The sequence below is a fragment of the Veillonella tobetsuensis genome, assembly GCF_001078375.1.
In the GTDB taxonomy this organism is placed as follows: Bacteria; Bacillota; Negativicutes; order Veillonellales; family Veillonellaceae; genus Veillonella; species Veillonella tobetsuensis.
Genome location: NZ_BBXI01000016.1, coordinates 57,672 through 115,342, shown reverse-complemented (window position 1 = coordinate 115,342; position 57,671 = coordinate 57,672). Strand labels below are relative to the sequence as shown.

General features: G+C 37.7%; 57 protein-coding genes and 1 tRNA gene (2 of these 58 cut by a window edge). 52 read left to right on the top strand and 6 right to left on the bottom strand.

Annotated elements, in window-relative coordinates; translation table 11 throughout:
• A protein-coding gene (locus tag VEI_RS10280) for an ESPR-type extended signal peptide-containing protein (protein ID WP_059363719.1) crosses the window boundary here: on the top strand, positions 1–5,293 show its 3' portion. It extends 1,241 nt beyond the left edge of the window; the window shows 5,293 of its 6,534 coding nt (coding positions 1,242–6,534); the start codon falls outside the window, past its left edge; its stop codon occupies positions 5,291–5,293.
• Between the two features lie 258 nt (positions 5,294–5,551).
• Here VEI_RS10280 and VEI_RS07035 read toward each other — a convergent pair whose 3' ends face one another.
• Positions 5,552–6,229 (bottom strand): metal-dependent hydrolase, encoded by a 678-nt coding sequence (locus VEI_RS07035; RefSeq protein ID WP_059363718.1) that lies wholly within the window; start codon positions 6,227–6,229, stop codon positions 5,552–5,554.
• A 105-nt stretch (positions 6,230–6,334) separates the two neighbouring features.
• On the opposite strand from VEI_RS07035, the gene moaC reads away from it, so the two are divergent.
• The 12 genes from moaC (at position 6,335) to VEI_RS06975 (ending at position 18,965) form a co-directional block, all read left to right on the top strand.
• Entirely contained in the window at positions 6,335–6,847 is a 513-nt protein-coding gene (moaC, locus tag VEI_RS07030; protein ID WP_059363716.1) for a cyclic pyranopterin monophosphate synthase MoaC, read from the top strand.
• A gap of 112 nt (positions 6,848–6,959) precedes the next feature.
• Positions 6,960–7,451, top strand: a complete 492-nt coding sequence (gene trmL / locus VEI_RS07025) for a tRNA (uridine(34)/cytosine(34)/5-carboxymethylaminomethyluridine(34)-2'-O)-methyltransferase TrmL (protein WP_059363715.1) — start codon at positions 6,960–6,962, stop codon at positions 7,449–7,451.
• Positions 7,452–7,518: 67 nt separating this feature from the next.
• A complete protein-coding gene (locus tag VEI_RS07020; RefSeq protein ID WP_059363713.1) occupies positions 7,519–7,887 on the top strand; it encodes a YlbF family regulator in 369 nt (122 codons plus the stop codon).
• On the top strand, positions 7,859–8,791 hold the full coding sequence (gene murB, locus VEI_RS07015; protein WP_059363711.1) for a UDP-N-acetylmuramate dehydrogenase: 933 nt from the start codon (positions 7,859–7,861) through the stop codon (positions 8,789–8,791). Before VEI_RS07020 ends, murB begins: the two co-directional genes overlap by 29 nt.
• Positions 8,792–8,931: 140 nt before the next feature.
• Positions 8,932–9,882 carry an epoxyqueuosine reductase gene (locus VEI_RS07010; RefSeq protein ID WP_059363709.1) on the top strand — a complete coding sequence of 317 codons (951 nt, stop codon included), beginning with the start codon at positions 8,932–8,934 and terminating at the stop codon, positions 9,880–9,882.
• A 209-nt stretch (positions 9,883–10,091) separates the two neighbouring features.
• Positions 10,092–11,903 carry a translational GTPase TypA gene (gene typA, locus VEI_RS07005; RefSeq protein WP_059363707.1) on the top strand — a complete coding sequence of 604 codons (1,812 nt, stop codon included), beginning with the start codon at positions 10,092–10,094 and terminating at the stop codon, positions 11,901–11,903.
• 280 nt (positions 11,904–12,183) lie between these two features.
• Positions 12,184–12,903: a DUF4198 domain-containing protein gene (locus tag VEI_RS07000; RefSeq protein ID WP_059363705.1), complete on the top strand. Its 720-nt coding sequence runs from the start codon at positions 12,184–12,186 to the stop codon at positions 12,901–12,903.
• 147 nt (positions 12,904–13,050) lie between these two features.
• The gene (locus VEI_RS06995) at positions 13,051–15,297 is read left to right on the top strand and encodes an autotransporter family protein (RefSeq protein WP_059363703.1); all 2,247 of its coding nucleotides are present in this window, start codon (positions 13,051–13,053) and stop codon (positions 15,295–15,297) included.
• A 149-nt stretch (positions 15,298–15,446) separates the two neighbouring features.
• Positions 15,447–17,216: a DUF4209 domain-containing protein gene (locus tag VEI_RS06990; RefSeq protein ID WP_059363702.1), complete on the top strand. Its 1,770-nt coding sequence runs from the start codon at positions 15,447–15,449 to the stop codon at positions 17,214–17,216.
• An 81-nt stretch (positions 17,217–17,297) separates the two neighbouring features.
• Positions 17,298–18,140, top strand: coding sequence for a DUF3800 domain-containing protein (locus tag VEI_RS06985; protein ID WP_059363700.1), 843 nt, complete (start codon positions 17,298–17,300; stop codon positions 18,138–18,140).
• A 173-nt stretch (positions 18,141–18,313) separates the two neighbouring features.
• Positions 18,314–18,772, top strand: coding sequence for a low molecular weight protein-tyrosine-phosphatase (locus VEI_RS06980; RefSeq protein WP_059363695.1), 459 nt, complete (start codon positions 18,314–18,316; stop codon positions 18,770–18,772).
• A 118-nt stretch (positions 18,773–18,890) separates the two neighbouring features.
• Positions 18,891–18,965 (top strand) — tRNA-Arg (locus VEI_RS06975).
• 47 nt (positions 18,966–19,012) lie between these two features.
• Here VEI_RS06975 and VEI_RS06970 read toward each other — a convergent pair.
• Complete coding sequence (locus VEI_RS06970; RefSeq protein WP_059363688.1) at positions 19,013–19,429, bottom strand: hypothetical protein; 417 nt, start codon at positions 19,427–19,429, stop codon at positions 19,013–19,015.
• 113 nt (positions 19,430–19,542) lie between these two features.
• Between VEI_RS06970 and VEI_RS06965 the strand changes: the two genes are divergently transcribed.
• The 4 genes from VEI_RS06965 (at position 19,543) to VEI_RS06950 (ending at position 22,710) form a co-directional block, all read left to right on the top strand.
• The gene (locus tag VEI_RS06965) at positions 19,543–20,394 is read left to right on the top strand and encodes a hypothetical protein (protein ID WP_059363685.1); all 852 of its coding nucleotides are present in this window, start codon (positions 19,543–19,545) and stop codon (positions 20,392–20,394) included.
• Between the two features lie 117 nt (positions 20,395–20,511).
• Complete coding sequence (locus VEI_RS06960; RefSeq protein WP_059363679.1) at positions 20,512–21,231, top strand: LemA family protein; 720 nt, start codon at positions 20,512–20,514, stop codon at positions 21,229–21,231.
• Between the two features lie 315 nt (positions 21,232–21,546).
• Positions 21,547–22,365 (top strand): class I SAM-dependent methyltransferase, encoded by an 819-nt coding sequence (locus VEI_RS06955; protein ID WP_059363673.1) that lies wholly within the window; start codon positions 21,547–21,549, stop codon positions 22,363–22,365.
• A 9-nt stretch (positions 22,366–22,374) separates the two neighbouring features.
• On the top strand, positions 22,375–22,710 hold the full coding sequence (locus tag VEI_RS06950; RefSeq protein WP_059363671.1) for a nitrous oxide-stimulated promoter family protein: 336 nt from the start codon (positions 22,375–22,377) through the stop codon (positions 22,708–22,710).
• Between the two features lie 46 nt (positions 22,711–22,756).
• Here VEI_RS06950 and VEI_RS06945 read toward each other — a convergent pair whose 3' ends face one another.
• Complete coding sequence (locus VEI_RS06945; RefSeq protein WP_059363669.1) at positions 22,757–23,035, bottom strand: thioredoxin domain-containing protein; 279 nt, start codon at positions 23,033–23,035, stop codon at positions 22,757–22,759.
• A gap of 183 nt (positions 23,036–23,218) precedes the next feature.
• Here VEI_RS06945 and ilvB point away from each other — a divergent pair, with 183 nt between their 5' ends.
• From ilvB to VEI_RS06890, 11 genes are all read left to right on the top strand, one after another.
• Positions 23,219–24,946, top strand: coding sequence for a biosynthetic-type acetolactate synthase large subunit (gene ilvB / locus VEI_RS06940; RefSeq protein ID WP_059363667.1), 1,728 nt, complete (start codon positions 23,219–23,221; stop codon positions 24,944–24,946).
• A gap of 8 nt (positions 24,947–24,954) precedes the next feature.
• Positions 24,955–25,467, top strand: a complete 513-nt coding sequence (gene ilvN / locus VEI_RS06935; protein ID WP_059363665.1) for an acetolactate synthase small subunit — start codon at positions 24,955–24,957, stop codon at positions 25,465–25,467.
• Between the two features lie 280 nt (positions 25,468–25,747).
• Complete coding sequence (locus VEI_RS06930) at positions 25,748–26,335, top strand: beta-class carbonic anhydrase (RefSeq protein ID WP_059363663.1); 588 nt, start codon at positions 25,748–25,750, stop codon at positions 26,333–26,335.
• A gap of 31 nt (positions 26,336–26,366) precedes the next feature.
• Positions 26,367–26,831, top strand: a complete 465-nt coding sequence (locus VEI_RS06925; RefSeq protein WP_059363662.1) for a hypothetical protein — start codon at positions 26,367–26,369, stop codon at positions 26,829–26,831.
• A gap of 498 nt (positions 26,832–27,329) precedes the next feature.
• Positions 27,330–28,517, top strand: a complete 1,188-nt coding sequence (locus VEI_RS06920) for a M20 metallopeptidase family protein (RefSeq protein ID WP_059363660.1) — start codon at positions 27,330–27,332, stop codon at positions 28,515–28,517.
• Between the two features lie 102 nt (positions 28,518–28,619).
• Entirely contained in the window at positions 28,620–29,630 is a 1,011-nt protein-coding gene (argF, locus tag VEI_RS06915; RefSeq protein WP_059363658.1) for an ornithine carbamoyltransferase, read from the top strand.
• A gap of 107 nt (positions 29,631–29,737) precedes the next feature.
• A complete protein-coding gene (gene argC, locus VEI_RS06910) occupies positions 29,738–30,688 on the top strand; it encodes an N-acetyl-gamma-glutamyl-phosphate reductase (protein WP_059363656.1) in 951 nt (316 codons plus the stop codon).
• On the top strand, positions 30,685–31,542 hold the full coding sequence (gene argB, locus VEI_RS06905) for an acetylglutamate kinase (protein WP_059363654.1): 858 nt from the start codon (positions 30,685–30,687) through the stop codon (positions 31,540–31,542). Before argC ends, argB begins: the two co-directional genes overlap by 4 nt.
• 88 nt (positions 31,543–31,630) lie before the next feature.
• Positions 31,631–32,818 (top strand): aspartate aminotransferase family protein, encoded by a 1,188-nt coding sequence (locus tag VEI_RS06900; protein WP_059363648.1) that lies wholly within the window; start codon positions 31,631–31,633, stop codon positions 32,816–32,818.
• 152 nt (positions 32,819–32,970) lie between these two features.
• Positions 32,971–33,153 (top strand): hypothetical protein, encoded by a 183-nt coding sequence (locus VEI_RS06895; RefSeq protein ID WP_059363646.1) that lies wholly within the window; start codon positions 32,971–32,973, stop codon positions 33,151–33,153.
• A gap of 125 nt (positions 33,154–33,278) precedes the next feature.
• Positions 33,279–34,457, top strand: a complete 1,179-nt coding sequence (locus VEI_RS06890; RefSeq protein WP_059363641.1) for a M20 metallopeptidase family protein — start codon at positions 33,279–33,281, stop codon at positions 34,455–34,457.
• A gap of 98 nt (positions 34,458–34,555) precedes the next feature.
• Here the strand turns inward: VEI_RS06890 and VEI_RS06885 are convergent, their stop codons facing one another.
• Genes VEI_RS06885 through VEI_RS06875 form a run of 3 tightly spaced genes read right to left on the bottom strand, consistent with a single transcriptional unit; the run spans position 34,556 to position 37,390 of the window.
• Positions 34,556–35,128 carry a DUF4125 family protein gene (locus VEI_RS06885; protein WP_059363636.1) on the bottom strand — a complete coding sequence of 191 codons (573 nt, stop codon included), beginning with the start codon at positions 35,126–35,128 and terminating at the stop codon, positions 34,556–34,558.
• A gap of 10 nt (positions 35,129–35,138) precedes the next feature.
• Positions 35,139–36,845 (bottom strand): DUF4037 domain-containing protein, encoded by a 1,707-nt coding sequence (locus VEI_RS06880; RefSeq protein ID WP_059363631.1) that lies wholly within the window; start codon positions 36,843–36,845, stop codon positions 35,139–35,141.
• Between the two features lie 8 nt (positions 36,846–36,853).
• Positions 36,854–37,390 carry a hypothetical protein gene (locus tag VEI_RS06875; RefSeq protein ID WP_059363628.1) on the bottom strand — a complete coding sequence of 179 codons (537 nt, stop codon included), beginning with the start codon at positions 37,388–37,390 and terminating at the stop codon, positions 36,854–36,856.
• 348 nt (positions 37,391–37,738) lie between these two features.
• Between VEI_RS06875 and VEI_RS06870 the strand changes: the two genes are divergently transcribed.
• From VEI_RS06870 to VEI_RS06755, 24 genes are all read left to right on the top strand, one after another.
• Positions 37,739–40,288 (top strand): glycyl radical protein, encoded by a 2,550-nt coding sequence (locus VEI_RS06870; protein WP_059363623.1) that lies wholly within the window; start codon positions 37,739–37,741, stop codon positions 40,286–40,288.
• A gap of 26 nt (positions 40,289–40,314) precedes the next feature.
• On the top strand, positions 40,315–41,235 hold the full coding sequence (locus tag VEI_RS06865; protein WP_059363619.1) for a glycyl-radical enzyme activating protein: 921 nt from the start codon (positions 40,315–40,317) through the stop codon (positions 41,233–41,235).
• Between the two features lie 8 nt (positions 41,236–41,243).
• Positions 41,244–42,014, top strand: a complete 771-nt coding sequence (gene pduB / locus VEI_RS06860) for a propanediol utilization microcompartment protein PduB (RefSeq protein ID WP_059363617.1) — start codon at positions 41,244–41,246, stop codon at positions 42,012–42,014.
• 30 nt (positions 42,015–42,044) lie between these two features.
• Positions 42,045–42,326, top strand: a complete 282-nt coding sequence (locus tag VEI_RS06855; protein WP_059363615.1) for a BMC domain-containing protein — start codon at positions 42,045–42,047, stop codon at positions 42,324–42,326.
• A gap of 56 nt (positions 42,327–42,382) precedes the next feature.
• Complete coding sequence (locus tag VEI_RS06850) at positions 42,383–42,916, top strand: hypothetical protein (protein ID WP_059363613.1); 534 nt, start codon at positions 42,383–42,385, stop codon at positions 42,914–42,916.
• A 22-nt stretch (positions 42,917–42,938) separates the two neighbouring features.
• On the top strand, positions 42,939–43,202 hold the full coding sequence (locus tag VEI_RS06845) for a EutN/CcmL family microcompartment protein (RefSeq protein ID WP_059363611.1): 264 nt from the start codon (positions 42,939–42,941) through the stop codon (positions 43,200–43,202).
• A gap of 13 nt (positions 43,203–43,215) precedes the next feature.
• Entirely contained in the window at positions 43,216–44,538 is a 1,323-nt protein-coding gene (locus VEI_RS06840; protein ID WP_059363609.1) for an aldehyde dehydrogenase, read from the top strand.
• A gap of 111 nt (positions 44,539–44,649) precedes the next feature.
• Entirely contained in the window at positions 44,650–45,951 is a 1,302-nt protein-coding gene (locus VEI_RS06835; protein WP_059363607.1) for a PocR ligand-binding domain-containing protein, read from the top strand.
• A gap of 15 nt (positions 45,952–45,966) precedes the next feature.
• Positions 45,967–46,980 (top strand): AraC family transcriptional regulator, encoded by a 1,014-nt coding sequence (locus VEI_RS06830; RefSeq protein ID WP_059363604.1) that lies wholly within the window; start codon positions 45,967–45,969, stop codon positions 46,978–46,980.
• 4 nt (positions 46,981–46,984) lie between these two features.
• Positions 46,985–47,626: a phosphate propanoyltransferase gene (locus tag VEI_RS06825; protein WP_223209343.1), complete on the top strand. Its 642-nt coding sequence runs from the start codon at positions 46,985–46,987 to the stop codon at positions 47,624–47,626.
• A gap of 11 nt (positions 47,627–47,637) precedes the next feature.
• Positions 47,638–49,041, top strand: coding sequence for an aldehyde dehydrogenase family protein (locus tag VEI_RS06820; RefSeq protein ID WP_059363601.1), 1,404 nt, complete (start codon positions 47,638–47,640; stop codon positions 49,039–49,041).
• A 10-nt stretch (positions 49,042–49,051) separates the two neighbouring features.
• Positions 49,052–49,621, top strand: a complete 570-nt coding sequence (locus VEI_RS06815) for a BMC domain-containing protein (protein ID WP_059363597.1) — start codon at positions 49,052–49,054, stop codon at positions 49,619–49,621.
• Positions 49,622–49,629: 8 nt separating this feature from the next.
• Positions 49,630–49,902: a BMC domain-containing protein gene (locus tag VEI_RS06810; protein WP_059363595.1), complete on the top strand. Its 273-nt coding sequence runs from the start codon at positions 49,630–49,632 to the stop codon at positions 49,900–49,902.
• Positions 49,903–49,931: 29 nt separating this feature from the next.
• Positions 49,932–50,465: a GlcG/HbpS family heme-binding protein gene (locus tag VEI_RS06805; protein ID WP_059363593.1), complete on the top strand. Its 534-nt coding sequence runs from the start codon at positions 49,932–49,934 to the stop codon at positions 50,463–50,465.
• Positions 50,466–50,467: 2 nt separating this feature from the next.
• Complete coding sequence (locus VEI_RS06800; RefSeq protein ID WP_059363591.1) at positions 50,468–51,616, top strand: 1-propanol dehydrogenase PduQ; 1,149 nt, start codon at positions 50,468–50,470, stop codon at positions 51,614–51,616.
• A 10-nt stretch (positions 51,617–51,626) separates the two neighbouring features.
• The gene (locus tag VEI_RS06795; RefSeq protein ID WP_059363588.1) at positions 51,627–52,361 is read left to right on the top strand and encodes an MIP/aquaporin family protein; all 735 of its coding nucleotides are present in this window, start codon (positions 51,627–51,629) and stop codon (positions 52,359–52,361) included.
• A 21-nt stretch (positions 52,362–52,382) separates the two neighbouring features.
• On the top strand, positions 52,383–52,727 hold the full coding sequence (eutS, locus tag VEI_RS06790) for an ethanolamine utilization microcompartment protein EutS (protein ID WP_059363586.1): 345 nt from the start codon (positions 52,383–52,385) through the stop codon (positions 52,725–52,727).
• 2 nt (positions 52,728–52,729) lie between these two features.
• Positions 52,730–53,239: a EutP/PduV family microcompartment system protein gene (locus VEI_RS06785; RefSeq protein WP_059363584.1), complete on the top strand. Its 510-nt coding sequence runs from the start codon at positions 52,730–52,732 to the stop codon at positions 53,237–53,239.
• Positions 53,240–53,394: 155 nt separating this feature from the next.
• Entirely contained in the window at positions 53,395–53,781 is a 387-nt protein-coding gene (locus VEI_RS06780) for a DUF805 domain-containing protein (protein WP_059363582.1), read from the top strand.
• A 75-nt stretch (positions 53,782–53,856) separates the two neighbouring features.
• The gene (locus VEI_RS06775; RefSeq protein WP_059363581.1) at positions 53,857–54,453 is read left to right on the top strand and encodes a hypothetical protein; all 597 of its coding nucleotides are present in this window, start codon (positions 53,857–53,859) and stop codon (positions 54,451–54,453) included.
• A gap of 8 nt (positions 54,454–54,461) precedes the next feature.
• Positions 54,462–55,037, top strand: coding sequence for a hypothetical protein (locus tag VEI_RS06770; protein WP_059363579.1), 576 nt, complete (start codon positions 54,462–54,464; stop codon positions 55,035–55,037).
• Between the two features lie 32 nt (positions 55,038–55,069).
• Entirely contained in the window at positions 55,070–55,666 is a 597-nt protein-coding gene (locus VEI_RS06765) for a DNA-3-methyladenine glycosylase I (RefSeq protein WP_059363577.1), read from the top strand.
• Positions 55,667–55,793: 127 nt separating this feature from the next.
• Positions 55,794–56,510: a DUF554 domain-containing protein gene (locus tag VEI_RS06760; RefSeq protein ID WP_059363794.1), complete on the top strand. Its 717-nt coding sequence runs from the start codon at positions 55,794–55,796 to the stop codon at positions 56,508–56,510.
• A gap of 170 nt (positions 56,511–56,680) precedes the next feature.
• Positions 56,681–57,671 carry the 5' portion of an MFS transporter gene (locus VEI_RS06755; protein ID WP_059363575.1) on the top strand. 194 nt of this gene lie beyond the right edge of the window, so only the first 991 of its 1,185 coding nucleotides appear in the window; it begins with the start codon at positions 56,681–56,683; the stop codon falls past the right edge of the window.

Genomic DNA, 57,671 nt, shown 5'->3' with positions numbered 1-57,671 from the left:
TGGTGTAGTTTCTAGTGGTACAGATACATTGTTAGTAAAATTAGCACAAAAGATTAATCTTGGTACAGCTGGTTCTGTTACAATGGGCAATACTGCCATTAGTAATGCTGGTGTAACCTCAAAAGACGCTGCTGGTAATACCACAGTTGTCAATGGTTCTGGTGTATCTTTCAAAGATAGTACTGATACTGCAACGGGTCCTAGCATTACAAAAGACGGTATCAATGCGGGGAATAAAACAATTAGCAATGTAGCCACAGCCGTTAATGGTACAGAGGCCGTTAATAAAGCGCAATTAGACGCGGCGATTGCAGCAATCCCTACAACGGGAGGGGCGACTACACTTAAGACTGCAGCAGATAACAGTACGACAGGAACCGTAGCATTAGCAACTCAATCTCTTGCTGTTAATGGTACTGCTAATTATGTAACAACGACTGCAAATGGTAATGCTATTACCGTTGATTTAGCACAATCTATCAAAGATAAAATTAATACAGCCGCTACTGTAGCTGGCAACGGTAAAGATGGTCGAGATGGTTCTAATGGTACAGCAGGAGCCTCTATCACTGGGCCAACAGGTAAAGATGGATTAAATGGTAAAGATTTAACGGATAAAACGAATGCTATTCGTAATGGCGAAGCTGGCATTATCGTGTACACGAATGATGCTGGTGAGCGTTTAGTAAAAGCCAATGATGGGAAATACTACAAAGCGGCTGAGGTAAATGCAGACGGTACAACTGTAGCAGGTGCAACGGCTGTAACTAACCCAGTAGCCAGCCTTGTAAATCCAGATGGTACAACAACTGGTGGTACAACTAAACTAACTAATGTTGCTAATGGCACAGTTGCTGCTAATAGTAAAGAGGCAGTCAATGGTGGTCAATTATTTGATGTAAAAACGACAGCAGACGCTGCCAATACTGCAGTTACTACCAAAGGGATCAAATTCGATGGTGATACAGGTACAACTATCACTCGCAAACTAGACGAAACATTAAATATCAAAGGGAATACAGCAACTAGCGCAGTATTAACAGATGGTAATATTGGTGTAGTTTCTAATGGTACAGATACACTGTTAGTTAAATTAGCACAAAAGATTAATCTTGGTACAGCTGGTTCTGTTACAATGGGCAATACTGCCATTAGTAACACTGGTGTAACCTCAAAAGACGCTGCTGGTAATACAACAGTTGTCAATGGTTCTGGTGTATCTTTCAAAGATAGTACTGATACTGCAACGGGTCCTAGCATTACAAAAGACGGTATCAATGCGGGGAATAAAACAATTAGCAATGTAGCCACAGCCGTTAATGGTACAGAGGCCGTTAATAAAGCGCAATTAGACGCGGCGATTGCAGCAATCCCTACAACGGGAGGGGCGACTACACTTAAGACTGCAGCAGATAACAGTACGACAGGAACCGTAGCATTAGCAACTCAATCTCTTGCTGTTAATGGTACTGCTAATTATGTAACAACGACTGCAAATGGTAATGCTATTACCGTTGATTTAGCACAATCTATCAAAGATAAAATTAATACAGCTGCTATTGTAGCTGGCAACGGTAAAGATGGTCGAGATGGTTCTAATGGTACAGCTGGAGCATCTATCACTGGACCAACAGGCAAAGATGGATTAAATGGTAAAGATTTAACGGATAAAACGAATGCTATTCGTAATGGCGAAGCTGGCATTATCGTGTACACAAATGATGCTGGTGAGCGTTTAGTAAAAGCCAATGATGGGAAATACTACAAAGCGGCTGAGGTAAATGCAGACGGCACAACTGTAGCAGGTGCAACGGCTGTAACTAACCCAGTAGCCAGCCTTGTAAATCCAGATGGTACAACAACTGGTGCTACAACTAAACTAACTAATGTTGCTAATGGCACAGTTGCTGCTAATAGTAAAGAGGCAGTCAATGGTGGTCAATTATTTGATGTGAAAACAACAGCAGACGCTGCCAATACTGCAGTTACAACAAAAGGGATCAAATTCGATGGTGATACAGGTACAACTATCACTCGCAAACTAGATGAAACATTAAATATCAAAGGGAATACAGCAACTAGTGCTGTATTAACAGATGGTAATATTGGTGTAGTTTCTGATGGTACAGATACACTATTAGTTAAATTAGCACAAAAGGTTAATCTTGGTACCGCTGGTTCCGTTACAATGGGCAATACTGCCATTAGTAACGCTGGTGTAACTTCAAAAGACGCTGCAGGCAATACAACAATTGTAAATAGTTCTGGTGTATCTTTCAAAGATAGTACTGATACTGCAACGGGTCCTAGCATTACAAAAGACGGTATCAATGCGGGGAATAAAACAGTTAGCCATGTAGCCACAGCCGTTAATGGTACAGATGCAGTTAATAAAGCGCAATTAGACGCGGCTATTGCAGCAATCCCTACAACGGGAGGAGCGACTACACTTAAGACAGCTGCAGATAACAGTACCACAGGAACCGTAGCATTAGCAACTCAATCTCTTACAGTTAATGGTACTGCTAATTATGTAACAACGACTGCAAATGGTAATGCCATTACCGTTGATTTAGCACAATCTATAAAAGATAAAATCAATACAGCCGCTACTGTAGCTGGCAACGGTAAAGATGGTCGAGATGGTTCTAATGGTACAGCTGGAGCCTCTATCACTGGACCAACAGGCAAAGATGGATTAAATGGTAAAGATTTAACGGATAAAACAAATGCTATTCGTAATGGCGAAGCTGGCATTATCGTGTACACAAATGATGCTGGTGAGCGTTTAGTAAAAGCCAATGATGGGAAATACTACAAAGCGGCTGAGGTAAATGCAGACGGTACAACTGTAGCAGGTGCAACGGCTGTAACTAATCCAGTAGCCAGCCTTGTAAATCCAGATGGTACAACAACTGGTGCTACAACTAGATTCACTAATGTTGCTAATGGCACAGTTGCTGCTAATAGTAAAGATGCAGTCAATGGTGGTCAATTATTTGATGTAAAAACAACAGCAGAAGCTGCCAATACTGCAGTTACTACAAAAGGGATCAAATTCGATGGTGATACAGGTACAACTATCACTCGCAAACTAGACGAAACATTAAATATCAAAGGGAATACAGCAACTAGTGCTGTATTAACAGATGGTAACATTGGTGTAGTTTCTGATGGTACAGATACATTGTTAGTAAAATTAGCACAAAAGATTAATCTTGGTACAGCTGGTTCTGTTACAATGGGCAATACTGCCATTAGTAACGCTGGTGTAACCTCAAAAGACGCTGCTGGTAATACCACAGTTGTCAATGGTTCTGGTGTATCTTTCAAAGATAGTACTGATACTGCAACGGGTCCTAGCATTACAAAAGACGGTATCAATGCGGGTAATAAAACAGTTAGCCATGTAGCCACAGCCGTTAATGGTACAGATGCCGTTAATAAAGCACAATTAGATGCGGCTATTGCAGCAATCCCTACAACTGGAGGGGCGACTACACTTAAGACAGCAGCAGATAACAGTACGACAGGAACCGTAGCATTAGCAACCCAATCTCTTACAGTTAATGGTACTGCTAATTATGTAACAACGGCTGCAAATGGTAATGCCATTACCGTTGATTTAGCACAATCTATCAAAGATAAAATCAATACAGCCGCTACTGTAGCTGGCAATGGTAAAGATGGTCGAGATGGTTCTAATGGTACAACTGGAGCCTCTATTACTGGACCAACAGGTAAAGATGGATTAAATGGTAAAGATTTAACGGATAAAACGAATGCTATTCGTAATGGCGAAGCTGGCATTATCGTGTACACAAATGATGCTGGTGAGCGTTTAGTAAAAGCCAATGATGGGAAATACTACAAAGCGGCTGAGGTAAATGCAGACGGTACAACTGTAGCAGGTGCAACGGCTGTAACTAACCCAGTAGCCAGCCTTGTAAATCCAGATGGCACAACAACTGGTGCTACAACTAAACTAACTAACGTTGCTGATGGCACAGTTGCGGCTAATAGTAAAGATGCAGTCAATGGTGGTCAATTATTTGATGTAAAGCAAAATATTACTAATTTGACTAATACTGTTAATAGTGGATTGACTTTTAAAGGAGATACTGGCACACAATTCAACCGTGCATTAGGTACGACTGTTAATGTAGTTGGTGGTACAACTGGTAATGGTACAACTAACAATGTTGTGGTAACTGCAAATGGTACAGATACATTAACTGTTAAATTAGCTGAAAATATTGATCTTGGCACTAATGGTTCTGTTACAACTGGTAAGACTAAAATCAGCAATGCTGGTCTCACATCTAAAGATGCTGCTGGTAATACAACTGTAGTAAATGGTTCTGGTCTATCTTTCACCGACAACACGGGTGCTGCTACTGGTCCTAGCATTACAAAAGACGGTATCAATGCTGGTAATAAAACGATTAGCAATGTAGCTACAGCCGTTAATGGTACTGATGCAGTTAACTTGACTCAAGTACGAAATATGATCTCTGGTATCGGTGGTGGTGCACATAGTAAAGTTACCGCAGGTAATAATATTAAAGTTACGGAATCATTAGATACAGCTACAAATGGTAAAGTATTTAATGTTGCACTTAAAGATTCAATCTCTGTTACAAATGTAACAACTACAGATGCAGCTGGTAACACAACTGTAACTAATGGTAATGGTATAACTATCACTGGTGCTTCTAGTCCTACAAACCCTGGTAAGATTGTATCCTTGACTACTGATGGCTTGAATAATGGAGGTAACCAAATCCATAATGTAGCACCTGGTACATCTGCTACTGATGCAGCAACTGTAGGTCAAGTACAAGCTACTTTGAGTGGTGTAAATAGTGCATTTAATGGTTTGGATAGCAAAATAAATACAACTGGTGCAAATGCGGCAGCATTGGCTGGTTTGAAACCACTTCAATACGATCCATTGGAACCAACTCAAATCATGGCTGCATATGGTCATTATCATAATAAATCTGCTGTAGCAGTTGGTGTGGCTCACTTCACTGATGAAAGCACTATGTTCCACGCTGGTGTAACTCTTGATGATGAAAATAACATGTTCAATGTTGGAGTAACTAAAAAAGTGGGTTCCTCCACCGCTAAAAAAGAAATTCCTGAACGTTATAAAGGTGGTCCAATCAGCTCTATATATGTAATGAATGATGAAATTACTGCATTGAAAGAAGAAAATGCAAGAATTAAACAAGAAAATGAAGAAACTAAAGCTAAATTGGCAATGGTTATGGCAAAATTAGGTTTATAATCTGAAAGGAAGTACGTATAAACGATATATTTAGTCAGCAACAAGATTATTTACAATTAATATATGGGCGTTCATCCTACGAGTTTTCTTTGGCACCAATCATATGTATGGTTGGTGCCATTCTTTTTGGTTCTATAGTGATAAGCAGAAAGGAGACACCAACTTTCGAAATCTGACTTTGGCCTGAGCCCTGAAGGGGCGAAGAAAAAGCCGGTGAAAGATCTCGGAAGTAAATGTCTCCTTGTGTTTTATACTTGCTTAGCTATTTAATTCAATAGAAGAACCTGGATCAATAATAACCGCAGTTTGGTTGTATTTGCCTTCTACTAGGCTTGTGAATACAGCTGGTTCGCGGTCGATGACAGGCCATGTTTTGTAGTGGATTGGGATAGAGATACGAGCTTTTACATAGCTAGCTGCAAGGGCTGCATCTTCAACGCCCATTGTGTAATTGTCACCGATAGGGAGAAGTGCATAGTCGATATCACCAAAGCGGCTCAATAGTTTCATGTCGCTAAAGAGTGCTGTGTCGCCAGCAAAGTAAAGGATGTCACCAAAGAAATTAATGAGGCAACCTGCTGCGTGACCACCTGGTACACCCGCGCCGTGGAATGCAGGCACTAAACGGATGGAGCCAAATTCAAAATCATATTTGCCCCCAAGGTGCATTGCGTGTGTGCGGCAACCTGCTTCGGCTGCTTTGCCTGCTACCTCTGCAGTAGAGATTACAAGCGCATCGTTAGCTTTGGCGATGAAATCAGTATCTCCATAGTGATCATCATGACCGTGACTAACAAAGATATATTGGCATTTAATATCTTCTTTTTTGGCTACGTCCCATGTATTACCCGTTAAGAATGGGTCAAAAATCATGGATACATCACCGTTTGTTAGCATAAAGCAAGCATGACCGAAATAAGTTAATTTTGTTTTCATAGGGACACTTCCTTCCTCATATATACTAATTTAATTATATTGTATAATAGAAATGAAAAAAGTAAAACTATTGATGTACATTTATACATGAAATAAGGGGATAATATGGATTTAACACATTTTGATGAACAAGGTAATGCGTGGATGGTGGATGTATCTGAAAAGGACCATACGCACCGTATCGCGGTGGCGGAAGGTTTTATCGCCATTAATGATGCTATTTTTAATCGTATCCAAAGTGGAACGATGAAAAAGGGTGATGTTTTGTCCGTGGCTCAACTGGCTGCTATTATGGGGGCAAAACAAACGAGTAATCTCATCCCTTTATGCCATCCTTTGATGCTCACCAAGGTAGAGGTTCATTGCCATCTTATTGATGGTGAAAGTCCGGCTTTCACAACGGATACACATAATAAAGCGGTAAAGATTACGGCTACGGTTAAGACCACAGGGCAAACGGGTGTCGAAATGGAGGCCCTTACGGCGGTTCAAGTGGGACTTCTCACGGTGTACGATATGTGTAAAGCTATCGATAAGGGCATGATTATGGGGCCTACATACCTTGTTGAAAAAGATGGTGGCAAGAGCGGACATTTTATTCGTAGTAGCAGTAAATGAGAACGTTAGGGTGGCACTATGTTTGTCCTACCTAGGAAAAATAGAATTCACTACTTGAATACACACTATAGATTAGGTAGAATAATATAGACATAAGAATAGAGGGAATAGTATGGAAATTGTATTATACGAACCGGAGATTCCTGGTAATACCGGTAATATTGCACGCCTTTGTGCGGCAAACCATATGACCTTGCATTTAATCAAACCATTGGGCTTTTCCATTGACGATAAGCACGTTAAACGGGCAGGCCTTGATTATTGGCATTTGGTAGATGTGCAGGTTCATGAAAATATAGAAGAACTATATGCAAAATATCCTAATCGTCGTTATTTTTATGCTACGACTAAGGCAAAACACACGCATTCTGAGGTGAATTACGAAATTGGAGATATGCTCGTGTTTGGACCTGAGTCACGTGGTTTACCTGAAAGTTTATTAGACGGTAAGGATGACACTTGCATTCGAATCCCGATGATTGAAGAGGCACGGTCTTTGAATTTATCTAATGCTGTGGCAATTATCGCTTATGAAGCAATGCGTCAATTAGATTATCCGGATTTGAAAGAAGTGGGCAATTGGATTACGCCACAAGTAAAATAATTATGTATGTTGATGAAAGCTGAACTGGCTTTCACAAAAATTGGTATAAGAAAGAGGAGGAATGAATATGAATTACGATAAAGCCCATGATTTGGCAAAGGCAATGCGTGAATCTGAAGAGTATAAAGAGTTGATGCAAGCGCAAGAGGCTGTGAAAGCTGACGCGGAAGCAACTGCGTTGGTGCGCACATTTATGGCACAACAAATGCAATGGGAATATGCTAGATTGTCCGGTGCACCAGAAGCTGATGAATTGCAAAAAAAACAAGAGGAGTTGATGCCTCAAATTCAAGCAAATACAGCAGCAGCTACTTATTTGCAAGCACAAATGCGTTGGAGCCAAGTGTCTAATGATGTTTATAAAATCATTAGCGAGCCAATCACTGAGGGGATGAAAGTTTTAGATCATGGGGACAAACAACAACCACAACATTAAGGCATTACAAACTGCTTTATTAGAAATCTTACCAAGTACACGTGTACGTGAACAGGAACGTTTATGTCATCATACGACATTTAAAATTGGCGGTCCTGCCGATTTATTTATTGAACCGACCACGATGGCTGAGTTGAGCTTTGTACTTCGCACCATCCATGAATTTCAAGTGCCTGTTACCATAATCGGCTGCGGCTCTAATATTTTAGTAAAAGATGGTGGTATTCGTGGTGCTGTTGTATCGGTTCGACATATGACTCAAGTTATGGATTGCAATGATAATACATTGTGTATCGGATCGGGGTATATGTTAAAGGATGCATCTGAATTTGCATGGGAAAACGGATTGACTGGTCTTGAATTTGCTGTTGGTATTCCTGGCACATTAGGGGGTGCCGTATTTATGAATGCCGGCGCTTATGATGGGGAAATGAGCCATGTAGTCACTGCGGTACGAGCTGTAGATTTTCAAGGCAATATCAAAGAATACGATGCATCGCATTTAGATTTTGGGTATCGTCATAGTGTATTCCATGATAATCATGAGGTTATTGGTGAAGTCATTATGACGCTTAAACCAGGCGATAAAAATGCTATCAAGGCACGTATGGATGAGCTTACTGAAAAGCGCGAATCTAAACAGCCTTTGGAATATGCTAGTGCTGGTTCTACCTTTAAACGCCCACCAGGGTATTTTGCAGGGACGTTAATTGAACAAACGGGCCTCAAAGGATTATCTGTAGGAGATGCGCAAGTATCTCATAAGCATGCTGGCTTTGTTATCAATACAGGCAGTGCTAGTGCGAAGGATGTACTTGATTTAATTGCTGAAGTACAACGTCGCGTATATGACCAACATGGTGTGCATCTTGAACCAGAAGTACGTATGATTGGCGAAGATTAATACAAACTAAATACTCATACAAGATTTCTTATGAACCGTTATCCTTTTTTAGGTATGATGAATTCATAAGAAATCTTTTTTTATAGTCTGTAAAAGAGTATGATAACTATATAGTTAATCTATGTTTAGGAGGCGATGATATGAATACTTTGTTGGCCCAGGAGATTCATGATAAAGCGCTAGCATGTGGCTATGATAGTTGTGGTATAGTGTCTCTTGATGCACTTGATTTTTATAAAGATCGGTTGACGAAGCGTTTAGAAGATGTACCTGAAAGTGAAGATGTATATGCTCATAGTAAAGACTTTCTAGCATTAAAAGATAATTATCCTTGGGCACAATCCATAGTAGTTTGTACCGAGTATTTTGGAAATTATAAGTTTCCTGTTTCGCTCCAGAAGCGATATGCAAAAGGGTTATTATTGTCGTTGGCTAATACCCCTGATGGTGTTGAGGCTAAACGAAGACGATCTTTCGAAAGGTGGTTGCGTAGTAAGAATATCCAATTTATTGGCGGTGAAACAGCCAAGCCCGCTGGCGTTGTTCCTCTGCGTCCCGCTTCTGTAGCCGCGGGACTTGGGATTTATAGGAAAAATAATTTCTTTTATGGTCCTAAAGGTTCTAATTATGAATTGGTAGCCTATTTAATAGATAAGTCTTGTGAGTATATTCAGAATCTAGAGATACCACCATGTCCAGATACTTGCGATTTATGTCAGCAAGGGTGTAAAACGAAATCTCTATCTGCACCGTTTACAATGAACCCATTAACCTGTGTATCTTTTATCAATACCTTTGGTGATGGTAATTTGCCAGAAGGTGTGACAGAGGATATGTTGGAAGAGTGGATTATAGGTTGTGATAATTGCCAAGACTCGTGCCCGTTTAATAAGAATCATGATTGGAGCATCGGGAAAGACTATCCTGGACTTGATGAATTGGAACCTATACTACAGCCAGAATTTATTTTGAAAGCCTCTGATGAAGAGATTATAGAAAAGATGATTCCTAAATTCTGTTTTCATTTAACGAATGAACAAATCCTATTATTGCGACAATCTGCTAGGCGGGCTATAGAATACAAAAAATAGGTGGCAAAAACAATGATTGGCCTATAAGATGACTCAAAAGTATAATTAAATGTAGAAATTGCCATGATTAGAATAGGCGTCTGTTTTGACTTTTTTCTATAGACTGCGTTATAATTAAGTGTTGCCAATTTTGGGAATATACCGACATAGCGACTTTCAGAAGTCCTATGTGATATAGAATATACTAAAGGAATTAAAGGGAGGATCTTATGATTCGCGAAAATCTTCGTAATGTAGCGATTATCGCCCACGTTGACCATGGTAAAACTACTTTGGTGGACGCATTATTAAAACAAAGCCATGTGTTCCGTGAAAATGAAAAGGTAGCAGAACGCGTAATGGACTCCAATGATTTGGAACGTGAACGTGGTATTACTATCTTGTCTAAAAACACTGCAGTTATGCATGATGGCATCAAAATCAACATCGTTGATACTCCAGGCCATGCTGACTTCGGCGGTGAAGTAGAACGTGTACTTAACATGGTTGACGGCGTATTGCTTCTCGTAGACGCTTACGAAGGTCCTATGCCTCAAACTAAATATGTTTTGCGTAAAGCATTAGAACAAAAATTGAAACCAATCGTTGTTATCAACAAAATTGACCGTCCTGACCAACGTGTTAAAGAGGTTGAAGACGAAGTTCTTGAATTGTTCATGGAACTTGAAGCTGATGATGACCAACTCGATTTCCCTGTAGTATACGCATCTGCTCGTGCTGGTGTGGCTAAAACTAACTGGGATGATGAAGCGGTGAACATGGAACCATTGTTCCAAACATTGATTGACGAAATTCCTGCACCACAAGGTGATATGGAAGGTCCTCTTCAATTCATGATCACTACACTTGATTACGATAACTTTATCGGTAAAATCGCTGTAGGTCGTATCGTTCGCGGTAAAATGAAACCTAACCAACAAGTAGCTATCATGACTGGTGAAAGCACTCGTAAAGCGAAAATTGGTCGCGTATACACATACAATGGTTTAAACCGCGTTGAAACTGAGGAAGCTGAAATGGGCGATATTATCGCTTTTGCTGGTATCGACGATATCAATATCGGCGAAACAGTAGCGGATGCTGAAAATCCTGAAGCATTGCCATCTATCTCGATTGATGAACCAACATTGTCCATGGTATTTTCTGTAAATAACTCTCCATTTGCTGGTCGCGAAGGTGAATTCGTTACATCTCGTCACTTGCGTGATCGTTTGTTCCGTGAAGTAGAAACTAACGTTTCTATGCGTGTAGAAGAAACTGATTCTGCAGATGCTTTCAAAGTATCTGGTCGTGGAGAATTGCACTTGGCGGTGTTGATTGAAACAATGCGTCGTGAAGGTTATGAATTACAAGTAGGTAAACCTCGCGTAATCTTTAAAACTATTAACGATAAATTGTGTGAACCATTGGAAGCATTGACTATCGACGTACCACAAGAATTCATGGGTACAGTAATGGAAAACCTTGGTCAACGTAAAGCTGAATTGACTAACATGGTTGAATTAGCTGGTTACCTTCGTATGGAATTCGTAATTCCAGCTCGTGGTTTGATCGGTTTCCGCGCACAATTCTTAACAGCTACAAAAGGTAATGGTATCATGAACCATGTATTCCATGGCTATGCACCATACAAAGGGGAAATTCCTTCCCGTACGCGCGGTGCCTTGGTAGCCTTTGAAAATGGCGAAACTACTCCATATGGTTTGAACTCTGTTCAAGACCGTGGTACATTGTTCGTTGGTCCTAACCAAGATGTGTATGCAGGTCAAGTTATCGGTGAAAACACTCGTGAACTTGATATGGATGTTAATCCATGTAAGAAAAAACACGTTACTAACATGCGTTCTAGCTCCTCTGACGAAGCAGTTCGCTTGACTCCACCTCGTATCTTCTCCTTGGAGCAAGCTCTTGAGTGGATCAATGACGATGAACTCGTTGAAGTAACACCTGAAAGTATTCGTATGCGTAAAACAATCCTTGATCGTACTGCACGTGCGAAAGCTGCAAAAAATAAAAAATAATATGTATACAAGATAAATATGACGACGCTCTTAAGTAGGGCGTCGTTTTTGTTATGTATATATACATATAAATTCTACATAAGATATTCCTATTTATTATATCCATATGAAAATAAGATGATAAAATTATCAGTTATGTATGATTGATATAGTAATAGCCGAATATATAAAATTCGCATAATACTCGTGGTTATAGGGGTATCGGTATATACGAATCATCTAGAACGCTGTATAATAATGTCAAGTTTGTTGATATAAATTATTGATTATGGAGGTTCTTATGAATAAGAAATTATTAGCATCCTTATTTGCTGTAGGTTTAGCTGCAGGCTGTGTATGCTCTTCTGTTGATGCACATGGCGTGTTCTTTGCTAACCGTTTAGATGAAAAAGCGCTAGTACTTGGCGAAGGCCCTGTAGATGATGCTTATAGCCCAGAAATGGTAAAAAGCATCATTGGTTTAGATAACAATGGCATGGTAATTCCTGTACAAGTTATTAAACATGAAAAAAATGTAGTAGTTGTACCAAATGATAAATTGGGTATTACAGTAACTGACTTTGACTATGGTTATTGGACTAAAGATAAAGATGGCAAAACTGTACATAAACCAATTACAGAAGTTCCAGGCGCTATAAAAAGTACACATGCTATTAAATATGATGTTCACTACTGGAACGCTGATGCAAAACCTTTCAATAACAAAACTGCTTTCATTCAAATTATCCCTTCTGTTAACCCGTTGACCCTCAGAAAAGGTGATACTTATGAAATCCAAGTATTAAAAGATGGCAAACCATATGCTAACGCTCCACTTATTAAGGACGTAATCAACGACCTTACTAATGAAAGCCAAGCTGATGCAAACGGTAAAGCAACTGTTACAGTAAGTGCTAACGGCCTTAACGTAGTAGGTGTTGAAGTAGGCTTCCCAACTCAAACTAAAGGCGAACAAAATAAATACTTCAGCGCATTGTCCTTCATTATTGATCCTGAATAATCATTGAGTTATAAATTCACAGTGTATGTGAATAAAAAAGACCTCCTAAGTTGGACTTAGGGGGTCTTTCTAGGTTTTTGTGTATAATAGTTTGAACGCGTTTCGTGAGAGAACCGTGTTTATAGATAAGAAAGAAGAGAGATTTTTATGAAACTACCTCGTCATATAGCAGCAGTGATGGCTGTATTAGTATTAACTGGAATGTCCTATTCTGCATCGGCTACTGAAATCAATGTGTCTAGTGATAAAGCAGAAGAACTGCTCGGTTTAACAATGGGCTCACCTGTACAAACAGCACCTGAAGTTAAACATATTACGGATACGTTAACGGTTAATGTACATGGTAAAAGCTTGACCGATGCAGGTAAAAGTAAAAATGTAACAGGTATCTATAATGGATTTGGATCCCAGTTAACGGTAGATAAGGATTTAGTGGTTCGTCTTAAAAATGACGCGCCTGCTTCTAAACGAGAATTGGGCCATTATTATATGAGTGCTGTTTATGCTGGTTACGGCGGTAAGGTACCACGTCTTAGCAAGGATAATCCGGACCGAGATTTTGGAGATACTAATATTCACGTTAAAGGCAATGTAGATATTGATGCTATCGGCTCTGGTTTACAAGTCAATCAACGAGGTCATATCCTTGTTGATGGAGGCGGTAAGATTATCACGCATCCTGTAGAAACATCTGATACCTATTCTGTAGTAGCAGAAGAAGGGAATGTATATGTTAATGCAGGCGCTGATGGCAAACATCCAGGTACTAAGGACCTAGTTGCTGTTGGTAATGTGGGCCTTATCAACAAGGACTATGGCCGTGATCCAAATCATAATGTTGAACCAACTAATATAGCACTGGCTTTCACAACACCTAACTCTAGCCTTAGTGGTGCTGTTTTGAATGAATATGCTGAAAGCAATAAAAATCCACATAATTCTGGTGCCGATATTTATCTACAAAATGGGGCTACTTGGAATAATGAATGGATTGGTATGGAACGTCCTACTCCTAAAAAAGAACGTCCTTCTGGGGATAATGCGGCGTACCTATATAAGGGGAGTAAAGTACGTAATCTCGTAGGTGGAGCAAATCCAACTGCAGCAGGTATTATCCACCCTATCGATGCACGTCCAATTACCATTCAAAATTATAGCGGCTTTGTGAATGCCGATTATAAGGCTGGTGTACCAGCTAGTGAAGACGGTAAGGGGCAAATCATTATCCAACATGCAGCTGACAATAGCCATGTAATGGTGCAAGGGGATAGTGCAAAAAATCTAACTGATGATGCAAGTTACCGTACGGAAATGCAAGCATTGGCAAATAAATTGCAATATACTGGAAATGATAAGAAACTAGCTACCGCAGTTCAAATTAATGAAGGAATTACACGCCCTGCAGCTGTTGCAGAACTTGGTACAGATGCATTTGATGCACAAGGTAATCTTGTTGTAGGTAATACGGCGACTGTTAAACATAATGGTGAATCTTCGTTGGTAAGTGGTACAAAATCCGCTCTTGCATCTACGGCTATGGCATGGCGTAATAATACAAATGATTTACAACGTCGTTTAGGTGACCTTCGTTTAGCTAATACAGATCAAGGTGTATGGGCTAAATATATTGGTGGTAAATCAAAGATTACAGATGGTGCTGATGCTCGCATGACCTATAATGGCGTTCAAGTTGGTTATGACCATAAGGTATCGAATGGCTGGATCTTTGGTGGTGCCCTAGATTACAGTACATCTAGCAATTCCTACGCCGTTGGCAGTGGTGATGGTAAAATTGGTGGCATTGCGCTATATGGCACAAAACAACATGATGATGGTCGTTACCTAGACATTATCGCTCGTGGAAACCGTTTGTCCAATAATTACAAACTTTATTCGGTAGGTGGACAACGTGTGAACGGTGATTACCACACATTTGGTACATCCTTGAGCGCCGAATACGGTAAGCGCATTAAGAAACAAAATGGCTTCTACATCGACCCTAGCGTAGAATTCATCGTAGGTCGTTTGAATGGCGTTTCTTATGATGCGAATATTGCTGGTGGTGGATCCATGCATGTGAATGCAGACGGCATTAACTCCGCCGTGGGTAGATTAGGTTTTGGCATTGGTAAAGAAACAGAAAAATCTAATATCTTTGCAAAACTTGCATTGGCTCATGAATTTTCTGGTAAGATGAATACAACCTATTCTGCACCAGGTAATCCAACAGTAAAAACTGAACTAGATTTGAAAGATACATGGCTTGATGCGGAAATAGGCGGCTCCTGGAGCGTTCGCCCTAGTACATACCTATATGGCACATTTACGAAAAACTTTGGTGCTACTATAGATAATACATGGCGTATCGATGCGGGGGTACGACATAATTTCTAATTAAATATATTAAAACTCTGTAGTAGCCAAAAGTAAGGTACTACAGAGTTTTTTGTTCTTATCGGATTAATAAAAGATTTTTGTGAAAGCTATAATCCAAGAAGTTTGTTACAATAAATATATATTATTTTTTGTTTGGGGGCTGGATTATGGATATATATAGTTTTTTGGGTCAGTATAATAATACAGAGTATGGTCTAGATTACGAACTTTTTATTAAATATAATGAATCAGATTTCTCTCAGAATTTAGATAAGGATATATTTAATTTATTAGCTAGAATTTCAGAGATAGGTTTTAGGTTTAATGAAGGAAACATAATTTATAATCCTCTTTTTTTATACGAGGATGGCTCAAGAAGCTTTTATATAGATGACTTGAGTGATGAGGATTTTAATCTTTTAAAGAAAATTAATAATAAGTTATCTAATAATGTAAAAGCATTTATAGCTGATTTAATATGGACTCAAAAAAAAGATTATGAATATAGTAATATAGCTATTAATGCTTACTATGAATTATTTAAAGTATTAAAAAATAATATAGATTCTAAATTTGATATAGAAATTATAAGACGTGCTTTATTTATTGCTGCACAAATTAAAAATGATGATTTCTCTAAGTCTTGTTGTGATCAAATTTATAGTTTTATAATTTCTGATGCTTTGTCTTACGGAGATTGTTTTAAACGAATATATTTTATAGATATACTTATACAATATGATAGAGACAGATTATCAGATTTAATAGGTATTTTAGACAAGGAGATTGAGCTATCTAAAGATAACTTATATAGGACCGAACATGCATATAAAAGTAAATTGAAATGTTTGAAAGTATTAAAACAGTCCGAAAGTATTAAATTAACAAACATTGCTTTAGCTAATTTCTTTGTGAATTATGCCGATTGTTTAACTAAATCTTCATTAGATAATATTTTAATAGCTAAAAAATGCTATGTAGATGCTATCGAGTTATACAGAAATAATGGGAAAACACAAGAGGCTATTTTTATACATGAAAAAGTAGAACAAATCGAGCCATTAGTAGTTGAACAATTACAGCCTTTAAAGGTTGAATTAAATGTTACATCAATAATAGAAGAAATTAAAAATGACATAAAAGGCTTATCCTTAGAAGAATGTATAATTTATTTTTTAAAAGTGGTTGATTTTCCCCGCAAAGATAGTTTAAAACAAAGGATAAAAGATGAGCTTAAAATATCTCCATTAGCATCAATGATACCAGTGTCTATCGTTAATAAAACTGGGCGTGTACTTTGTTTGTTAGACCCAATTATTAGTATTGATATAGATGCAGATTCTTTTGCGTTAGATAGACATTTGGCACATAAACTATTGATTGAAACACAAATTTATTCTTTAGGTATTGAATATTTAATAAATCATATAAAACAAACATTTGATGTTACTCCTGAAGCGTTAGATTTTTTAGTAGAAGATAATCTTATAATACCAGAGAATAGAGGGAGCATATTTAAATATGCTATATATTTATTTTTTAATGATAGACGATATGAAGCCATGCATATTTTTGCTCCTCAGGTGGAAAACTTATTTAGAGAATTAGCAAAAAATTGTGGTGGGTCAATTACCACATTTGATAATCATGGTATAGGTCAGGTAAAATTATTAAAAAGTATATTTGAAACAGCTGAATTACTAGAATGCTATAACTCGGATATTTTGTTCTTGTTTAGATCACTATTAATCGAGATTGCCTGTGGAAATATAAGGAATGATATAGCTCATGGGCTCCTTGATGAAGATGATATAGGGCGAAGTGAATATAGTTATTTTTTTGGAGCTTTAATAAAGTTGATTTTATATACATCAAAGAAAGCTTTTTCTATAATAAAAGACTCAAATCAATTAAAGCAAATTTTAATGATTAAGTAATCAAAATAAAATAATTTCCTTAGAGTGCTGTATTAGTATACTTATTGATCTTACATTAGTATCTTTAGAAGTGAGGAGTAAATGAATTCTAATTGGCGAAATCGACCAACAACTATTAATCATATGTCTCAGTCTGTTAATTACTTAATAGGTATTGATGAGAGTGGTAATGCAAATTTGAAACAAGTTCAAAACGCGAAACAACAAGGAATAGAACCTGCCGATAGCGAAAAACATTTTACGATTATAGCTTGTGCTATAAATAATAATAACTTGAAGCACTCTCAAGATATAATTATGGAGATAAAAAATAAGTACTGGGAAGATGGACTTTTTGAGTATAGAGGAGAAGTCAAGCGAGTTTGTTTTCATTCTAGAGAAATTCGAGGTAAAAAAGGTGCATTTAATCCTCAGTTAATTAATTATAATAATTTTATAAATGACCTAAGCTTAATGATGAGAGAACTTCCGATTAAACTTTATGCTTCTCATATTAATAAATGGGAACATGTCAACCGATATTTTAATCCATATTTACCTTATGATCTTTGTATGACCTTTGTGTTAGAAAGAATTGTTACTGATATTAAAGATGACGAGACTTGTGTTATAGTCCTTGAATCTAGAGGTGCAAATGAAGATAAAGAATTATTAGACTTCATAAAGAAGATTATAGATTCTGGAACTGAATATGTTTCTGCTAAGGACTTTAAAAAGATTAAAGGTGTATATTTTAACCCTAAGTGGTGTAAATGTCTTGATGATAAGAAATCTTATTGGATACTTGAATTGGCCGATTTATGTGTATATCCATTTTATAAATATTATGCTCATGGAAATAAGGACCAAGCATTTGAGCTATTATTGCCTAAATTAAGTGGATATCCTAGATATATAGGTGTAGGCTTAAAAAGCTTTCCATAAAAAAAAGTCGCCTTCTGGCGACTAATTCCGTTTGCTAGATGCAAACCACAGAAAGTTTTTCTTTCATTTTAAGTATATCAAGAGCATAATGAGCCGTCAATATGATAGTTTATTATAACGACTATTTTACATTAATTACTTTTATTATTTAGTTGAGAATTTAAGGAAATATAATGATCAGACTTTTATTTATCTGCCACGGCAATATCTGCCGCTCTACAATGGCAGAGTTTTATATGAAGTATATTGTTAATGAGGCTGGATTAAGTGATTCTATTTACGTTGAATCTGCTGCCACATCTCGTGAGGAGATAGGAAATGATACCCATTATGGGACTAAACAAAAATTAGATGAAATGGGTATTCCTTATACTCGTCGTAAGGCTCGTCAAGTGACTGTTGATGACTATCACAATTTCGATTACCTCATTATCATGGATGAAAACAATGGACGTAATTTAAAACGAATTATTGGCGATGATGTAGATTCTAAGGTATTCAAGGCCATGTCTTTTGTTGGTGAAAGCCGTGATGTAAAGGATCCTTGGTATACGGGAAACTTTGATGAAACCTATGATGATATAAGTCGGAGTTGCGATGCACTCCTACAGGTCATTCAAAAGAATATATAGTATAATACGCCTCTAGTATTAGTTTATGATTAGCTAATACTAGAGGCGCATTCTATATGCTTATATACTTTATACTATCGAAGCATGCTGTAATATGGTATAATTCTTTAGTACACATGCGCCTATAGCTCAGGGGATAGAGCGCCGGTCTCCGGAACCGGGTGCGCAGGTTCGAATCCTGCTAGGCGCACCAATAGCAAACGGCTTCTCGAAATTTCGAGAAGCCGTTTTTATATGTTACTATCTATATTTATTACATTGAATTCCTCTAGATCTAAATTCTTTTATGAGTATGTCTATTGATTTATCAATAATTTCTTCGTTAGATATATATACCATTTTTTTGTAATAGACAGTACCATCGAATTCTATCCAACGACTTGTTTTACCATTTATTTTGCAAATCTTCATTCTCCCCGCCCAGCTACCCATGCTGCGGAATTTTTTCCCTTTAGAGAAACGCACCTCTCGAATATCTTTTAATTTATAGGTTCTTCTTACTAATCCAATGCCTATAGAGACTTGATCATCTGTAAAATAAAGAAGTTTATAACGTTCTTCAGGAGGCATAGCTCTAATAATAGATAGATTATAAGTCGCAAATGTGACAGCAATAGTGACTAATGCAAACATTAGGATTATCATATATTTTTCCATACTTTTAAGTCCTCCTTCTCTATATTATAATAAATATAAGTAATGTATGAAATAATTATTATAGTAAGTCAACTTTGATGTATTATTTACATTTATTAATAGGAGAGAAATGAATGGATACACATGCACGAACCGCAAAATGGAGCAAAGGCGTACCTGAGATGGATGTATTGTCCTTGGCGGAGCAGGAAATGGTTTGTAATAAGGTGGCTAAACAATTATTCGTTATCTGTGTTACTGTAGTTACTTTAATACTGATTGCTATTATAGCTGGTATGTTTGAAAGTCCATGGCTTTTAGATTATATGACGGATACGGCGAATACAACAAATCAAAATCTAAGTACTGCTCATTCGCAAGCAGGGCGAGCAGGTGGTACCATGGCTAGTTTGCCCCGCATGATACCAGTATTAGCGGCTATGTTGATCCCTACAATGGTGGTGTTCTATATTATTAAAAAGCCTTTGCTTAAAAGGGAAACCAGAAAATTAGTAGAAAAGAAATTAGCGGATACTTCTAGTACTGATGATGTACTGACATCGGTGTATTGGGCTTTTTCTAATCAAGAGTATGTGAGTAATGATGCTTTCACCTTGGATATCATTAATTATATCGAGGATAATAAAGCTAATTGGAATCCGAATGGCATCGCTATTAATAGTCGTAAGGTATGCATCGTTTATGAAGCTTTTATTACAGGGATTGAGCAGCTTAGAAGCAATGAAACTGTTATAGATATGAGTTATTTAGACGAAGAATGTCGTATTGATGGAGTATTTCAAACAGACATTAAAGTGTATCTAACTGCAGATAATGGAAAATACTTTACCAATGTAGAGTTATTAAGGAAGATTCACAATCAACTTGCTTATAAAGATTTAGGTAATAATGAATCTTTTGAGGGCTTAGAATATGTTGATACTGATGGCGGAACTTCAGTATATCGGCTTATGACAGGTTCATAAAATGTATTCTATAGTTTGCACTTCATGAATGAAACTTCATATCAGTTATATATTTGATGTGGTATAATATTGTAAAATTTATTCATTATAGTTTTATAAGAATGGAGAGAGTATTAAATGAGTTCATTAATATTTATACTAATATTGGCCCTCGCAGTGTTCTTTATTAAGCAATATAATTCTTTACAAAGCTTAACTGTGGAAATTAAAGAAGCGCGCGCCAATATTATCGTAGCTTACGAGAAAAAGGTAGCCATTGTAAATCAATTTGCCGGTTTAGTTGATAAATACGGTGATTATGAAAAAAATATCCAACTGAAAGTATCTGATAATTTCGTGGAAATGGCTCGTGAAACAGCAAAAGCAGTTCAGAATATTACGGCTTTAGCTAATCAATTCCCAGAGTTAAAAGCAGATACTCAATATGGTAAATTTTTAGAAGCGATTAGTGAAAATGAAACTTTCATTTCTAATAAACGGGAAATCTATAACTTCCAAGTTAAAGAGTACAATAGTGCTATCGCTCAAATTCCAATGGTGTTTGTAGCAGCTATGTTAGGCTTTAAACAAGCTCCTTTCTTTGATCCTAAGAATGAAGCAGCCCTTGCTGAATTCAGCGGTGCAGATCCAGAAGCTATTAAAAATTTAGCGAAAGAAGGTACTGATAAACTTAGAGATACATTTGATAAGAAAACTAACGCTCCTAAACCACAAGAACCAGCTGAACAACCAGAAAAACCAGCTAGCGTGGAAGAATTAGAAGAACAAGTATTAAAACAAAATGATCTTGGAAAACCTGTGGAACCAGAAGAATCTAAGGAAGAAGATAAAAAATAATTTATCTAAATAAAATCATACATAAAAGGACTATAACTTGATGCGTTGATATTGCGTATTGTTATAGTCCTTTTGTTTTTGCAGAAAAAGGGCGTGAGCCTTATATTGTTTTCTAATCATTGAAGGAGCATAATGTGATTAGATTAGAAAATGTGACTATAGTAACACAAAATTTATTGAGAATAATATACAATAAAAATATATAGTATCCATATCATAATCTAAACCGGCCCATTTTGGAACAATAAGGCTATATGGATATTGTGTTAACTATATTTATTTTAGTATACAAATTATCATAGTAGAGGATATATAATGAACAATACAATACGAGAAGTATCTGTAGATCTCGAGGATTGGCGTGATGAACAAGATGCGTGGAACAATCGGTCTACATTTTTTGTGGAATTACATAACCGCGAGGATCGTAAGGCCCAAGTAACTAATTTTATTTCATTTGTAAAGGAAGAAAATCTATTACCACTCGCAGGAGCTAGTGTCCTTGATGTGGGCTGTGGCGTATGTGATTATGCGCTTGGTTTAGCACGAGAGGGCTATAAGGCGACAGGCATTGATTTGTCTGATGGCATGATTCGAGGGGCTAAACAATTAGCTGATAGAGAAGGGCTAGATGTGAGCCTATATATTGCTCCTTGGTCTGATGAAACAAGAATCAAACTAAAATGGGATAAAACCTTTGATTTTGCATATAGCTTTTTCTGCCCTGTCATGTATGACGTAGACAATATTCGTGCTATGCATGACACGAGTCGAAATACTTGTTTGTGGGTAGCTTTCAGCGAGCGACATGATGAAATCGTTGATATGCTGTCAGATCATTTCTTTGGTCGAGATGCATTCCCTTGGCATGATAAAATGGAGGAATCCTTAGCCGTTATTCACGAGATGGGGCATAATGTGAAAGTCACTTATAAAACAGTGCCTGAAACTGAGGTGATGAGCCTCGATAAGGCTGTTGAGTACTTTACAATGCGTCTCCATAATAATGGATGGGGTACTATGGATGCGATGAAAGAAGAAATTAGAAACCTAATTGAGCCATTAGCTGTGAATGGTGAAATTACAAATTATACGGTAGATAAAGTAGCTTGGGTTACGTGGTCTGTACAATAGGAGACATATATGACAGTTGATGAAAAGCGTAAGTTAGAATTAAAAACTATGTACCAAATTGTTGGCATCTATTGTCATGACAAGCATCATACGCCCAAAGGAAAACTCTGTAAAGATTGTGAACAGGTATGGCAGTATGCGCAACATCGCATCGATGTATGCCCACATATGGCGCATAAAACATTTTGTAGTGTGTGCAAAACGCATTGCTACGCACCTATATACCGTGAAAAAATTCGAGAAATCATGCGCTATGGTGGACCACGAATGATGTTTGTATCACCAATTCAAGTTATTAAGCATATGTATCTTGAGTGGAAGGATAGAAAACAACATACTAAGTAAACAAAAACTCCGTCTAACTCATATGAGTGGACGGAGTTTACATTCTTTATGCAATTGCTTTGTCAAATACAGCTTTGATGTATGCTTTTGTTTGGTCGTAGCTTTCACCAGGTTGAGCCTCATATTGTTTATCAAGGTCGAACCAAAGATTTGGATAATATTCATATGGATGTGTTTTGAATAATTCAGCCGCATCTTGATCTTCAACCCAGTTGATTTTGATATCCGCATAAGCAGGGTTTTCAGCTTGTAATTCTTCAATAGCACGGAATGCATTGTGGCAGTATGGGCAGCCATTTAAATGGAAACCTAAAATTTCTTTCATAGTATTCAGTCCTTTCAGAAATATGTATAAACTTAGTAATTTATGGTATTATTTCATACTCACATTATGTAAGATATGATATATTTAAAAGTATATCACAAATAATAATAATATTCAATTTTTTAGATATAAGACCTATTATATTATCGTTAGGTTGTTATAGACGTATATAGGAGGTTGACTATGATTTCAGGTGCCGCATATGTGGTGAAAGCATTGCAAGAGGAGAAGGTTGAGTTTTTATTCAACTATCCAGGGGCAGCTACCATCGATATTATGGATGAGTTATATAAACAAGATCAGGTGAAGGTTATTTTGCCTCGTCACGAACAAGCCTTGGCACATGCTGCCGATGGATATGCACGTAGTACAGGTAAGGTCGGTGTTTGCATGGTTACGTCTGGACCAGGTGCGACGAATCTTGTTACAGGTATTGCTACGGCTTATTCAGATAGTGTGCCTATGGTGTGTATTACAGGACAAGTGGATTTATCTTTGATGGGCAATGATGCATTTCAAGAGGTGGACACTGTTGGTATCGTTCGCAACGTTTGTAAATATGCCATTACCGTTCGTGATCGCAAGGATTTAGGACGAATTCTTAAAGAAGCCTTTTACATTGCTCGCACAGGCCGTCCAGGTCCTGTTGTAGTAGATATTCCAAAGAATATTCAAAAAGCGATGGGCACAGAGGTATATCCAACAGAGGTAAATATTCGCGGATATAAGCCAAACACAACCGTACATATTGGGCAAGTCAAAAAGGCGTGCTCTATTATTTCTAAAGCAAAACGACCTTTGTTTTTACTTGGTGGGGGCATTAGCATTAGTGGTGCCAATGATCTTATGACTCAACTGGTGGATAAAACGGGGATTCCCGTGGTAACCACCTTGATGGGTAAAGGCGCCATTAGCTCGCGTCATCCATTGTACTTAGGGAATGTAGGCATTCATGGTGGCTATGCACCAAATGTAGCGCTTACCGATTGCGATGTTATGATTTCTATCGGCACTCGTTTTAATGACCGCATTACCGGTAAACTGAGCACCTTTGCACAAAACTGTAAAATTGTACATATCGATGTAGATGCAGCATCTATTTCTAAAAATATTAAGGTAGATATTCCAATCGTAGCAGATGCAAAGTTGGCAATTGAGGCTTTATTAGAATACATTGAGCCTCATGATTTAGGGGAATGGCCTACTCAATTGCAACAATTGAAAGTTGATCATCCTATTATGCAAGCTGATGAAGATGGTTTAACACCAGAAGCCATCATTCAATATATCAATGACCACTATGAGCGACCTATCGTGGCAACCGATGTGGGGCAAAACCAATTGTGGACCACACAATTCTTAGAAATTGAAGGTAACCATCAATTGTTGACCTCTGGAGGATTGGGTACGATGGGCTATGGATTCCCAGCCGCTATTGGTGCTAAATTTGGCAATCCTCATACGCCTGTTTTTGCTATCTGTGGCGATGGTGGGGTGCAAATGAATATTCAAGAATTTGCAACAGCTATGCACTATCACTTGCCGGTGACCTTGGTTGTCATTAATAATGGCTATCTTGGCAATGTTCGTCAGTGGCAACAACTCTTCTATGACAAACGCTATGCATGTACGAATCTGTTGATGGATGAAAGCGCCATCGTCACACGTGATTTGATTGACAAGGGCGAATTTGAATATGTACCAGATTTTGTAAAATTAGCAGAAGCTTATGGTGCACAAGGTGTTCGTGTCACAAAGGCCGAAGAATTAAGAGCTGCCTTTGCAAAAGCAGATGCTTTCAAAAAAGGCCCTACACTCATTGAATGTATCATACCAACTGAGGTAAATGTTTTGCCGATGGTACCGGCAGGCAAATCATTGAGCGATATGTTATTAAAGGATAAAAAATAGGAGGGGCTATGGAATTACATTTAGAAAAACGTTGTATTTCAGCATATGTAGAAAACCAAATCGGCGTATTGGCAAAGATTTCCGGCCTCTTCGCTGGTAAAAACTATAACCTTGACACCTTAACTGTAGGGGAAACAGAAGATCCTACCATGTCTCGTATGACCATTGAACTTACCTGCGATGATTTAACATACGAGCAAATCATCAAGCAACTTAACCGCAGTGTTGAGGTCATTAAGGTTATTGACTTTACAGATATGCCCATTACAAAAAAAGAATTACTATTCATCAAGATTAATAGCTGCAAAGAAGCAGATAAACAAGAAATCTTTCGCATTGCGGAAACCTTTAATCTTGAAGTGATTGATTACAATCGTAAATCCGTACTCGTGCAATGCGTAAAAACAGTATCTAAGAACAATGACATGATTGCTTTATTTAAAGATATGTTCGTTAATCGCATCGAAGTTGTTCGTGGTGGCAGTGTCGCAATCGAGGCATTGTCGACTCCGGATCGCTAGTGACATATAGACCTAGAGTATTCAGGTTGAGTAGCCCATACTTGCTCGCTCCACCGGCCGGGTCTGACTTCGCCCTTCGGGCTTCGCAGGGCCAAAGTCGCTCGCGAGCACGGACTACTCAACACTCTCTTCCTTTCGGTTTATTACTGTCACTAAGCGAGCCGAAGTCTATGGACAGGAGAGATAGGGGATACGGATATATGGTATAATAAAATATTGAATGTATTAAATATGAAACCTTGCTTTAATTTAGACAAGGTCTTTTTGAGTAGGAGGATATATGAGTTTATTAGAAGATATTTTGGCACACAACCGTGAGTATGTAGAGGATCAGAATACGGGTTATGTAGAGACGGATACTAAATGCAGTAAGATGCCAAGTCGTGAGATGGCTATCGTTACATGTATGGATACGCGTCTTGTGAATTTCTTAGAGGATTCTATGGATATTGGGCGCGGTGAGGCAAAAATCGTTAAGACCGCAGGTAACTGTATTACCGGTCCTTTTGATGGTATTGTACGTAGCTTGCTCGTATGTATTTATGAACTAGGGGTTAACGAAATCTTTATTATTGGTCACCACGAATGTGGCATGGCGAAAACAACGGCTAAAAATTTAACAGAAAAAATGTTAGCTCGTGGTATTGCACCAGAAGCGATTCACATGGTGAGAAAAGAAATGGAACGCTGGGCAGATGGTTTTACACATCCTGCTGAAAATGTAGAGGAAACCGTGGACGAATTGCGCATGAATCCTTTAATCCCTAAAGATGTGCCTATTCATGGTCTTATTTTCCACCCTAGAACAGGTGAAATCGAAGTCATCGTTAACGGCTATACACAAATGAAACAATATTACGAAAAATAGTAGGTAAATTCTTTAATAGAGGTATTGTGAATTGAGCCATATAGATAAATTAGATACGTTTGAAGTAGCATGTAAGCATTTTCTCGGAGACTTTTCAAATTTTAAAAATCTCATTACTACCCAAGTTCAATCGTTAGGTGGGTTAGACTGGTCTTTTGATAAAGGTTCTACTAAGGTTTGTAGTGCTGATGAAAAGGGTTTGAAGAAACGCTGCAAAGTTGGGGTAGCATATAGACTACAGGTTGAGCTATCTCAAGTTGATGTAGAAACTATTTGGACGGAATTTAGTCGATTTTGGGGTGCTACTACTTTAAATCAGCTTGAAAGAGTATATAGCAATGAGGAATTAGGGCGCTATCAATTTATAGCAAATAATTCTATAGGTGATGAGCTCACCTGTGATATCTATTTACCTAATGAATGGAACATACCGCAATTAAATATGTTGGGATGTATTTCTGCTAGATATAGAAAAGTAGATGTTCAAGAAGTATAGAAAAATCTTATTTGACTTAAAGTTAAGTTTAAGTTTTATAATGTGTTCATATTAGTGCTTAATACATATTTACATAAAGGAACTATATGAATAAAAGTAAACTATTAAAAACGACTGTAGCTATTGTAGCTTTGGCTGCATTAGTTACAGGTGGCTATGTATATAAAGCCGCTATATACGACAAATTGTAGCACAAGATAACAGTACGAGTCGTACCATTATGTGGCAATCGGATAGTACACAATTAGATGAGTCTGTGTTAGAAAAATAAAGAAAAGACACCTTTTGATTAATCTGCCAAGAATTTCTTGGATAGAGATAATTTAGAGGTGTCTTTTTTGTATGATAAAAAATAATGCTTAATATGATAAATAAAAATACAAATAATATGTATAAATACTTGAATATAATGGTAGATAGTATTATAATACGTACATAGATTATAAATATACACAAAATATGCATATAAAATGCATAAAGCATAAAGGAGATATGGCCATGCACACATTAGAAAGCTTAATAAAACAATATGCTTCACAATATTTAGAACAAGTTGTGGCATGGCGTCGACATATTCATAGTCATCCAGAATTATCAGGAGAGGAACAAGAAACATCTTTATACATTCAAAAGATTCTTGGAGAATTGGGAATTCCCTATGTGAATGATGTTTCAGATTATGCAGTTATCGGTGAAATACAGGGCGCTCATACAGGCCCTGTTATTGCGTTACGGGCCGATATTGATGCATTGCCAATCCATGAAGCTACGGGATTACCATTCGCCTCTCAAAATGAAGGTGTTATGCACGCCTGTGGTCATGATAGTCATATAGCGATTTTACTTGGTGCTGCTGCTATTTTGCAATCAATAAAGGACCAATTGCACGGCACAGTAAAGCTCGTATTTCAACCCTCTGAAGAGGAGGCTTTATTTCCCGGAGCTCAAGGCATTGTAGATAGTGGTATCCTCAATGATGTTGATGAAATCTATGGACTCCATGTATGGCCACAACTACCTGTAGGAACGGTAGGACTCAAAAAAGGTCATCTCATGGCGGCATCAGATCATTTCCTTGTTCATATTCAAGGCAAATCTACCCATGGCGCAGAACCTCACAATGGTATCGATGCCATCGTGGCTGCGGCGAACTGGATTGTTAATGTAGAATCCATGGTGGCTCGTGAGACAGATCCAATGGAAAATCTCGTGTGCACCATCGGCGTTATCAACGGTGGCGACCGATACAATGTGGGCTGTGGCGACGTGTACCTAGAGGGGACTTGCCGTACCTATGAACCAAAGAAACGGGACTATATTGAACGTCGTTTAGGTGAAAGCTTACAAGCCTTAGACCTAATGTTCAAAACAGAGAGTTCCTTAGACTATAAACGTGGTCATGGGGCAACTACAAATAATCCAGAGGCTATTGATTATGCCACATCTATTGTAGAAAAATATCTCGGTAAAGACGCAGTAGTACATCCAGAACATCCGTCTATGGCGGCAGAAGATTTTTCTGCATACCTACAACATATAAAAGGTGCATTCCTTTGGTTGGGCACTGGCTTTGAGGGGAACCCTGCACTTCATAATGCATGCTTTACCATCGATGAAAGTATCTTAGAATCAGGTATTACCATGATGGCGGCACTAGCTGCAGAATATTTACAACCGAAACAATAACTTTCACAGAGAATAATACAATTTGAAATGGCAATACATATAGAAATTATTACTAAAATTAGAAATACCTACGTATACACCGTATAGATTGAAGGAGTTATCATGAAAAGTTTACATAATAAATCATTTAAAACCATACTAGATTATACACCAGAAGAAATTAAATACTACTTAGGGTTAGCCGCCAAATTAAAAGCGGATAAGAAAGCTGGTAAAGAAATTAAGACGATGGAAGGCAAAAATTTTGTGCTCATCTTTGAAAAGGATTCTACGAGAACGCGTTGTGCCTTTGAAGTCGGTGCGGCCGACCAAGGGGCTCATACAACATACCTTGGTCCTACGGGTTCTCAAATGAATAAAAAAGAATCCTTAAAGGACACAGCTCGTGTTCTTGGTTCCATGTATGATGCCATCGAATTCCGTGGCTTTGACCAAGAAGATGTGGACATATTGGAACAATATTCCGGCGTGCCTGTATGGAACGGCCTAACAGATATGGATCATCCTACACAAACATTGGCAAATTTCCTTACATTACAAGAACATATCGACAAACCATTAAACGAAATTTCCTATGCCTATGTAGGCCATGGTCAATCCAATATGTGTAATGCCTTAATGAGTGGTGCCGTAAAAATGGGCATGGATTTTCGTCTCATCGGTCCTAAACAATACTGGCCAACAGGTCCATTCTACGAAGAATGTTTAAAGGTAGCGAAGGAAACAGGCGCTACCATTACATGCACAGATAATGTAGCAGAAGGTGTGAAAGGCCTTGATGTTATCTACACCGGCGTATGGGTAACGATGGGTGATACCTACGATATGTGGGAGGAACGGATTAATACATTTAAACCATTCCAAGTGAATGCGGACATGATGGCTTTAACAGGCAATCCGAATACTAAATTCTGCCACTGCTTACCAGCATTCCACAATACAGAAACACAAGTTGGTAAAGATATTTTTGAACGGTTCGGTATGAATGGTATCGAAGTAACAGAGGACGTATTTGAAGGTTCTAACTCCTTGGCATTTGAGGAAGCAGAAAATCGTTTGCACACTATAAAAGCAGTTATGGTTGCTACCTTTGGCGACTATCCAATGGAGTAATAGGCTGTAATCTATAGTGAACCATAGTTGCTAACAGATGAGACTAAAATGATAAATCATGATGCACGATGAATGGTTGCATCAGTTAGAAGTAAAGAAGGTATAATATGAATCCCTATAAAGTATTTATCGTAGGCCATGAGGGCACTACGGGACTTAGAATTCACGAACGGCTGTCGAATCGGAAGGATATTACATTATTATCCATTTCCGATGAGGACCGTAAGAATATAGATGTTATCGCTAGCATCGCAAAGGATGCGGATATCGTGTTCTTGTGCTTGCCTGATGCGGCATCCAAAGAGGTGGTTGCTGCCATCGGTAATTATCCTTGCAAAATCATCGATACATCCACAGCGTTCAGAACGGCTGCTGATTGGGCTTATGGATTTCCTGAGCTTGGTGAAAGCTACAAAAACGATATTAAAACAAAACAACATATTGCGAACCCTGGCTGTCATGCGAGCGGTATGATTGCTTGTATTGCCCCTCTTGTGAAAGCTGGCATTGCTCCAGCAGATTATCCTTTCACCATTACATCCCTTACCGGTTATAGCGGAGGTGGTAAAAAGATGATCGGTCAATACGAATCGGAGCCAAAGGATTATTTTCTTTATGCACCGCGTCAATATGGCCTTGGTCAACAGCATAAACATTTACCAGAAGTAACCCATGTATGTGGCCTTACAGAAGCGCCAATATTCATGCCTATCGTAGATGATTACTATAGCGGCATGGAGGTGAGCGTTGGATTACATACACGTTTATTATCTAAACCAGTTACCATCGAAGATGTACATGCGGCCTTAGTAGAGTTTTACAAGGATAGCACTGTTGTTACGGTAGCACCTCTTAATGTAAAAGAAGATAATGCAGCATTTTTAAATGCTAACAAACTTAGCAATATGGATGGGATGATCGTCTCTGTAACAGGGAATGATGAACGCATGGTGGTTCACGCCATTTTTGATAATTTAGGTAAAGGCGCTTCTGGTGCAGCTGTACAATGTATGAATATTGCACTTGGATTGCCAGAAGAAACGGGGCTTTCACTATGAATACTGTAACAAATGCGATGCGGGCGCATATTTTAACGGCGGCCGTACCGTATATCAAACAATATACAGATAAATACGTAGTCGTAAAATATGGCGGTAATGCTATGACGGATCCGAAACTCAAAAAATCCGTTATGAACGATTTGCTTCTATTACAATTAGTAGGGGTGAAAGTAGTCCTTGTCCACGGTGGCGGCCCAGATATTAATAGCACCTTGGCGGCCATGAACATTGAATCGAAATTCAACAATGGATTGCGCGTTACTGATAAAGAAACGATGAATGTAGTACAAATGGTGCTAGCTGGTAAGGTCAATAAAGGCCTTGTGGCAGACCTTATCGGCTTTGGTGGCCGTGCCGTTGGCCTATGTGGCGTTGACGGTGAAATGATTCAAGTTCACAAGAAAAATGAGGAACTTGGCTATGTTGGTGAAGTGGATACAATCGATCCAAAGGTGATTGATGATGTCATCAGCAAAGGCTATATTCCGGTTATTTCATCCATCGGTTGTGATGCGGAGGGCAATGTATATAATGTCAATGCCGATACGGCAGCCGCTAAAATTGCGGGTGCTCTCCAAGCTGAAACGATGGTAGCTATGACTAATATAGATGGCGTATTGCGAGATATACATGATCCAAATTCGCTGATTCCTAAAATCACCATGGCTGAAGCAGAGCAATTAAAAGCTGAGGGCATCATCGCCGGTGGTATGATACCAAAGGTAGATTGTTGCTTAGAGGCAATCAACGCAGGGGCTCAAAAGGTATTTATCATAAATGGTGAAATACCTCATGCAATCCTTATCGAATTATTAACCGATGAAGGCCTTGGTACAATGTTTGTAAAGTAATATAGTGAATATAACGATGTAAGCATCAATTGCTATCGGTATATTGTAGATACATATACGGCAATAGGCCGTACGTTTGGAGGATATGATGAGTAAGACACAAGATTTTGAAAAACAAGATAAAGAATATATAGCCAATACGTATGGCCGTTTTAATGTTTGCTTTGAAAAAGGTAAAGGCTCCTTGTTGTGGGATGTAGAGGGTAAGGAATATATTGACCTTGGTTCTGGTATTGGCGTTACTGCCTTTGGTGTAGATGACGATGAATGGTCCAAAGCGGTTATCGAACAAACCCATGCGTTGAACCATATTTCTAATCTCTATTATTCGGTACCACAAATTAAATTGGCAGAATTATTATGTAAAAAAACAGGCATGAAAAAGGTGTTTTTCTGTAACTCTGGTGCAGAATCTAACGAATGCTCTATCAAGGCAGCGCGGAAGTATAGCCATGACAAATATGGCGAGGGCCGTAATGTCATCGTGACCCTTGTTAACAGCTTTCATGGCCGTACGGTAACAACCTTGTCCGCTACGGGGCAGGACGTATTCCATCAACATTTCTTCCCGTTCACAGAAGGCTTTATTCACACGCCTGCTAATGATATTGATGCGGCTTTTAAAGTCCTTGCTAATCCTGCGGTATGCGCTATCATGATGGAACCCATCCAAGGTGAAGGTGGTGTTATGCCTCTAGATAAGGAATTCGTTCAAGCTGTTACCAAATATGCACATGAACACGATCAACTCGTGCTTATTGACGAAGTACAAACAGGTAATGGCCGGACAGGTAGCTTGTATGCATACGAACAATTTGGTATCGAACCAGATATCGTATCTACCGCTAAGGGCTTAGCTGGTGGTTTGCCTATGGGGGCAACCTTGTTCAATGAAAAAACACAATACGTTCTAACTGCTGGTGCTCATGCGACCACATTCGGTGGGAACCCAATCTGTGCCGCTGCAGGATGTACTATCATCGAACGGTTGACACCAGAATTCTTGGCGACTGTGAAAGCTAAAGGAGACTATGTAAAACATGCCTTAGAAGGTAAAATAGGCGTAGTTGGTGTGAGCGGTTTGGGCCTCATGATTGGTATTGAAACGACAGTTGATCCAAAAGAGGTTATCGCTAAATGTTTAGAAAAAGGCGTAGTATGTTTATCTGCTAAAAACAAGGTTCGTTTATTGCCAGCCCTTAATATTCCACAAGAACAACTAGAAACAGCAATTACCATCTTAGCGGATGTGATTGGGGAATTAGCTAGTGAATAAAGCGGTTAGTAGCTATCGATTTTACAATATATAAAATCAATTTAGTCAACCATGAAAATTTGTAAATATATAGAAAAAGTCCGATGAATATATAGACTTTATACTTTATTCGTGATAACCTAGAATAAATAGTCTATATTGGAGGAGTAATTATGAATACAGAATCCTTACGTAATGATGTATTGGTGCCAGCAGTTGCTAAAACATTAGACATTGCAGCAAAGGCTAAACCAACAAAAGATGAACTCTGCACAACTGTAAAAATTACAGCAGCCGTAGCAGTAGTAACAGCTGTTGTATCCTTAGGGGTACAAGCATTCTTGCGCAATCGATAAGAAACATAAAGAAAACGACATGGCGTTGCCTGTCGTTTTCTTTTACATTTACCCTGTTATTCCCTAAAATATGGGGATTTCCATTTGTTTGATTACCCTGTGTTTACAGCTAAGGAGGCGACACAATGCATAGCCGCGATTTAATAGAACAATATAAAACCTATGTACAAGATTGGCGTAGGTATTTTCATAAACATCCAGAACTCAGTAATGAAGAATTTGAAACAACAAAAACACTAGCCAAAGAATTAGAGTCCATGGGCGTAGAGGTTCATGTAGATGAAGAACGTGGAACTGGTCTCATCGGCATTATCCATGGTGCTAAGCCTGGTAAAGCGATTGCCCTTCGTGCAGATATCGATGCGTTGCCTGTACAAGAGCATAATACATTCGATTTTAAATCCGATGTAGATGGCAAGATGCATGCCTGTGGTCATGACGGACATATGGCGATATTACTCGGTGCGGCTAAGATGCTTACTGCTATGAAAGACCGTATCGAAGGTGACGTATACCTTGCCTTCCAACCAGCCGAAGAAACCGGTGCGGGCGCTCCTGATTTCATGAAGTTTGATAATTGGTTTGAAAAAATCGATGCTATCTTTGGAGGTCATGTGTGGATTGATTTACCAGCAGGTCTCATTTCCGTTGAGGCTGGCCCTCGCATGGCGGCTAGTAGTAAAATTACAATCAATGTGAAAGGTAAACAAGGCCACGGTGCACAACCGCATCAAGCGGTTGATGCCATTGTAGTAGCCAGTGCCATCGTGATGAACCTACAAACCGTAGTCTCTCGCAATGTTAGTGCTCTTGATTCTCTCGTGATTACCATTGGTAATATCCACTCTGGGTCCGAGTGGAATGTTATTCCTGGAGAAGCCCAAATGGGTGGTACCATTCGCTTTTTTGATCCTGAACAAGAAGAATACTATGTAGAATCCATACGTCGTGTGGTGGAACATACGGCACAAGCCTATGGCGCTACTGCTGAATTAATTTACGAACGAAAAGTGCCGGCTACGATTAATGATGCAGCAGCTAGTGAATTAGCAGAACGGGTTGTGATTGATACCCTTGGTAAAGAGAAGCTATCCAAGATGCGTCAAGTAATGCCGGGCGAAGACTTTGCGTGGTATTTGCAAGAAAAGCCAGGATGCTTCGCCTTTATAGGTATCCAAAATTCAGAGGTAGGCGCTACCTTTGATCACCATAACAATCGATTCACCATGGACGATAGCGTACTATCTGCAGCATCAGCGGTGTATGCGGAATATGCTGTGCAGTGGTTGAAGGAGAATAAATAGAATTATAGTGAAAAAGAAAATAGGCTCTATCTTAGTTAGTTCTAAGATAGAGCCTATTTTCCTTATATTTATGAGAGGAGATTGGGGTGGTAAATATTTTATTTTACTTGAGCGTGTAAGGTACTTAAATATCCTTTTACAGGATTGATGGCATTTTTAGAGCATTGTAAAAAATGAGCTAAGATATTTTCTAAAGTTGACTCTGAATAAGATTGTAGTTCTCCTGTCATATAGGTTTCTACAGAGGTATGAGTTTGACTATTATTTACTGCTTCAATTGGTCTGTGGGTTGTATCGAAACCAGGCATTTCTTTTTGTATTTCTAATTCCCATTTCATATATATTGTCATTATCGCAGTGACCAATGACTGTTTGACTGTTGAAATAGGTGGTAGTTTATCCTGTATTGTTAAGAACTCATCTGGATGAGTGTAGGCCATCATATATCCATACTTGTATGTGATAAGGTTTTGACCTTTCATACGCGCTACTTCTAAGTCATGTAAGTAGGATTGCAAGACAGGTGTGGAGTACATAGACCAATAAGCGTGACGGGATACGATAAAATTAGCCATTTGATCTTGGCAGAATGACCGCTGTCCTACATTTTGCGTTTTATTAAAAAGAGGCCATTCTTGTTGGATTATAGATATGATTAAATCATCTTTCATAATATATCTCCTATTCTACCCATGAGTCCTCGGTACGAAGGGCTTGATCTTGAATACGCTGCATAACTTCTTTCGCTTGATATGTTAAAAAATCGATAGAGCTATTGCTTAATGCATGGCTTTGAAGTTCTTGAATAAGTGCATTGCATAGATGATCAATGTGATGCTTTGTATCGTTTAACGATGAGTTTAATACATCTGGAATTCCATATTTTACAGTATTTCCTAGTATAGGAAGGTTACAGGTATGTCGATAAATCCATTTGTAAAAAGGTGCATAAGACTTATTTAGAAGATGAACTGCTAACATATAATGATTGACAAATTGAGAAAGTGCCAGTTGAGCTGCTACAGTATCACCACGTTGTAACATACGTGGTAGATTATACTGACCTGACTGAGCCAGTTGATTGAGTTCATAGGCGATTTTTCTAAGTCTAATATCTTCTGGGTAATAGGTGAGTAATCTTTGTCGTATATTTGTGAAAGTTCCTAGGTTATCTAAAAATACTTCTCCGTTAGTGGCTGTACATAAGAGATCTTGTGGTATACGACGATATTCAGCTGGACTTTGAGGTCCTTCTGGATATAATGTGTAACGCTTATAAAATTGTGAAATGCTTTCTAGTTGTACTAAACCTTGGCTATAGTTTGTAAAGTATGATATAAGCTTATCCTTATAAGACTTATAAATGTCATCAGGTAAAAATAGCTGGCAACGTTTGGTAAAATCATGATCTTCCGAGACCGCATCATCATAGCCAAGACATTCCGAACCAGTTCCTACCAAAGCTAAGCAAATGTATGGACTTATATCTGGTAAGTTTAACTCTACATCTTGAGCCACATAATGAGATAACTCTCGGCCTAATTCAAGGCCTGTCTTTCGAAAGGGTTTAGAGCTTTGTTGCAATGTTTCGATTAAATCTTTTACGTATTCTAAATTCTGTTGTACCGATTTATAGGCTTGGCTCTCTATACCATAGTTGTGTTTTACGATAGGTAATGCCTCGCGATATAACTGAAGCGCTTCATCATAGTGATGTTGGTTAATTTCATAATCGGCGCGGTTGTTTAATATAGCTGCATACATAGGGTGACTAGTGCCTACCTCACGTTGCAATATATAGGCGGCTTTATCTAAATAAATTTCGGGAGATAATTCACTAGGCTCTTTAATATGCTTGCTAATTTCATATAAATTGTTATAGCTAATAGCAAGGGGAACCTGGTACTCTGTAGATTCTAATAAATGAACTGCCTCTAATTGTAATTTATGGGCCGCATCGTAATTATTAGTATCTTGATATAAAAGTGCTAAGTTATTAAGTAAACCGATATACGCATAAGAAGTATCTCCCATAGATTGAAAGATTTCTTTTGCTTTTAATAAATACATTTCCGCTTCAAAATATGATTTTTTTTCGCGAAATGTATTCCCCAGATTAATTAAAATTGTCGCATATGTTTGAGGGGAATAGGTTTTATTTTTTTCGAAAATTTGAAGAGACTCGTTAATTGCGGCAATGGCTTCATCATAGCGGCCCACATTACGAAGAGACCCACTATATTCATTTAAAATCTCGATCAGTTTTTTGTCATCATGCTCTAAACGACAGAGATGAATCGCTTTTTCCAAATATTCGATCATACCCTGCTCATTGCCCTGACGCCATAAAGCATGAGCCTGTTGCAATAAGGATTGTATAGACTCCATGAAACCTCCTATAAGCATGTGAGCAATTCAGATGAGGGGTCTGAAATTATTGCATGACTCACAATATCTTTTGGATATAATTGAGGTAATTGACATTCAATTGTTTTCAAATCACTATAGGATGCAGCAATAATAATAATACTTTTACCACAAAGTCCTACACCAATTTGCAAATGAAATAAATCTACATGGTGATGCCATGCTAAATAATTCGCTAAATGAAAAGCAGCTACTGAAGTAGTACATTCATAGATTCCCAAGTGAGATACTGAGGAAATCATTTTTTTTTGTTGAAATACTGAAAGTACATCCGGATGAATACCTGTAATGGTACGGTATTGGATGTAATCTTTATCTTTAAAGAAATGTTCTATTTGTTTCACTACATCCGTATCTGCACTAAGTAAGAAGAAAGCTTTACCAGGGCATATGCGGTAATGTTTTACAAAAGAAATAGGATAATCTTTTAAAAGTTGATCTAATAGGGCGTACCCCATAGCAATACGATTTGTTTCCCAAAGACAAAGAGCTGTGTGTGATGCCATGGTAATCACCTCCTACCTATAATTATTCTCAGTATAGAAAGAAAATATAAATAGAGCAATAGAGATGCAAGAGGTGGTTCGATAAGTACCTAAATTAGGTTTGAATATTACCAATCCCATATATTTATCAATTACACTGTATTAAATTGAAAATAAAAAATCCGTCTCCTAATAAAGAGGTTTGTAATTTACAATAATTATGATTGAAAAATCTTATCAGTATGAAAATAAATTGTGCTACGATTTTCTTAAGATGCATGCTAAGTATTCTGGATTTGCATAATGAGAAGTAGCAAAACAGATAAAAAGAGCATGATAGAGTATTTTACGTTGTTAGGAGGTTAGAAAATGCTAGAACGAGGATTTAGTAAACCCACAGAACGAATTGAGAAATTAAGAAAAGTAATTATTGATGCAGTACCACAGGTAGAATCAGAGCGTGCTGTTCTAATTACACAATCCTACAAGGAAACGGAAGGTCAACCTACGATTATTCGCCGTGCAAAAGCGGTTGAAAAAATCTTTAATGAACTACCAATTACGATTCGTGATAATGAACTAGTAGTTGGTTCCATTACGATTAACCCACGTTCCACAGAAATTTGTCCAGAGTTCTCTTATGATTGGGTAGAAAAAGAATTCCATACTATGCATAAACGTATGGCCGATCCATTTGAAATTTCTGAAAAAGTGCAACGTGAATTGCATGATGCTTTCTTATACTGGGACGGTAAAACAACAAACTCTCTAGCTGATTCTTATATGGAACCAGATACAAAAGATTGTATTGCAAATGGTGTATTTACTGTTGGTAATTACTTCTTTGGTGGTGTAGGTCACGTAAATGTAGACTACGGTAAAATCTTAGCAAAAGGTTTCCGCGGAGTATTAGAAGAAACCGTTGCTGCTTTACAAGCATTAGATGAAGATGATCCAAGCAGTATTAAGAAAAAACAATTTTATAATGCCGTTATTATTTCTTACAATGCAGCTATTCGTTTTGCACATCGTTATGCAGAAAAAGCACGTGAATTAGTGGGTCAAACATCTTGTCCAATTCGTAAAGCAGAATTAGAGCAAATCGCAGCTAACTGTGAACGCGTTCCTGAATTTGGCGCTCGTAATTTCTGGGAAGCATGTCAATCTTTTTGGTTTATCCAAATTATGGTGCAAATTGAATCTAATGGTCACTCCATCTCCCCAGGTCGTTTTGACCAATATATGTATCCATATTTAAAAGATGATCCAATTGATCGTGTGAAAGCACAAGAATTAGTAGATTGTATTTGGGTTAAATTGAATGATATCAATAAAACTCGTGATGAAATTTCTGCACAAGCTTTCGCAGGGTATGCAGTGTTCCAAAATCTTTGCGTAGGTGGTCAAAATGAAGAAGGCAAAGATGCAACAAACGAAGTTTCCTATATGTGTATGGAAGCCGTAGCACATGTACGTTTGCCAGCACCATCTTTCTCCGTTCGTGTACATCAAAACTCTCCTATGGAATTCTTGTTCCGTGCATGTGAAGTATCTCGTTTAGGCTATGGTGTGCCAGCCTTCTACAATGATGAAGTTATTATTTTAGCGCTAGTTTCTCGTGGTGTAGCATTAAAAGATGCACGCGACTACTGTATTATCGGTTGCGTAGAACCACAAGCCGGACATCGTACAGAAGGTTGGCATGATGCAGCGTTCTTCAACATTGCAAAAGTTCTTGAAATTACACTTAATAACGGCCGTTGTAATGGTAAACAATTGGGGCCAAAAACTGGCGAGCTAGAAGAATTAGATAGCATGGAAAAAATCCTTGCAGCATATCAAAAACAAATGGAATACTTTGTACGTCATTTAGCAAAAGCGGATAATGCAGTTGACTATGCTCATATGGAACGTGCTCCATTACCATTCATGTCAGCTATGGTCGATGATTGTATTAAGCGCGGTAAATCTTGCCAAGAAGGCGGTGCAATTTACAACTTTACAGGTCCACAAGCATTTGGTGTTGCCGATACAGGTGACTCCTTATATGCAATTCAAAAGAATGTTTTTGAAGATAAACGCATCTCTTTAAAAGAATTGCGTGACGCATTGGAAGCAAACTTTGGGTATAGCGATGCAGCAGCTCCAATATATACACCTTCTATTTCTGAAGCTACTTTAGATGAAGCTCAAATCTACGAAGCAGTTAAGAAAATCTTATCCTCTACAGGATCTATCGATATTGCTACATTAGAATCCCACTTGAAACAAGGTGGAGGCACTAGCTGTGGCTGTAAATCTCAATCTGATCCAAGCAAATATGCGACAATTCATAATATCTTGAAAAATACTGATTCCTTCGGTAATGATATTGAAGAAGTTGATGAACTTGCATATCGTTGTGGCAAAATTTACTGTGATGAAGTTGATAAATATATGAACCCTCGCGGTGGTCAATTCCAAGCTGGTATCTACCCAGTATCTGCAAACGTTTTATTCGGTAAGGACGTAGCTGCTTTACCAGATGGACGTTTGGCTTCAGAACCATTGGCTGATGGTGTATCTCCTCGTCAAGGTAATGACGTTAATGGTCCAACAGCAGCATCTAACTCCGTTGCTAAACTAGACCATGCACAAGCATCAAATGGTACATTATATAACCAAAAATTCACTCCTGCTGCGGTAGGTGGTGAACAAGGTTTGAAAAACTTCGTATCTATCATTAAGAGCTTCTTTGATAAAAAAGGTAGCCATGTTCAGTTTAATGTTGTTGACAAACAAACATTAATCAATGCACAAGAACATCCAGAAGATAACCAAGACTTGATTGTTCGGGTAGCAGGTTATAGTGCTCACTTTGTTACTTTAGCAAAAGAAGTACAAGACGATATCATTAATCGTACAGAACATAATATGTAGGTTCATATATTAAAGGATAAGTTCGTATGGAATCAGTAGATTATAGTGTGCAAGGCACTGTATTTGATATTCAACGTTTTTCCATTCACGATGGACCAGGAATCAGGACAATCGTATTTTTGAAAGGCTGTCCATTACGATGTAAATGGTGTTCTAATCCAGAATCACAACAATATTATCCTGAAGTATTATATCGAAAACAGCTCTGTATAGGGTGTAAGGCTTGCCAAGGGGCATGTCCTAAACAGGCCATTGTAGATAGCAATCCGTATTGGATTGATCGCACACTCTGTGATAACTGTGCAGAGTGTACAATGGTCTGCCCTACAAGTGCGCTTTCAATGAAAGGTAAGTTAATGACTGTAGAGGAAGTAGTAAAAGAACTTCGTAAAGATGCTACTCAGTACTTTCGCTCCAATGGAGGCATTACATTGTCTGGTGGTGAGGCATTAACGCAACCTAGATTTGCTAAAGAAATCTTTAAAGCTTGTAAAGCTCAAGGCTGGCATACAGCAATAGAAACAGAAGGATATTATGACACAAAGATTGTTAAAGAAATTATGCCGTATATAGATTTAGTTTTATTGGATATAAAAAGTGTCAATCCAGAACAGCATAAAAAGTTTACTGGTGTTGATAATGAAAAAATTAAAGAGTCGGCAAAAGTTATACAATCTATAGCCAATACAACGGTGCGTGTTCCAACTATTCCTGGCTTTAATGCAAGCGAAGAAGATATCAGGGGTATTGCAGAGTTTGTGAAGGAAAATATGCCTAATGTGCATGAAGTACATTTGTTGCCATATCATAATTATGGACAAGGTAAGTACGAGCTGTTAGGTAGAGAGTATGAATTAGAGAATACACCAAAGATTCCAGAAGAAGAAATGGAAATGTATAAAAAAATAGTAGAATCAAAAGGTTTAACCTGTATTATTGGTGGTTAGGAGGTACTATGGATACAGCATTATTAGAAAAAGTGATGGGGCAAGTATCAGAAGAACTTGGCATTAAAAAGCCTCAAGAAACAACTAAAACGTCTATTGGCGTAACTGAGTTTGTTGGTACTGCAATGGGCGATACAATTGGGCTTGTAATAGCTAGTGTAGATCCATTATTAACAGAAACTATGGGACTTGGTGAGTTTAAGTCTATCGGTATTATCGGTGGCCGTATTGGTGCAGGTCCACAAATCATGGCCGTAGATGATGCAATTAAGGCAACTAATACAGAAATTATTACTGTAGAGTTACCACGGGATACTAAGGGTGGTGCAGGTCACGGATCACTTATTTATATTGGTGCTCATGATGTATCTGATGCTCGTCGTGCCGTAGAAATTGCTCTTGAAGCAGTGCCAAAATATTTTGGTGATGTATATAGTAATGATGCAGGCCATCTAGAATTCCAATATACGGCACGTGCTAGTTATTGTTTAGAGTCTGTATTTAATACACCACTAGGTAAATCCTTTGGTATGGTGTGTGCGGGTCCAGCTGCTATTGGCACTGTTCTTGCAGATACAGCGGTTAAATCAGCAAATGTAGAAGTAGTATCCTATGCATCCCCTAAAGCGGGCACAAGTTATTCTAACGAAGTTATCTTAACTTTCTCTGGGGATTCTGGGGCTGTTAGACAAGCTGTTAGAGCAGCTCGTGAAGTAGGTATAAAATTACTTGGCACATTAGGGGATGAACCTAAATCAAGTACTACTCCATATATTTAATAAGTATTTAGTTAAACCTAGGAGGTTATTATGGTTTCAGATGCATTAGGAATGGTAGAAACAAAAGGTTTAGTTGGCGCTATTGAAGCAGCAGATGCAATGGTAAAAGCTGCAAATGTAAATTTAGTTGGTTACGAAAAAATTGGTTCTGGTTTAGTAACAGTTATGGTTCGTGGTGATGTTGGTGCAGTTAAAGCAGCAGTAGATGCTGGTGCAGTGGCAGCACGTGCAGTAGGCGAAGTTGTTTCCTTACATGTTATTCCACGCCCTCATATTGATACAGAACGTATTATTCCAACTCTTAAGGCGTAACATAGTGTGGCATATGAGGCAATGTCCTTGTATGCCACTACTTTAGAGGAGGCACTATGGAAGATAAAGACCTAACTAGGATCTTGGAAGACATGGTGGCACGTATTTTAGCAGAACAAAATGTAACAAAAAAATTGAGTAAACTTTATGTTGCTTTTGATGATTTGTGGCATCATGAAAACTATTCATTGGCCAATCAACTAGTATCGTATAAAGAACGACCAGTTTACGCGATAGTTTCAAAGCCTTGTGATGAAGAGCTAGAGCGTAGAGTAAAAGAGATATATCCTTTTCTTATGCTGCACTCGTATGAAGATGAAATTACTTTTACAGAACATGATTACTTAGTATTACCATATATACCGCGAAACGATGTAATTCATATCGCATTAGGATATAGTCAATCACATTTGTCAGAAGTTGTTAAAAGAGCTTTTACACAAGGTACGAATGTATATGTCCTGCCTACGTCGATAGAGCCTTTATCAGGAAAAGAGCCAAGTCCCTATCAAAAGATGGTTCAAGAGTACTATCAACGTTTATTTGAATTAGGGGTACAGTACATAGACCATATTCGTTATATGAATTGAGTTCTATGAGATAGGAGTAAGCATGTATTTAGCAAAAGTTATTGGTAATGTTGTGGCTACGAAAAAAAGTGATACCCTTTTAGGATATAAGTTAATGATTGTACAGCCGGTAGATGCATCGCTTTCACCAGATCATAGAGAACAAGTGGCAGCTGACTATGTAGGTGCTGGTGTGGGCGAATATGTGTTAGTCGGCACAGGGTCATCCGTACGGGTAGAAGAAAATAGAAAAGGTGTAACTATTGATCTTGCAATTATCGGTATTGTAGACTCTGTTATTATTTAACAAGGAGGTAAATATGAAAACCCAATGGGGGGTATTTTCCTCAGTTACACAAGTTGTGCATGCTGCTAAAGAAGCCTTTCATGTATATAGGCGTGTGAGTTTACGAGAGCGAAAGCAAATGATTCAGGCAATTCGTGAAGGCTTGTATAGTTATAGTCATGAGTTTGCTACTCTTGCCTGCCAAGAAACAGGAATGGGGAAAGTAGCGGATAAGATTATTAAAATCAAGCTTGCACTAGAGGAAACTCCTGGTCCTGAAGATTTACAAACTCATACGACACAAGGCGAAGGCGGTATTGTTTTTAGTGAACCATATCCTTATGGTGTAGTATGTGCCATTCACCCAAGTACAAATCCATGCGAAACGCTTATTAATAATACAATAAGTATTTTGTCAGCAGGTAATGTAGCGATTCATTGTCCTCATCCAAGAGCGATGGAAGTATCAAAGTATATAACGAAGATTATCAATCAAATTATTATGGATAAATTCGGTATATGTAATCTTGTTACGACAGTGGATTCTTGCTCATTATCATATATCAAAGAAATTATGAATCACCCTGATGTAGAGTTGATACTTTCTACAGGTGGTTCAGATGCAGCAAGATGCGCTTTATCTTGTGGTAAAAAGGTAATTTCTGCAGGACCTGCTAATCCAACATTTATTGTAGATGAAACGGCAGATGTTGAAAGAGCAGCGTATTGTATACATAAAGGGGCCTCTTTTGATTACAATATAACTTGTACATCAGAAAAAAATATTGTTGTTGTTCAAGATATATTACCTCAATTTAGAGCAGCCTTAGAGTGTCTTAATGTGTATTATGTTGATTCTATTAGTGAAATGTTACAGCTTTCAAAGATATTGTTAACAGAAGATCTAGAAGTGAATCGGCAGTACGGCGGTAAATCTGCAGACACGATTTTGAAGGATGCTGGTATTGTGACCGACCGTTCATATGATTTGATTGCTGTTGAAACAGTACGTATTCATCCTTTTGTTACAAAAGAATTGCTAGCTCCGTTGATTATAATTGTAAAAGCTAGAGATTTTGACTATGCATTACAAATAGGTATTGAAGCTGAGCAAGGATGTCATCATACAGCGGGGATTCATTCTAGCAATTCAGAACGCTTGAGACGTGCAGCTAAAGCCTTTGGTACAGCTATATTTGTAAAAAATGGTTGTTCCCTCGATGGTATTGGTATTTGTGGCGTAGGGGCAACATCCTTTACGATTGCGAATATAACCGGTGAAGGAACTGTGACTGCGAAGGATTTGGTACGTAAAAGAAGATGCGTATGTGTAGAAACACTAAGTTCCTATGCATAGGTCTATGAAAGTTAGTTATGATTGATAATATTAGCATGATTTTTACAACTACAGTCGAATACTATATGTAGAGATATTTTACGTATTGTATGAGAAAGGGAATAAAAACCAATGCCACGAGATCAATTTGAAGAACGTCAGCATGAAGAAACGCGACTAGATATCATGACAGCCATTGGGCATGATTTACTAGAAGAGATACAACAAGCAGTTGCTAATGTAACTGGGATTGCTTTTGTTACAGTAGATTATAAAGGTGATGTATTAACTGAAACGACACATTTTTGTAATTATTGTAAGGCTGTAAGAGATAATCCTACCTCTTTATTGTTATGTAAATTGTCTGATGCCTCTGGCGCTATTATTGCAGCTACCAATAAAGAGGTAAGTATATATATTTGTCCTTGCGGACTCCTAGAAATTGCCATTCCTATTATTGTGGATGGGCATTACTTAGGAGGTTTTATTGGAGGACAAATCTTATGTGATGATGTACCAGATACTATTGTTCGATTAAGTAAAAATATGATTCCTGGAGGACAGAACTTGATTGAACATGATGTGTCGACTTCTAAACCAGAAGATCTAGCTGATATTAAGCGATATAGTTATAGTGAGGTTCTTTCAATTGCTAAGCTAGTCGAATTTATTATTAATCAATTAACAAATCATGAGATTGTATCAAATCGAAACAAGCAAAAAAATCTAAAGCGTATCGGTACATTAGAGCTAAAATTACGAGATACAGAATCTAAGTTATATAGTTTGCAAACTGAATTGGTGCGATATAAGCGATACGTTGATATAGTACGTAACTGTAAACTATTAGACGTAATAGATAGCTTGTCTATTTTAGAAAATGCACCTACTACTGAAGCAGCTATTTTGGAATATACACATACATTAGCTCTTCAACATGATAGCTGGATTGAAGCAACTATTAAAGAAGAATGTTCACGAATAGGGACAATGGTAAATTTGCTAAATTATCGCGAAGATTGTCATACTACGTGGAACGCCAATGTGGATGAAGCGTTGTGGCATTGTATGGTACCTGCTTATGGCATATGGCAATATGTGCAACAAATTATAGAAAATGCACATCAAGATGGGCATAATGAAATTTCCATTATGTTACACACAGAGATTCAAGGAAATCAGGTATCTATTTTTTTAGAAAATGATAGGATCGCACTTGATTCCGATGAATTAAAACTACTGCAAGATGTACTACAGAAGAATACACCTGTAATACATGAAGATATATCTGAGCAGGGCTTATCATTATTGTCTAAATCTATTTTAGAGTTGCAGCAGATGTTTGTAACACAATATAGCGTATCTATACATGTAGAATGCCATCATAAATCTTATGGAGGTATGCAAGTAAAACTTTCGTATCCGTTAGAGTAAATGAGGAGTTAAGTTATGGTCAAAATTCTTTTGGTAGATACTGATCAGTTGCATATGAGAGCTCTACGAAAAAGAATTGCCATGCATATGGAGGCAGATGTTGTTTGTATAAGTACATATAAAGAAGTTGTGGACTTAGGCAAACACGCTGAATTTTCTGTAGCTTACGTTGCAATGGATGTATGTAATCAAAAAGCAAGTGATATTATTAGATATTTGTATTATACGTATCCACAGTGTCAGGTAGTAATGATGGTTAACAAACATATAGAATCGATTGCTACTTTGACTATGAAATATGAAGGCATTGGATATCTTTATAAACCATTTTCTTGGGACGATTTTACTAAATGGATTCCACAAAGTGAAAAGGAAATAAAGAATGTAGTGTGTGATGAGGCTTCTGAATATTTAGACTCTGTATACAATGCATTCTTTAAAGGTGATTTTCTTTTAACTGTAGAGAAAATGTATCAGCTATGCCAACATAAGTGTGAAAACTGTGATAAGAATGCTCTTATTGATATGTTATATTCGTTGATAGATGAGTTGCAAACGAACTTAGTGGACTATTCAGATTGTGTAAGGTCTAGCTTCCATCGTCAACAACCACTTACGTATTTTACAACCAGATATCCAGAGGGCCTTAATGTATGGATATTTAAGACTGTAGATTTCCTATTTATGGAAATATATAAAGGCAAACAAGATATTTTATATACTATTCTTTGCTATATACATGATCATATTCAGGAAGATATATCGTTGAAAGATATCGTGGTAGCTTGTAATGTTAGCCAAGGTTATGTAAGCCGCATTTTTAAGCACAAATTAAATATGACTATTATGCAGTATATACATAAAAAGAAGATAAACTTGGCGAAAGAATACATACTAGGTACAGAAAAAAGTGGGACTCATATAGCTAATATTCTGGGATATAGTGATGTTAGTTATTTTTGTAAAATTTTTAAAAAACATGAACACAGAACTATCTCACAATATAGAGATCAGTTAATTAATGGATAGACAAATGCTTATGAAACAGTCTGAATATATACATCTAGTGACCGACCGAGTCATGACGAAATTAAAAGAACTCAATCGCTGCAGTGTTCCGATTGGTGTTTCTAATCGTCATGTTCATGTATCAAGAGAGGTGTATCAGGCATTATTTGGCCAAGATGAATTAACTAAAAAAACAGATTTAAAACAACCTGGTCAATATGCTGCTAATGAAACAGTAAGCTTGATAGGTCCAAAAGGATGTATTGAAAGAGTGCGTATTTTAGGACCTTTTAGAGATGAAACACAAGTAGAAATTTCTCTTACAGATTCATTTTTGCTAGGTGTAGCTGGTGATATCCGTGAATCAGGAGATTTGAAAGAAACACCAGGTATTACTTTAAGAGGACCGAAAGGAGAACTTAGAATTTCTCATGGTGTCATTGTAGCTCATCGACATATTCATATGCACCCCATTGATGCAAGTCGCATGGGGGTCCTTGATAAGGAACGAGTGTCAGTTACTATCTATGGAGAACGAGAATTGACATTTTCTAATGTAATTGTTCGTGTATCCCCTAAGTTTGCTTTGGAAATGCATATTGATGTAGATGAAGCAAATGCAGGGCGTATTAAGAACAATGATATAGGAATTGTATCGAAGACATAGAGGAGATACAAATGAAATTAGAAGTGATAGAAAATATAGTTAAACAAGTAGTAAAGGATTTACAACAAGAAGGTATTACGATGGAAGCATCTACTTATGAATATGGTGTTTTTGACACCATGGAGGCGGCCATTAGTGCTAGTGAAATAGCGCAAAAAGAATTGATGTCTTATTCTTTGCAAGAACGTAATTCCTTTGTAGATGCAATTCGTGAAACCATTTTACAAAAAGATCATTTAGATATGATTTCACTTATGGCAGTAGAAGAAACTGGTATTGGTAGATATAGTGATAAATTGATTAAAAATAGAGTGGCCGCAGTAAAAACACCAGGTAAAGAAGTGTTGGAAACTAGAGCCATGACTGGTCATGATGGGTTGACTATTGAAGAGTTTTGTCCTTTTGGTGTCATAGGGGCCATCACGCCTACAACTAACCCGACAGAAACCATTATTAATAACTCTATATCTATGATTGTAGGTGGTAATACAGTTGTATTTAGCCCACATCCAAGAGCAAAAAAAGTATCTACTATTTTGGTTCAAATGATTAATAAAGCGCTAGAAGCTGCAGGAGCACCAAATAATTTAGTTACTATGGTTAGAGAACCATCTATTGAAAATACACAAATAATGATGGAACATCCTAAAGTACGATTGCTAGTAGCCACTGGTGGACCCGGTATTGTAAAACAAGTACTTTCTTCCGGTAAAAAAGCAATTGGTGCGGGTGCGGGAAATCCTCCTGTTGTAGTAGATGAAACCGCTCATATTGAACAAGCTGCAAAGGATATCATAAATGGTGCAAGTTTTGATAACAATGTACCATGTATTGCAGAAAAAGAAGTGTTTGTTGTGGAAGAGGTAGCAGATCAACTAGTGTACCATATGAAGAAAAATGGTGCTTATGAAATAACAGATATGTCTACCCTAGATACATTAGTGAAAAAAGTAACTAAAGATGATGGTAAGCCTAATCCGGATTTTGTAGGTAAGTCTGCTAAGGATTTGCTTGCATTAGTAGGTATTGTTGTTGATGATAGTATTCACTTAATTATTGCAAGAACATCAGAACACCATCATTTAGTAACTGAAGAAATGATGATGCCAATCTTACCGATTGTATCTGTTCCTAATGTAGATATTGCGATTGAATGTGCATATCGTGCAGAATTAGGCAATCGTCATACTGCAATGATGCACTCTCAAAACCTTGAAAAGCTATCGAAGATGGCACGTTTGCTAGAAACTACAATTTTTGTTAAGAATGCACCTTCTTATGCTGGTATCGGTGTAGGTGGTGAAGGGCATACAACATTCACTATCGCGGGACCAACAGGCGAAGGGATTACTTGTGCACGGTCGTTCTGCCGTATTCGACGCTGTGTACTAAGTGAAGCATTTAGCTTAAGATAGAGAGGTTTATATGAATGAATCGTTAGGACTATTAGAAGTAAAAGGCTTATTAGGAGCAATTACAATAGCAGATGTAATGGTAAAAGCATCAAATGTGCATGTAGTTAATATTGATAGAGCTAATGGTTTCGGTTGGTTTACTGTAAAAGTCGTAGGCGATGTTGGAGCTATACAATCAGCTATACAAGCGGGTACTTTGACTGCTAAAGAAATGGGTTGTTTTATCGGATCTAAAGTGATACCACGGGTGTCACAAAGTGTAGTCGATGTATTTTTGAAAGAGGAAGAGGTTAAAGAAACCGTAGAACTAAATCAAAAGAACGACCCCATAGAATCTATTAATGTTGAAGATGAAAACGTTACTGCTATAAGCGAAGTTGATACAGTAATTTCAACTATTGAAGAAACAAGAGAAATAGCCCAAATAGAAACTGCTTTAGATTCTACAGACAATATATCTGATGAAGTAAAAGGCAGTATGACATTAGTTGAAATAAATGAAGATGTTAAAGAAGTAAAGCGTCCTCAAGAATCAACAAAATCAGGAAAATCTAAAAAGAAAAATACTTCTAAAAAATAAGGAGATTTATTATGAATAATGCATTGGGTATGGTGGAAACAAAAGGTTTGGTTGGCGCAATTGAAGCAGCAGATGCGATGGTAAAAGCATCTAATGTTGAATTAGCTGGATATGAAAAAATTGGTTCCGGTCTAGTTACTGTTATGGTTCGTGGTGATGTAGGTGCAGTTAAAGCAGCAGTAGAAGCTGGTGCAGTAGCAGCTGGTAACGTAGGAATGGTTGTTTCAACACACGTAATTCCACGACCTCACCATGATGTGGAATCACTAATAGCAAAATAAACTAAAAGCCTATGATAAGGAGGCTGGACATGGATATTTACGATTCTGTCCGACAAATTATTGAAACTATGAAGAGAACTCCTTCAGTTATTAATGATAATAATGTACTTATTGGAGATACTGTACATATTAAAAATAATAAGGCAATTACAATTGAATCAGTAGTTGATACTATTGTAAAAGCTTGTGAGACTGAATCATATCGTTTAGGTGTACCTGTTGTAGTAGCTATCGTGGATGCTAGTGGAAGTCTAGTTTATCAAAGACGTATGGAACGATCTCTTGGCGTTAGCATAGAATTAGCGCCCCATAAGGCGTATACGGCGGTTGCATTTAGATGTAGTACAGCAAAACTTGGTAAAGAAATACAGCCTGGGAGTTCTCTTTATGGTATTGAAACTATGGTAAAAAAACCAATAGTTTTATTTGGCGGTGGTGAACCATTAATGTACGAGGATTACTTATTAGGTGGTTTAGGCATTAGTGGTGGCACCGTAGAAGAAGATATGCTCATAGTAAAAGCAGGACTACAGGCTTTTCAAGAGTATATAAAAGGAGCGTAATAATGGAATCATGGACCTTTAAAACGCAAATTTTTACTGAAAGTGTTAATCATTCTGCGACAGGCTCAAAATCAGATGCATTAGAAAGACTTCGTTTATTAAATGGAGAGCGAATCTTTATCGTTTGTGACCCATTTTTAGAGGGAACGCCAGCTTTACAAACCGTGATTGACTTGATAAGTATTAATAACACTTATACTGTGTATTCTGATGTAGTACCAGATCCTCCTATTGACTCTATTGTTAAGGGGGTAACGGTATTAAGAAAAGAAGAGTCTACAGTACTAATAGTGATTGGTGGTGGATCTGCCATTGATATGGCAAAAGGCATTAATTATTTTTGCAAAACCATATATCAGGTAGGGGTTAAAAAGTTTATTGCTATACCAACCACTAGTGGGACTGGGTCAGAGGTTACATCATTTGCAGTTATAACAGATACTAAAACTGGTGTTAAATACCCTTTATTAGATGATAGCTTATTGCCAGATGAAGCAATTTTAACAACATTTTTTGTAAAATCTGCACCTGAAAAGGTGACAGCTTATAGTGGTATGGACGTGTTAGTTCATGCTTTGGAGTCTTTGGTCGCTAAAAAAGCTAACTATTTCACTGACGCGTTAGCCGAAAAAGCAATAGAATTAGTCTTTAAAAATCTACCAACTTGTGTAGTTGATGGAAAAAATGAAGTGGCACGCGCTGCGATGCATGAAGCCTCTTGTATGGCCGGGATAGCATTTAATCAGGCTGGCCTGGGGATTACCCATGCATTGTCACATCAACTAGGTGGACAATTTCATATTCCTCATGGACTAGCCAATGCGATGCTTCTGCCTTATGTAATAATGTATAATGCGGCAAACTCAACAGTGGCTAAATCAAAATACATTTCTATTGCTCAGAAATTATGCTTAACGAATGAGACAAGTGATGAGAGTGTACAATTAGCCGCTTTGGTAAAATGTGCACAATCTTTGGCTCGTCAAGTGGGTTGTTCTATGACTATGAAAGAGTTTGGTATTGATAATATAACCTTTAAAAACTCATTTTCTATATTAGTGCAACAAGCAATAGCTGATCGCACTTATGGCGGCAATCCTTACGAAGCAACAAAAGAAGATTTAACACGTATATTGACATGTATTATATGAGGTAACACATATGGATGCAACACAAGTGTATGTTAGTGAATTCATTGGAACAGCCGTTTTAATGGCCTTTGGTAGTAGTTGTAATGCATCGTTATTGTTGAAGAATACTATTACTAGTGCCATAAAAACCAACTGGATTGGATTGATGTTTGGGTGGGGCTTTGCAGTTACTTTTGCAGTGTACACCGCTATTAGTTTGGGCGGTGTTGCACATTTAAACCCTGCTATTACAGTAGCTTTTGCAGCAGGTGGATTATTTCCACAAGAATTAGTTATAGGAGCGGTTATAGCTCAATTGTTAGGTGGTTTTTTAGGAGCAAGCATTACCATGTTGCACTATTATCCACATTTTAAAATAACTAGTCCTGAAGAGGGAAACTGTGTAGGCATTTTTGCTACGGGTCCAGCCATAGATCATCGTGGATGGAATTTACTTTCAGAAATTATTGCAACTTTTTTATTTATTTTCTGTGTACTCTTGCTAGGACCTATGGTAAATGGATTGGCACCATTAATTATAGGTTTCTTAGTGGCAAGTATCGGTTTTTCTTTTGGCGGAACTACAGGGTTTGCACTGAACCCTGCTCGTGATTTACCTTCAAGACTTGCATATGCTATATTACCAGTTCCTAATAAAGGGACTGCTAATTTAGGCTATGCATGGGTTCCAATAGTAGGGCCAATGATTGGTGGATTTTTAGCAGTAGGTGCATTTATATGGCTTAAAGCATTTTTAAATTTATGATTTGAGGGGAGGTTATAAACCGTGATAGACAAGCAACGAATAATTCAAGAGTCGGTGCCAGGAAAGCAAGTTACATTGGCTCATGTTTTAGCGAATCCTAAAAAAGATTTGTACAGTAAATTAGGATTGGATAGTGAAGGGCGTAGTGCAATAGGGATTTTAACTATTACACCTGGAGAAGCTGCTATAATTGCGGGGGATATGGCCTCTAAAGCTGCTAATGTTCATATTGAATTTATCGATCGTTTTTCAGGAGCAGTTTTAATTTCAGGAGATGTATCAAGTGTAGAGGTATCTCTAAAAACTGTATTACAAGGCTTTTCAGAACAATTACAATTTAGTATAGTGTCGCTTACACGGAGTTGATAGTGAAGACCTTAAGAAGTACTCTGTGGGTTGGCAGTACCTATTGTCGGGCTGAGATGGTGGTAAAAAACTTGTTAGAACTAACATATTCCTTACCACGGCCTATGGCAATTTATCGTAAAGAAAATTGTCTTTTAACTCCAGGGGAATACATTGAAAATCCTTGGTATTTTTCTGCTTTATTGGTTTCATCTTATAATGTGGAAACTGTTGTATTTGTATATCGATTAGGGGAACCCTTTAATCCATATCCACCTGCTACTGCAGGAGCCTTTAATCGTGAGGTGGTAGGTGTTATCGTGGTTTCTAAATTAATAGATGAAACTGTATGGAAACAAATGCAAGAAGCTAAGCTTTTACTAAAATTGGCAGGAGCTTTGACCGTGTGCGTAGTTGCAGATAAATATGAAAATACCATATGTGAATTACCTAATATATGTAATGATGAATTTGTATATGGCTACGCTGCACTTAAAAATATATTAATACAATCAAATGACAAAGATATTTAAAGTAAATTACTCCTTTCAGAATATCTAGCAAAGACTCTATCTTAATGAACCGACCCCTCAAGATAGAGTCTTTTTATGATACAATAAACTTAATAATGACGATATTTTTACTTATATATCTAATGTTTTAGTAATTTTATTTAAAAGGATTTATTATGGAACAATTTCACTCTATGTTTTCTCTATCAGGTCGTATGAATCGTCGATCTTTCTTTATCAATATGTTTATTGTATTTGCCATCGGTTTTGTGGGCGGCTTTATTATGGGCTTCTCTGGTTATTCTATGTTGAGTATTTTAATTGGTGCTCCGTTTATACTTATCGCTATGGTGCGTGAGATAGCCATTGCAGCAAGACGTATTCATGATCTTAATGGTCCTACATTTTTAGCTTTCATTTATATTGTATTAGGGATTCTTGCCGTATGGTCCCGTGAAATTGGTTGGCTTGTATTAGCGTCTAAAATAATTTTATGCTTGATTCCAGGTAATAAAGGTCTAAATTCTTATGGTGATAAACCAGAGAACAGAATCATATTTTAATAAGGGGAGGATACAACTAAATAAAAGGTAGATGTGATTATACTCTAATAAGTTGAATGGAAAGGGGCGTATAGTATGATTAAACGTTTTCTCATTTTATTTATTATGATGTTGTCTATTACTATGACTGCGGGGGCTATTAGCCTTCAAGAACTACAGTCATCACCTAATTTTAAGTTAGTATCTTATAAGGAATACCCTTCAGAAACGAGTAGTTATGTAGAGAGGTTTTATTCGTTTATTGATTTAAACTCTATTCGTATTGTTGAGTATAATCCTCCTAAATACACTTTACAGTGTACTAATTACATGGTATTTGATTATACAGCTGGACCAGAGATTAAAGAGTCAGAAATGACCATCTATTATGATCTAAATTATTCTTTAGCTACTTTAATTCATGCTAATCGTGAGAAACAACCAAATGCATCCTTAGTTGATGTCATTGAGACAGCTGAACGAGAATCCGGTCTTGTTATAAAATCTAAACCTCTTAATACATATCAATTAAATGGCGATATCTGGTATCCTGAGAACAGATCCAATCATTTGGATAGGGAATGGAAGGGCTCCATTGATCGAAGTCGAGGGTATCAGGTTATTTATGATAATGCGGATGCACTGTTTAAGGCCGTATATCTTCAGCATTTTGATGATATTCTAATACAGTGAGGTGGACTATGAAACGCATGTATTTACTTTTATTATGGTTACTGCCGTTCATTATGTTACCAATATATAGTCAAGCTATATCTCAATCTGAATTAAGAGGTTCTTCTAGATATGTGCAGTTCAAGTCTGTAGCGGATTATAAAGTGTACTATGTAGATATGGAATCGATTACTCCTATAACAGCAACTGAAGGTCATAGACGCATCACAGTTACAGTATATGCACTAGTAGATGGGGAGGATTATATCGCAGCTGTGAAAATGGAATATGATTACCAGTTAGATCGCTCTTTGCGTCAACTTCTCAGCAAACATGATGTATTGAAATCTCAAGGGCAAGATAGTCCATATATTTCTGTATGGCGTGATAAACAAGCTAACATAGGCATTACATGTCGTATTCTTGGTGTTAAGGGGTATACTCTTTCTGGTAATAGCATTGCAGAACTTTATAAAATAGATAATGTTTATAAAGATATCTCAGAGCTTAGCTTCAAAGGCAATCGATATAAAATGCTAAATGCTATCTATAAACAGGCCTACGGTATTTACTTTGATGATGAAATGTCTTCAAAATTATTGTAATCAGCACATTGTATGTTAAGAAAGGACGGCCTATGAAGGTTATTTGTACGTGGCCTACAACGCCACTTTACCAGTCTTACCACGATGATGAATGGGGACGTCCTATTCACGATGACCAACATCAATTTGAACATTTGTGTTTAGAAAGTCTTCAATGCGGATTAAGTTGGCTTACCATATTAAACAAGCGTCATATCATTCGTCAGTGTTTTGATGATTTTGATGTTGAACGGGTGGCTCACTATACAGAAGCCGATGTGGAACGAATCATGAGTACGGAAGGGATGTTAAAATCGCGTCCAAAGATTGAGGCTATTATTAATAATGCGAAAGCCTTTCAACGCATTCAAGAGGAATTTGGATCCTTTTGTGAGTATATTTGGGCTTTTACCAATCATAAAACAATCATTTATAAAGGTCATCCTGCGGGACAGGTACCTGTCAAAAATGAATTATCTACACAAATCAGTAAAGATTTGAAGAAACGAGGGTTTAAATTTGTAGGTCCTGTGACCATATATTCTCATCTGCAGGCCAGTGGTCTCATTAATGATCATGGTAAGGATTGTCCTTGTTTTAATGAGATTAATAAAGCTAATCCTGTGGTATATTTACCAACAGATGAATAACTGTGCACGTAACCGCATTTAGCTCAGCTAGATGCGGTTTTTTATGATATTTTATATTGATTGATGTCGATGTAGTTGATATACTACTTTCATAATGACTTTCATAAGTAAGGGAAAGGATATGATTATGATTGGATTAGGGACGGCCATTAATATGGCCTTGATTATAGGTGGCAGCCTTCTGGGACTTGCCTTTGGTCGTTTCATGAAGGAAAATTTAAAGCAAACCTTGATGGTGGTGAGTGGCATCATCGTATTGCTACTAGGGATGAGTGGGGCCATGCAATTTATGCTGGTCATCGTCAATGGTTCCTTGCAAACTACAGGGCCTCTATTGATGATTGTTAGTATGGTAGTAGGTGCCATTATTGGGGAACTCATCGATTTGAATCGGTGGATTACGGTTTTTGGTGATTGGGTGAAAGCGCGCACTGGTAATACCGGAGATCCAACGTTTACTCATGCATTTATCACCGCATCTCTCACGTTTACAGTTGGTGCCATGGGCGTTCTTGGCTCCATCCAAGATGGTTTAACTGGTGATTACCAGACCTTGCTACTCAAGGGTATTCTTGATGGTGTCATCGTCATGGTGATGAGCTCCTCTATGGGTAAGGGGGCCTTGTTCTCCTTTATTCCTGTCGGGATTACCCAATGGCTCATAACGGCGATGGCTCATGTGGCAGCACCTTTAATGACGCAGACCGCTATAGATAATCTATCCTATGTAGGTTCTATCTTGATTTTCTGCGTTGGTATTGACCTTATTTGGCCTGGCAAGATTCGCATTGCCAATTTGTTACCTGCCATTTTTATAGCTATGGGGCTAACATTTTTAATTTAAATTTAATTTTACATAACCCTCTTTACAACATGCGTAAAGAGGGTTATTATATCTTTCATATAAATCTTATAGTTAAAATGGTTTCCCCTAGGAACGCTTGTTATTGCGACCTAGCGGATACAAAAAGGGCCTTTCTTCGACGAACGGTTCTAGAAACCAGAAAGGATGTAATGAACGAACAAGTTTCCATAACAAAATCTAATATTCGTGGTGCTTTTGGCGCCTTTTTTATCCCAGGTATGTATACAGCCTTGTGGGCTGGCTTTGTACCGTATTTGAAAGCAAAACTAAATATCGGTGAGGATGTATTGGGATCTATGATTTTGTTACTTGGTGTGGGTTCTTGTTTATCCATGGCTGTAGCCGGTAAATTAGTTGAATCTTTGGGATGTAAAAAAACAGTTCTCATCGGTAGTTTTGTGGGCATGATTTCCCTGGCTCTCGTACTCATATGTTCCACCATCTTTGAAACAACGGTAGCCTTATTTTTCTTTGGTATCGGTGTCGGATTAAGTGGTGCTGCAGCCAATCTTCAGGCTATCCTCACAGAAAAGATAAGTAAAAAACATTTAATGGGGGCCTATCATGGAGGCTGGAGCCTTGGCGGCTTCGCGGGTGCCGGTGTACTATTGGTATTGTTAAAGATTTTGAATTTTCCTGTTAATGAAAGTATCTGGGGACTTCTCATCGTATTATTGCTAGCCATAATTGTAGTTAGTCAATTCATGTTGACCTTTGGCACAGATCCAAATGCAAAGGTTGTAAAAAAATCTAAAAGCCCATTGTCGTTCCATCCCATTGCCATCATTTTTGGTCTATTGTCCTTTGTATCCTATTTAGTAGAAGGGGCTGTAGGGGATTGGAGTGCTTTGTATCTTCATGAAGATAAGGCTATTGCCATTCAAGAAGCGGTGATGGGGGTTATGCTTTTTAATGGTACGATGTGTGCAGGCCGTTTGCTCGGTAATACACTTGGTAGACATTTGACGTCGAAACAAGTTGTTGTTGGTGGTTATTTACTCGGTGCTGTAGCGATGGCACTTATCGTAGTATTGCCAGGTTATGGCTCCATGTACACTTATTTATTATTAGGTATCGCCCTTGCTATGGTTGTGCCGAATCTATTCTCCGCAATGGGGGAACAAAATGTTATCCCTATGA

Bases quoted from the DNA above. Each gene is read 5' to 3' on its own strand.
- VEI_RS07035 (WP_059363718.1), bottom strand. From the start codon at position 6,229: ATGAAAACAAAATTAACTTATTTCGGTCATGCTTGCTTTATGCTAACA.
- moaC (WP_059363716.1), top strand. From the start codon at position 6,335: ATGGATTTAACACATTTTGATGAACAAGGTAATGCGTGGATGGTGGAT.
- trmL (WP_059363715.1), top strand. From the start codon at position 6,960: ATGGAAATTGTATTATACGAACCGGAGATTCCTGGTAATACCGGTAAT.
- VEI_RS07020 (WP_059363713.1), top strand. From the start codon at position 7,519: ATGAATTACGATAAAGCCCATGATTTGGCAAAGGCAATGCGTGAATCT.
- murB (WP_059363711.1), top strand. From the start codon at position 7,859: ATGGGGACAAACAACAACCACAACATTAAGGCATTACAAACTGCTTTA.
- VEI_RS07010 (WP_059363709.1), top strand. From the start codon at position 8,932: ATGAATACTTTGTTGGCCCAGGAGATTCATGATAAAGCGCTAGCATGT.
- typA (WP_059363707.1), top strand. From the start codon at position 10,092: ATGATTCGCGAAAATCTTCGTAATGTAGCGATTATCGCCCACGTTGAC.
- VEI_RS07000 (WP_059363705.1), top strand. From the start codon at position 12,184: ATGAATAAGAAATTATTAGCATCCTTATTTGCTGTAGGTTTAGCTGCA.
- VEI_RS06995 (WP_059363703.1), top strand. From the start codon at position 13,051: ATGAAACTACCTCGTCATATAGCAGCAGTGATGGCTGTATTAGTATTA.
- VEI_RS06990 (WP_059363702.1), top strand. From the start codon at position 15,447: ATGGATATATATAGTTTTTTGGGTCAGTATAATAATACAGAGTATGGT.
- VEI_RS06985 (WP_059363700.1), top strand. From the start codon at position 17,298: ATGAATTCTAATTGGCGAAATCGACCAACAACTATTAATCATATGTCT.
- VEI_RS06980 (WP_059363695.1), top strand. From the start codon at position 18,314: ATGATCAGACTTTTATTTATCTGCCACGGCAATATCTGCCGCTCTACA.
- VEI_RS06970 (WP_059363688.1), bottom strand. From the start codon at position 19,429: ATGGAAAAATATATGATAATCCTAATGTTTGCATTAGTCACTATTGCT.
- VEI_RS06965 (WP_059363685.1), top strand. From the start codon at position 19,543: ATGGATACACATGCACGAACCGCAAAATGGAGCAAAGGCGTACCTGAG.
- VEI_RS06960 (WP_059363679.1), top strand. From the start codon at position 20,512: ATGAGTTCATTAATATTTATACTAATATTGGCCCTCGCAGTGTTCTTT.
- VEI_RS06955 (WP_059363673.1), top strand. From the start codon at position 21,547: ATGAACAATACAATACGAGAAGTATCTGTAGATCTCGAGGATTGGCGT.
- VEI_RS06950 (WP_059363671.1), top strand. From the start codon at position 22,375: ATGACAGTTGATGAAAAGCGTAAGTTAGAATTAAAAACTATGTACCAA.
- VEI_RS06945 (WP_059363669.1), bottom strand. From the start codon at position 23,035: ATGAAAGAAATTTTAGGTTTCCATTTAAATGGCTGCCCATACTGCCAC.
- ilvB (WP_059363667.1), top strand. From the start codon at position 23,219: ATGATTTCAGGTGCCGCATATGTGGTGAAAGCATTGCAAGAGGAGAAG.
- ilvN (WP_059363665.1), top strand. From the start codon at position 24,955: ATGGAATTACATTTAGAAAAACGTTGTATTTCAGCATATGTAGAAAAC.
- VEI_RS06930 (WP_059363663.1), top strand. From the start codon at position 25,748: ATGAGTTTATTAGAAGATATTTTGGCACACAACCGTGAGTATGTAGAG.
- VEI_RS06920 (WP_059363660.1), top strand. From the start codon at position 27,330: ATGCACACATTAGAAAGCTTAATAAAACAATATGCTTCACAATATTTA.
- argF (WP_059363658.1), top strand. From the start codon at position 28,620: ATGAAAAGTTTACATAATAAATCATTTAAAACCATACTAGATTATACA.
- argC (WP_059363656.1), top strand. From the start codon at position 29,738: ATGAATCCCTATAAAGTATTTATCGTAGGCCATGAGGGCACTACGGGA.
- argB (WP_059363654.1), top strand. From the start codon at position 30,685: ATGAATACTGTAACAAATGCGATGCGGGCGCATATTTTAACGGCGGCC.
- VEI_RS06900 (WP_059363648.1), top strand. From the start codon at position 31,631: ATGAGTAAGACACAAGATTTTGAAAAACAAGATAAAGAATATATAGCC.
- VEI_RS06895 (WP_059363646.1), top strand. From the start codon at position 32,971: ATGAATACAGAATCCTTACGTAATGATGTATTGGTGCCAGCAGTTGCT.
- VEI_RS06890 (WP_059363641.1), top strand. From the start codon at position 33,279: ATGCATAGCCGCGATTTAATAGAACAATATAAAACCTATGTACAAGAT.
- VEI_RS06885 (WP_059363636.1), bottom strand. From the start codon at position 35,128: ATGAAAGATGATTTAATCATATCTATAATCCAACAAGAATGGCCTCTT.
- VEI_RS06880 (WP_059363631.1), bottom strand. From the start codon at position 36,845: ATGGAGTCTATACAATCCTTATTGCAACAGGCTCATGCTTTATGGCGT.
- VEI_RS06875 (WP_059363628.1), bottom strand. From the start codon at position 37,390: ATGGCATCACACACAGCTCTTTGTCTTTGGGAAACAAATCGTATTGCT.
- VEI_RS06870 (WP_059363623.1), top strand. From the start codon at position 37,739: ATGCTAGAACGAGGATTTAGTAAACCCACAGAACGAATTGAGAAATTA.
- VEI_RS06865 (WP_059363619.1), top strand. From the start codon at position 40,315: ATGGAATCAGTAGATTATAGTGTGCAAGGCACTGTATTTGATATTCAA.
- pduB (WP_059363617.1), top strand. From the start codon at position 41,244: ATGGATACAGCATTATTAGAAAAAGTGATGGGGCAAGTATCAGAAGAA.
- VEI_RS06855 (WP_059363615.1), top strand. From the start codon at position 42,045: ATGGTTTCAGATGCATTAGGAATGGTAGAAACAAAAGGTTTAGTTGGC.
- VEI_RS06850 (WP_059363613.1), top strand. From the start codon at position 42,383: ATGGAAGATAAAGACCTAACTAGGATCTTGGAAGACATGGTGGCACGT.
- VEI_RS06845 (WP_059363611.1), top strand. From the start codon at position 42,939: ATGTATTTAGCAAAAGTTATTGGTAATGTTGTGGCTACGAAAAAAAGT.
- VEI_RS06840 (WP_059363609.1), top strand. From the start codon at position 43,216: ATGAAAACCCAATGGGGGGTATTTTCCTCAGTTACACAAGTTGTGCAT.
- VEI_RS06835 (WP_059363607.1), top strand. From the start codon at position 44,650: ATGCCACGAGATCAATTTGAAGAACGTCAGCATGAAGAAACGCGACTA.
- VEI_RS06830 (WP_059363604.1), top strand. From the start codon at position 45,967: ATGGTCAAAATTCTTTTGGTAGATACTGATCAGTTGCATATGAGAGCT.
- VEI_RS06825 (WP_223209343.1), top strand. From the start codon at position 46,985: ATGCTTATGAAACAGTCTGAATATATACATCTAGTGACCGACCGAGTC.
- VEI_RS06820 (WP_059363601.1), top strand. From the start codon at position 47,638: ATGAAATTAGAAGTGATAGAAAATATAGTTAAACAAGTAGTAAAGGAT.
- VEI_RS06815 (WP_059363597.1), top strand. From the start codon at position 49,052: ATGAATGAATCGTTAGGACTATTAGAAGTAAAAGGCTTATTAGGAGCA.
- VEI_RS06805 (WP_059363593.1), top strand. From the start codon at position 49,932: ATGGATATTTACGATTCTGTCCGACAAATTATTGAAACTATGAAGAGA.
- VEI_RS06800 (WP_059363591.1), top strand. From the start codon at position 50,468: ATGGAATCATGGACCTTTAAAACGCAAATTTTTACTGAAAGTGTTAAT.
- VEI_RS06795 (WP_059363588.1), top strand. From the start codon at position 51,627: ATGGATGCAACACAAGTGTATGTTAGTGAATTCATTGGAACAGCCGTT.
- VEI_RS06780 (WP_059363582.1), top strand. From the start codon at position 53,395: ATGGAACAATTTCACTCTATGTTTTCTCTATCAGGTCGTATGAATCGT.
- VEI_RS06775 (WP_059363581.1), top strand. From the start codon at position 53,857: ATGATTAAACGTTTTCTCATTTTATTTATTATGATGTTGTCTATTACT.
- VEI_RS06770 (WP_059363579.1), top strand. From the start codon at position 54,462: ATGAAACGCATGTATTTACTTTTATTATGGTTACTGCCGTTCATTATG.
- VEI_RS06765 (WP_059363577.1), top strand. From the start codon at position 55,070: ATGAAGGTTATTTGTACGTGGCCTACAACGCCACTTTACCAGTCTTAC.
- VEI_RS06760 (WP_059363794.1), top strand. From the start codon at position 55,794: ATGATTGGATTAGGGACGGCCATTAATATGGCCTTGATTATAGGTGGC.